Below are 57,671 nucleotides of genomic sequence, written 5' to 3' on the forward strand. Positions count from 1 at the left end.
GCTCCCAAAGGGCGAGCTGCCTTGGCTTGTATACTTTGTTGTCGATTCTTGATTTAGACCCACTAAACCTTTAAATCGCCGCCGCGTCTACAAACCAAGCCAGTCTCGCTGAACCTAGCATCTCGAGGTTACTTGGGTATAATACGGCTAGTTGAAGTAAGTTAATGGTTACTTAAACACTTGGTAGCCATTGATATTATTACTCCACACAGCTCCAGCCTGTGGTATCAATCGAGTTAATCCAATCGGCAATTAACTGAACACCTTCATCGTGAACAACGTGTCTGCCTAGTTCTGGCATCATATTTCCGTTGTCGACATTGATGCGGTAGTGCAGCACAGAGTTTTCTGGATCACCCGGTACAATCACATACGGAGATGGACCTTTGTGGAAGGTGATACCACGAGCGCAAATCCCCATTTCGCTGATCCCTTCACGCCAGTATTCAAACTTGAATGGATTACTCGCCGCTTTGCCTTCGGTGCGGTGGCAGTGCGCACAGTTCACATCAAGGTACGCTTTGGCGTAATCCAGTAGCTCAGTATCCGTTAGATTACTTGCTCCCGCTTCGGTATCAAAGACAGGGGTCTTAGGTAAGTTCTCTGGTGTATTTGGTAAAGCTTCTGTAAATAGCCCCAGCGTTTCCCAATGTACAAGTTGGTTGACTGGCGAGCCATCAGAGACATCTTGAACACTGTTTAGGTTACGAGCTTTAGGACCAATAGGAGAGAAACCTTTTGGCTGTGTGTTACCAGTAGGATCGGAGACATCAGATTCTACTTTGTGACACAAGGTACACTCATTTCGGCTTGGTACTTCATAAGTGAAATTAAGCGTTTCGCCGTTATGTTCTACGCTGCGCTCAAAGGGTACCGATACGGCAGTCAGGTAAGCGTCGGTTTTGTCTTCATTCCATACGTAAGGCAGGGCAATCCAACCGCTGTCACGACGAATCAATAGGCGAGTTTCAATGAGCTCTTCGTTTTCACCACGGGCATTCTCTGTGCTTGAAGGTAGCGCAAAGGTTTTAATCAACACGGTACCTACTGGGAAGTCGAACACCTCTTGCTCACGATAGCTTGCTGAAGCCTCGTTCGGCATCACTACAAAGCGGTATTTGCGTGCATAGTCAGTAAAGAGTTCAACGTTCATCTCATACAAAGTACCTTTCGCAGATGCCGCTAAGTTAAGATTTTGTGTTGGATCTTTGGCATCTTCAAACAGATTGTATTGCGACAAGCTCACACAGTTTTCACCGTATGTCGCGCTTTCACGAGTAATCGCATCCCAGTTAATACCCGTCACGTCATCTAGGGCGCAGCTTGCGTTGCCGACGATACCGTTTGGTGTATCTGGATTATCAGGATCCGTCGCTCCGTCTTCGGTTTGATTGTAGCCATACACCACGCCATTAATTGTGACGGTATTGATGTCTAATGGCGTCTTAGAATCACAACCAGCGGTAAGTAGCGTTGTTTGCTCTTTCTCGTATAAGAAATCTGCATTGGCTGGGTTTTCCGCATAACGACCAATGGCGGTTGGGTCCATGTTATCAACCAATACACCGACACTTGCGCCATTGTTCACTAAACAGTTGCTGTCTGCATCGGTAAACTCGGTAAGGTAATTCCAGTTGGTTGTTCCTGTCATACCGTTGAGCGCATCACGCAATGGTGCAAACATCTGTGAACGAATCAGTGACTCACCCGCGCCATCATAAAACAGAGCAGGGAAGGCTTGATGATTCAATGTGTACGCTAAAATCATATCCTCAATCAGAGAACCATTTGGATTGGCGCCCGTGTTGGTAATGGTGTTGTCATGGAAATACATATTGGTCGGAACAGGGTTCCAGCCCTGCATAACGGCATTGCCTTCAGATGTCCCATTGAGTGGGCTGTAAGCGTTGGGATCGCCATTCACCAACAAGTAACTCGTCATCGCAAGTGCCATCGAGTCGTGGTTAGTAATCGTGTTGTTGAAGAACTCACTATTACGTCCGGACAGAATGACGACGCCAGTACCAGGAGGGACGATGCCTACCACGCCACAGCCGCCAAGCCCATTTTGACAGGTAGTATCAACGTAGTTCTCTAAGTTGTTGTCACGAATGACGTTATCAAAGATGCGTACATCATCAATTAAGCGACCAATAGTGGTCGCGCCCGGTAGGTCAAACAGCAGCACGCCGCCCGTGTTTCCTAGCACTAAGTTGTTGTAAACATCCACATTCGAACTGTTTTCTATCTCGATACCGGCGATGTTCTTTTCCGCTACGTTGTCACGGATAACCGCACCGATGGTTTGACCCACATAGATACCTGCATCGGCACTGCCGTAACTCCATGTATCTTCAATCAAGACGTTTTGAGATTTTACTGGATAGATGCCGTAAGTACCGCGTAGGTTGCCATCTTCGTCACGTGCACGAGGCACTTCGAGCCAAACCGCCGCGACATCACGAATAATGATGCCTTCAACCCCGTCTGCTTTAAGACCGTTTTTAGAAGCTTCCGCAATTTGGAGATCGGATACGGTGATGTTCGAACCACCACTGATGGCAATACCATCTTTGCCATCCACGCCACTGAAGTCGAGGTAGGTTTGGTCGATACCAGCACCACGTAACACGAGGTTATTCTTCGAATCGACCGTCAATTGATTGTTCATTTTGAAACAACCAGCGGGCAGTGTTACCACGCTGTTGTCTTCGGCAAGTTCGACCAGGTTTTCAATCGCGGTGACTTGTTCCGCGCTCGCCCATTCCTGACCATTGCCACATAATTCTGGTGTACCGTATTCAGATAATTCATAACCGCTAGAGGTTTGCGGTTCGTCATAATCGTCACTGTTACAACCCATCAAAAGACTGGAACTGATGAGTGCAGCGACAACCGTTTTGTTTATTCCGTGCATGATTTGCTTCCCTGTAATTAGTGTTATTGACTCAGTCAGGAATAATTAGAAAGAGTGGTTGTATTGGATTCCGTATATGTAGGCATCACCTTCAGAGCGATAGGCGATATCCACACCCGGTAGAGCGTGCGGCTCAAGCGGCTCAGTGAACGTGACTTCTTCGGCATCAATAAAGGTGAATCCAAAGTCGATTCGGCTGTTTTGATTGAAGGCGTACGTGGCACCAAAGCTGTAATTGATTCGGTCGGAATCTGGCAAGCTGATGCTCTTGTCATTCACGTTAGGCGTTTCGTCGTAAGCAATACCCGCGCGCAGAGTGAAGGATGGGTTAAGTTGGTAAGTTGCCCCAAACGCATATTTGAAGGCATTTTCGAAGTTCTCATCCTTTTGCAGAACTTCTTGCCCATCTACGGTGGCGCGGATTTCTTCAAACACATCCCAACCCGTCATCATCACACTGTAGTGAATAGCTAGTGGATCGGTAATCTGATGGAAACCAGAGAACTCAGTAATGCTCGGCAGATTTAGGGTTAGGTCACCCGTCACGGTTTCACCCGGCATCGAAATCGCACTTGGGATGTCTGAGTAATAATCGCCTTCGAAATCCACATCTACTTTGGAGCGATAGCTTAATCCAAAACGATGCTTTCCGTTGATCTCCCAAAGTGCGCCGAGGTTAAAACCGTAACCCCAGCCATCACCATCGAGTGATTTCGCCACGTCGGTGCGAGCAAAATTTGCGCCCGTATCAGCATTAATCGCATCGGCAAGAATACCCAACGTACGTGTTAGCTTGGCTTTACCATAAACAATGCTAGCGCCAACACCAACACTGAACTCGTCGTTGATTCGGTAGGCGATGGTAGGGTTAAAATTAATCGTTTCTAAACTGGTTTCCCCACCAATCGGTCCGGCTAAATAGTCATCAGGGTATTCGGTTGCCAACCCAAAGTCAGTGAAGATGCCAAGCCCCCATGACCACGAGCCATTGATTGGGGCTGCGATATAAAAAGATGGCACAACCACATTGTCGACGACGTCATTGTTGGTTAGCTGATTATTGAAGGATTCTGAAGGTCCGTTACCGGTTACGCGAACCTCTGGCATGATGTAAGCAGCACCTACGGACAATTGATAAGAATCGAACATCGTAATGGCTGCAGGGTTATGTGCGACTACTGATGCACCGTCTGCTATGGCGGCTTCGCCAGCATTGGCACGCCCTAGACCAGCGGCTGAATGTTCGGATAATTGAAATCCAGCGGCGTATAACTTAGGGGAGCTGAGCGCTATACCTATTGCAAGCGCGAGTTTTGCATTCCTTGTCTTCATATCACTCTGAAACTCCATGTGTTTTTAGGATGCGTTTTAAATAAAAGTGCCTAATAAGCTATACAGGGGATGAGTAGGTTATTTGCTAAACACTCAACTCAAGCATAAAAACAATTAACATAGTTGTAACATTGAATTTCAGGATTTGTTATTACCATCTCATATAACTAATGGTTTGTAGTTTTGGGTGTAACTATCTGTAAATGTTATAGTTAAGCTCGATTTATACATCGTGGATGTTTTACGAAACAGCCCTATGGTGTTTGATGTCCACTCAAAAAATGTGGCTTAAGTGTTATAGAATAGCGAATGGTAATAAATGAGTTTTGGTACAAATGTTTTAAACAGGTGTTTAATTGGTATTTGAGGCTTAGTGCTCTAATCGGTGAGAATCATACAATTTATCACTGGATCGAATGCTAAACTTTATGAGTAATTAGAGCTTTTACTTAAGGAATGGGAAGTCATATGGAGCTGTATTTCTTAGGAACGTCTTCTGGGGTTCCAACTAAATCCCGTAATGTTTCTGCGATTGCTTTGCTGGAGAGCAAGGGAAAAGGGTGGTTTCTGATTGACTGCGGAGAGGCGACTCAGCACCAATTGCTACACACTCCGTTATCACTGAATTACTTGCGAGCTATCTGTATTACTCACATTCACGGTGACCATTGCTATGGTTTACCGGGCTTGCTCGCCAGTGCAGGCATGAATAACCGCAAAGATCCTCTGACGATCATTGCGCCAGAGGGGATTAAACAGTGGTTTGAAGCGACTCAGGCGTTCACCAAACTCTATCTACCATTTGAACTTCACTTCATCGAAGTTGAGCAGTTTGATTCGATTGAAATTGGTCAGTTTACGATTACCGCAACTGCACTTTCCCATCGTGTTCCTAGCTTTGCTTACTGTTTTGAAGAGTCAACCATTCGTATGTATCCAGATATCGATAAGCTTGAGCAATTGAACATACCGAGGGGACCTATCTGGGGAGAACTTGTGCGGGGTAATGATGTGGAGTACCAAGGTCAAACCTTAATGAGTAAGGCGTTTACTAAGCTTGCACATCCATCGAGAAAGGTGATTATTTGTGGTGATAACGACAAACCAGAAACGCTCGATAGTCTAATTGAAGGTGCGCACCTGTTGGTACACGAATCAACGTACTCAGAAGCGATGAAAGAGCGAGCGGGAGAAGTTGGTCACGCTTATTCTTCACAAGTCGCCAGTTATGCGCGGACAAAACAAGTTCCGAGCTTGATTCTCACTCATTTTAGTCCTCGCTATCAATTCAGCCCTGAAGCGGAAGTGTCGATCGAGCAGATTCGACAAGAAGCTCAAACCGCTTACTCTGGTCATCTCTTTCTTGCTCACGATCTCGCGCATTATCGAATTGACAGGGCGGGTTTGGTTGAGGAGATTAAAGACACCAAGGATAAGGACGAATAAAGGCTCTTGTCGCGAAAGCAATTCAAAATGAAATCGTCACAACAAGAGCCAACTTGTTCTAGGCACTGCATTCATTGCAGCTTAAGACTAATGAAATACCTGACTACTAAAACGTAGAAAACGACTTTCTCCCATCAGTTCACGGAACGCTTCTTTATCCAACTTAATCAAGGTTTCGTGATCGCCTGCTTCCAAATACACATGCTCTAAATTGGCGAGCATTTCATCGCAAATGGTTGCCATGTGATAAGCGCTACCCACTGGAGGTATCGCGCCGTTATCGCAATCGGTAAACAAATGATAGACTTCTCTTTCTTTGATTAAATGGAAAGAGGCGTTGAGCTCGTCATTCAATCGAGACAAGCTGATTTTATTATTCGCAGGCAAGACAGCCATCATATGACGACCTTGGTGATCTTCCAAAATCACGCCTTTTGCCAAGTTATTGAGAGGGATACCCGCTGCAACACCGCTTTGCAGCGAACTATTACTATGACTGTGATTCACGGTTTGAAAGTGAATATGATGTTCAGTCAAATAGTGGTCGAGCCGGGTTGACATGGTCATGTTAGCCTCCAGAGTGTTGAGACCCACATAAAGTATAGGTAAATCTCTATTCCCCTGACGCTTTACTTGAGCTGTTCTACGCTTACTGAAAGCCAACCACAGAGTATGGCATTGAAAAAGGGAAGCAAAATGAGCAAACCAGTAATAGCGGATAACAAACCCATCAAAGTTGAGCTTGTGCAAGGGCAAGAATATTACTTTTGTCGATGCGGGCGATCTAAGAACCAACCTTATTGTGATGGCTCCCACGCCGGAACCGATTTTAAACCCATGAGTTTTGTCGCTGAAAAGGATGAAGATGCGTATCTGTGTCAGTGTAAGCACACCGCAAATGCGCCTTTATGCGATGGGACGCATAAGCAGTTTACCTCTGAGCAAGTGGGACAAGAAGGTCCGGGTATCCAAGCCGGACATAACGAAATCCCAATTGCAGTGGCGACGCAAGAAGAACCCACAGTTGAGTTTATTCACCAATTGGCAAGAGAAGGGCTATCAAAGTTAGGGCATCATGGACCGATGACGGCGATGGGGGTGCCGAGAGACCAATTGCCACATTGGGATGAACTGCAAATGATGGTCGCACAAATGGCAACCAAACCTCTGATGGAGGATGTGCCGGTCAAAACCGAATTGGTAATTGGTCCAAAAGCGAAGAAGCCGCTGGTACTAAAAATTCCGTTGTTTGTCTCTGACATGAGTTTTGGCGCGTTATCAGAAGAAGCCAAAATCTCACTCGCGAAAGGTGCGGAGTTAGCCGGAACCGGAATTTGCTCTGGAGAAGGCGGCATGCTGCCAGAAGAACAAGCGGCGAACTCCCGTTATTTCTATGAACTGGCGAGTGCGCAATTTGGTTACGACGAATCTAAGTTGCCCAATGTTCAAGCTTTCCACTTTAAAGGTGGACAGGGAGCAAAAACAGGAACTGGTGGTCATCTTCCTGCCAATAAAAATGTGGGCAAAATATCGCAAGTGCGTGGCATTCCCGAAGGGCAATCTGCGATTTCACCACCGACGTTTAAAGATCTGCATACCGCAGAAGATTTCAAAAAGTTTGCAGATCGGGTGCGTGAAGTGACGGGTGGTATCCCGATAGGCTTTAAGCTCAGTGCAAATCATATCGAAGAAGACATTCAGTTCGCACTCGATGCCAGTGCGGACTACATCATTTTGGATGGTCGTGGAGGAGGTACGGGCGCAGCGCCTGCTATGTTCCGTGATCACATCAGCGTGCCAACCATTCCCGCTCTCGCTAGAGCAAGACGCTATCTGGATGCACAAGGTAAGAGTGACCGTGTCACGTTAATTGTCACTGGCGGACTGCGTGTTCCAATGGACTTTGTTAAAGCGATGGCGCTCGGTGCAGATGGCGTTGCGATTTCTAACAGTGCGATGCAGTCGATAGGTTGTGTAGCCGCGAGAATGTGCAATACCAACAATTGTCCAGCAGGCATTGCAACGCAAAAAGCCGACTTAAGACAGCGGTTGAATGTGGATAAAGCCTCGGTTCAATTGAAGAACTTCTTTGAAGCCTCGGTTGAGTTGATGCAAGTGATGGCAAGGGCGTGTGGGCACGATGATCTCAGCAAGTTTAATCAACACGACCTCGCCACTTGGAATCGCGACATGGCGTTGCTTTCTGGGGTGAAATACGCAGGCGTAGACAAGCCTTAACGTTTCTCTTGCTCTGATTAGAGCTTGTTTTACTGTAGCTGCAATTTGTGCGATTGATAATTGAGCTCATATGGACCATAATATTAAGACCATTTGGTCTATAGGAGCTCAGTATGGCAACGGCAACATTAAAAAGCTTTAAACCGAAGCTGCCTCATAAGGCAAACTTTTGGTTTATGCTGGGCATTGAAGATGCCGAAACCGGTCGTACCGATGCGGTTCATAAAGGCTTTGAGCCAAAGGTATACCGTAATATCGTCGAGCGTGTGAAGCTCTCTCAAAGCGAATTCCAACACGTTACATTGATCCCGGTGAGTACCATCAAACGTCGACTCAAAAACGAAGAGCGCTTCAACACGCAAGAGAGTGATGCCATCTATCGTTTAGCGATGCTACTTAAGCTAGCAACAGAACTGTTTGATGATGAAGAACGCGCACTAGGTTGGATGCGGGAAAATGTTTACGGTTTGGGTGGCAAGCGCCCATTAGACATGGTTTCAACCACGGTTGATTTTGAAATCGTCAAAGATTTGATTGGACGACTAGAGCACGGGGTATTCTCGTAATATGAAGCTCTATCGACTGACTCAAAAGAAGTTCTCTGAGTCTCCATTTAGCCCAATCGGTGCCAAGTTATACGGTGGGCGATGGAACTCCAAAGGAACCGAAGCACTGTACTTTTCTCAATCCGAATCTCTCTGCTCGCTAGAAGTTTTCGTTCATGTAAACAACGATCCGGCGATAACCAAGCTCTACGATTTGTATCGTATCGAGATGCCGGAATACTTAATTGCAGCACTGGATGAAGAAGACTTACCGGTCACTTGGCGCTCCATTCCTGCTAGTGAATCCACACAATACATTGGCGACCAGTTTCTCAACGATCCGCATCCTGAGTTCGCTGCACTGCAAGTGCCTTCGACAATTTCTCCTCGTGACAACAACTACGTTGTCAATCCAAACCATCCCAAGATGAAAGACATCCTGAAGAAAGCAGAGAAGCTTGATTTTGCTTTCGACCCACGAATCTTCAAATAAAAAAGCTCAGAGACTAGGGTCTGTTGATTTTTTGCGGTTAAATTTTGTTCGAGATAGAATCGTTTTAGGCGCGGCAAGAAGTATGTAGCTTAGTCATTCTAAGTAAATGCTTCTTAACAAAGCATAAAACGATTCTAGCCGAACCCTTCGGGCAGCCTTTGTGCTTCATTTCTACTGCGTTATCGGCTTTTCATGTAGGCTAGCTACACTTCAAAGCCTCTGTCTTGTAGAAATTTCCCACAAAGTGCTGCAAAAATCAGCTCAAAAGATCAACAGACCCTAGATTAACGCTGAGCTTTTCTTTCTCTCTTTTCCATTGGGTTAATGCTGAGCAGTCAGCTGTTGATTGTCATTCAACTCCTTCTGATAGCTACTCAATACAATTTCTGCGCCTTTGTAAGAGAGGTGGCTTGCATCGGTGTACATGGCATTGTTGCTGCCCACTTTCATTGCGCATTTGTCCTGTTGGCAGATGTAGTTAGTAAGATCGACAAACTCGACATGTTCAAATTGGTCAAAGTACGTTGCCAGCGTCGCTACATGATGCGGGTGTGACTGCTTTGGCGAAAAGTCACATTCATTGCCTTTGTTGTCACCAAATAATTGTGCTTTCCATAAGCATTCGCCAATAGCATGCGGTGCAGAAGGTGTCGGACCAAAAACAACAATCTCTCGGTCTTCTAACTCGTTCAAAAGATGGGTGAGCGACGCTTGGTAATCTTGCTTAGAGAGCTCTTTATTGAAGTTAGAAGAAATCACTACGCGTCGAATTGAAGGCGTATTCTGAATGGTTTCTACTGCATCGGTGAAGAAGCTTCGACAAGATAGATTAGTGACTCCTGCAATCATGTCGACATAACCGATCGCACAAGAATCTTGCGTAAGCTGGACAACTCCCGTAGGTGTGTCATTTGAGAGCTGCTGAACAAAGACCATGCTGTGACTGTTACCCAACACTGCGACAGTAGGTTCTGAAGATGATGAACAAGTTTCGTTGATGGTTGTATTACCATTACATGCAATGCCGTAGCCATTGTTTACGCGCATGGCTTCGAAAAACGCACTACGGTCTGGAAAGCCTCCATTTTTATGACCGACGACACCAAAAGCAAGCAGCGGCAGGGTGACTAACACAAGTGAAGTAGCAAGTGTGCTCATGCCGATTTTCTTGCGGCTACGGAAAGGCTTTTCAACAAAGCGCCAAGTAAGGTAAGAAAAGGCAAATAGAGCCACTAGATAAAACGCGAGGCTGAACTCTTGTCCGGCAGTAAGTGCGTAGCGATAAAAAACCAACAAAGGAATGTGCCACAAATAAAGGCTGTAGCTGATCAACCCAACAAAAACCACTGATTTGAGGCTTAGAGCTTTACCCAGCGTGTTGTCTTTGGATGAGAACAAGATGATAAGTGCGGTGCCAATCACTGGGATTAACAGCATGAGCCCGGCGCCGTCTTTTGATTTGTCAAATAACAAAGCAGAGGCGAGAACTAGGGTTAAACCAATCATAGCTATGGTGTTGTTGGGTTTGATGACGGTTTTGCGCATCACTAGGGCAATCAGAGAGCCCGCCGCCAGTTCCCACGCACGAGAGAAAATCATGTAAAAGGCGAAATCAGGGTCACCACTGGCGTACCAAATAGTCATCAGGCTTAGTGCAAACACCGCAATGAAGAAGGTGAGGTAAGATATGAGCTTGCCACGTGCCAGAAGCATAAGCAGAAGTGGAATTACAATGTAGTATTGTTCTTCTACACCTAAGCTCCAAGTATGAAAGAGCGGATTGGCTTGTTCTTCCAGCCCAAAATAATTGTGCCCTTTGAGGTAAAGCAAAACATTAGAAGCGGACAGAATGGAAGACACAGAAAACTCGCCCACCTCTTTGTGTGCATGTGGAAGGAACAGCCACCAAGAGAGTAGGTAACAAACTGCAATAACCAACAGCAGTAAGGGGAGAATCCGACGAATACGGCGCTCATAGAAATCAGCAAGGCTGAATTGGTTCTTATCTAAGTCGTTTATCACAATTGTGGTAATTAAATATCCACTGATCACGAAGAACACGTCTACGCCGATAAAGCCACCAGCAAACGCTTCGATGTCTGCGTGGAAGAAGATCACCAATATGACGGCAATCGCTCTTAATCCATCTATTTCTGCTCGGTAAGTCATCATCATCTCTCCCTAGTCAACAAACTCACTAACGCAAAATGCGCACCAAAAATTAGGCTCATAAAATCAGTGGGTTAAATAGCATTCTGAAGATGAGAAGAGTTTTACTGGGTGACTTCTTATATTGATTTTCATTTTGAAAATTTAAAACTCGGCGGTTTCTAGCAAAATGACGTGCTACGGATGTAAATCAAAGAACGATTGAACGGAAGTTTTTATACTGAAAGCTAAGTGAACAAACTCAGAAACGAGGCTATGAGCCAAAACGATATTCAAGCCAAGATTGCTAGCTTTACTTGTATCGAAGAAGCTTTGGATTACTTCGATATTGGTTTTGACAGCCGCTTTATTGATAAACACAGAGTGGAGTTAGTGAAGCGCTTCAATGGCTATTTGATTCTGACTAAGCCTGAAGATTGGTTTGCGGCTCGCCGTGCATTAAAGAACGCATACTGCAAAGTGCAGCGAAGTTTGTTGGATAAAACCACACGCTCGGCTTGTCGTGGTTGCACTTCTTGTCAGCGTCGTTAGAACCCATTTCAATACCCAAGCCATAATGTCAGACAACACCGGACGCCAAAAAGAAACCCCGCAGATGCACTCCAACGTATCTGCGGGGTTTTTGTCTATTCAACTTGCCTATTCAAATAAGTCGGCTGAACTAGGCAAGCGAAACAATTTAGTTTGCTTGGTAAGTTGGGTAATCCAACAGACCTTTTTCGTTACCACCAAACAGCGTCGCAGGATCGTGAGCCGCTAGCGGGTAATCGTTCTTGATACGGTTCGGTAGGTCAGGGTTCGCGATGAACGGACGACCAAAGCCAACCATATCTGCCAAGCCACTTTCTAGAGCTTCAGCCGCTTTCTCTGTGTTGTAGCGACCAGCATAAATGATAGTGCCTTTGTAAGCTTCACGAACGGCTGTTTTGAACTCAGCAGGCGTATCTGGTGCGTCATCCCAGTCTACTTCTGCAATGTGCATGTAAACAACGTTTAGCTTATCAAGCAGTGTCGCAGCAGCTGTGTAAGTTTCTACTGGTGTTTTATCTACAGTACCGTTTAGTGACGTAAACGGAGCAAGACGAACACCAACGCGATCAGCACCAATCGCTTGAGTCATCGCTTCAACCACTTCCCCCAAAAAACGTAGACGGTTTTCAACTGAACCACCGTATTCATCTGTACGGTTGTTTGCTTCAGAATCGATGAACTGGTTTACAAGGTAACCGTTTGCTGCGTGCAGCTCGATGCCATCAAAGCCCGCTTCAATCGCATTCAATGCCGCTTGACGGTACTCTTCGATAACCACTTTGATGTCTTCTTTCGTCATCTCACGCGGTTCTACCACGTCAACGAAACCAGGTTCATCCGTGCCGTTATCGATAAACACTTTCACGTTTTCTGCTTTTAGTGCAGAAGAAGAAATTGGTTGTTCGCCACCGATATTGTCAGGGTGAGTTACACGGCCTACGTGCCAAAGCTGAGCGAAGATCGCACCGCCTTTTGCGTGTACAGCGTCAGTGACTTTTTTCCAACCTGCGATTTGTTCTTGGCTGTAAATACCCGGAGTCCAAGCGTAACCTTGACCCATCGGTGAAATCTGTGTGCCTTCTGCAACAATCAAGCCCGCAGATGCGCGCTGTGCATAGTACTCAGCCATCATGTCGTTTGCGACGTTACCAGGTTGGCTTGCACGAGAGCGAGTCATTGGCGGCATAACGATACGGTTCTGAAGCGTTAGAGAACCAAGTTGTACAGGTTGAAACAATGTATCTTTCATGACTAACCTCGTTATTTGCTTGTTTGAATCAATTCGATTTGGTAACCGTCAGGGTCTTTGATGAATGCGATGTGAGTTTCACCGCCTTTCATTGGGCCGGGTTCACGAGCGACATTGCCACCAAGTGCTTTGATTTTGTCGCATGCAGCGTAAATATCTTCACAACCTAATGCCATGTGACCGAACGCATTACCTAGGTCATAACTGTCTGTGTCCCAGTTGTAAGTCAGCTCAATCGTCGCGCTGTCTGGTTGGTCTGCGTTGCCCACAAATACGAGCGTGTAGCGGTATTCCGTGTTCTCGAAGCGATCAAGCTCGCTCATACCAAGAACTTTGGTGTAAAACTCAATGGACTTATCTAGATCAGCAACGCGGATCATAGTGTGAAGAAATTTCATATTTAACCTTCTTATCTCGGCTTGTTAGGTGTTGTTCGAACAACAACCGTGCCCCAACAAACAACGTCATTGAGATTAAGATAATGGCTAACCTTGAAAACATGAAATTATCATTGGTTATTGATTGCATAACATATTGTTATTAATGAGAGGCTTTAAGTTCACTTTGTTTGTGATGATACTGAAAAAGATGAGGTGAATAACGGATGCTTTCTTTTTGAATTTAAATTACTTAGAGTGAGTGACTATCTAATTGAAAGCACAAATCTTGGTGTAAAGAGGAGAAAGCAATGGAGAGCAGAGCTTTAAAGCCTTGTTTGACATTGCTCAGCGCAAAGCTGAATACGACAAGAACAACACTTGGTATAGAGGCTCAGAAACGTATTTTGATGCGCTACACAAAGAGCTTGAAGAAGTCAGCGAAGAGATCGCTAAAGAGCGTCTGTGTTATCTAGAAGATGAACTTGGCGATGTGTTGTGGAACTACTTAAATATCCTGATGGCGTTAGAAAAAGAGCAGGGCATTGACCCTTATTCTGTTTTAAATCGAGCAGTAGAGAAATACCAAGCTCGGGTGACAGCGATTGAAAACAACGGAAGCTGGGCGGAAGTAAAAGCAGATCAAAAGGAAAAGCTACAGCAAGAATACCAAGGCAAGATGAATGAAAATTAAGCCTATACCCAAGTAACCTCAAGATGGGTGTCTATTTGATAAAAACTAGGGGTAAGGCTCGCTTACCCCTAGTTAGAAATCAAAGTGAACTAGAGCATTAAAGTAAACTAATGAGTAGGTTAGTTTCTAACGTCTCGCTTTCACTTCGCGTTTGTCACTGCAAGCAAAAGCTCAAGCTCTTCGGGTGTAAGTAAGTCCTTGTTTTTAAGAAGTTCGCTTTCGTCCAAAGAGAGTTGAGTTTGACTTATTAAGTATTTTTTTTGAGTTGGAGTCAGATCCTTAAGTGAATCTATCAACTCTTTAAAATTCGTGTTATTCATAGCCTAGCATTCCAATTAACGTATATTTTTTATAGTGTTGTTACTGATCCATGTTTGATAAGTAATCTGTTATTTGCTGGTTTATCGTCACCAGCTCTTTATTAACTATAGCTAGATCCCCGCTATCCGGTGCGATATTGTCTCTTGTGTGCTCCTCAATGTTGCTCAATGCGGTTACAGCTGACTCTTCTCCAAAGCTAGAAAGGATGCCTTTTAAGCTGTGTGATAATAAGAATAAGTCCCCCCAGTTCTGCTCTGCGTTGAGTTGGTTGATTCTTTCTAATCCATCTTCGTAGTCTTCCATGTAAGTTGAGAAAACAGCAAAGATAATGTCTACATCGTTGTCCATGTAGGTATTCAACACTTCGAAATTGATCATTATTCATCTCCACTGTGTGGCTTGTAAGTTAAAAGGTATTGGTAACTGGGTCGAATACGATCCCGAAAGATAATCTTTGAGCCAGTTAGACCAATTTGGTGGTAGTGGACGCTGAGAAAGGAATTCAATGCTCTCATCCAAAATGATGTCTGTCGCTTCAATGTTGTTATCCGATAGCCGCTTGAGGCGCATCTCGACTGAGAAAGGGTATCTTTTGCCTAACGTCTCTTCATCGGAGTTCTTTTGTTCGCTGAGTTTTAAAGCGGTTCCTGACTTCGCTGCAAGTAAGGTTAACAAGCAACGCTTGATAGCAAACTCGCCGAAAAAGTCCATCAAAGGAATAGCTTGTTTTAATAGCAGTAAAGGTGCTTTGTTCGGCGTTGCGTAGTAGTAGCTAAGTGAGTGCATTAGCTTTCTATGAGCGTACTCCGGACGTGATTCTAGTAAAAGAAGCTTACATTGCATCATCTGCTTAAAAGCGGCTAAATCGACTTGTTGGTTACGATTGAGTTGTTTCTCAGCGAGCAAACAAAATTCATTGAGCTTTAGGAGTACTTTCTTTTTGTCATTTGCATTAGTGAGCGTCTTAAAATATTCACTAATCAAGTCGACATAAGTATTCATCGCAGCGAGCCACTGAGTATCCGTGGATGAAACATTGGATGCGTAAAGGTAACCAACGTCGTACAGTCGCTCGAACTGAGCGAGTTTTGACAGAACCCTAGATACAGTAATCAGTCTTGCACTGCTACTAGGGGTGAGTTCAAAGGCTCGGTTTGCAAGTATAGAGGCGTTATTGTGTTGCCCTAAGGTTTCATAAAGCCCGACAAGATTATCGATAGCCCTTAAGCAAAGCGGATTGTGTGTGACGTAATTTGCAAGGACTTCAACAGCTTCACGGATCTTACCTTTTTGGTGAAGTAGGAATGCTTCAGCACAAATTCGACTCGCGTGTTCTTTGTCGTTGCAAAAAGGAAGGAAGTTCTCTAGTACCTCAAACTGTTTCGCTTCAATCAAAGTATCAATTAAGAGTGATTCAACACAAACACTGGTCGCGTATTTCTTATGCAGTTGCGCAACGTCATTGAGAGAAAGCACTGAAACTTTGCTAAGGTATTGTTTTACTTCAGCAAGGTGATGCTGCTCTTGTAAAGCAGTGAGCATTTTAGTTTGTAGTGCTTTTGTCTGAAGCGGCTTAGTAAGTAGATGTCTAACACGACCAGAAAGCGCAGTGAGCACGGTTTCTTGCGTAGCGTCACCAGATATCATAAGCACGGCTGTTGTGTCTGATATCAATTTCGCTCGACTCATCAGGTTAATTAGATCAAGCCCGGTCAACTTAGAAGACAGGTGATAATCCATAATGATGAACGAGTAAAAGCGAGTCTTAGTAGCACTCAACGCCTGCTGCGCATTGTTAACGCAGGTAATGTTGGATATTTTGGCTCCCAGCGAGACGAGTTGATGCTTGATCAACGTTGAAGAGGTTGAACAGTCATCAATGACTAAAATGCTGATGTTATCGACTTCGATCTTCCCTGTGGTCAAACTTCTACCTATTTATACGGATTAGCACACTCTAAAATAAAATTAGTCATCAGTTTGCATAAAGGCAAGCGCTTTTACGTTAAAATAAGGGGCGATATGCCCCTCATCAACTTTTGTAGTCATTAACTCTGTTCAGCTTCCGTTTCGACGCGTTTTAACAGCTCGTTTGCCTTCTTCATCGCTCGCCTCGCACTTTTAGACTTCCGCTTGTTTAAAAGAATGTCAGAAAACTGTAGGTACTTATCGGCGGTTTGGAATCGCAGATCATTAATATCTTGGAAACCCGGTGGGAAATTTTCAGAAAATACATCAATATCTTTGACGAGCTTATCTAGGTTAACCGTTGTGCGAGCTTGGTTGAGTCGGTAGTGCAGTCCTTCAAACTCTTCCTGATACAACAATCGTGCAGCATCAGCAGGGAAAGGCAACGGCGTTGAGCTCTCTTTTGCGGCCTCGTAAAGTTTCATTTCCAATACCGCATCTTTCATTGTATTGCTGATCGCCAAATTTTGCTGATGTTCTTCAGACTCAGCAAAAAAGGAGTTTCCAACTTTGATGAGTGTGACTAAAGCTGCTGCATCGCGCATTTTTAGCGCTTCATTGAGGTGTTGACCAAAGACTTCGCTTGCCAACGAGCTAGGAGTGAAAGGGTACTCTTTATGTATTTCATGGAGTTCCTTTTTGAGATCGTAAATAGATTTAGCCTCGTCTTGCTGGGTGTACAAGGATTTTTCTAAGTGGCTGTTTATCTGTCTCGCAATAGAAAGCAGAGTAGAGTGTTTGCTTGATTGAATATCCAATGCCAAAACTTCGATTTTATGGGAGTCTGGGTAATAGATTTTTGCTTGCTGTAAGATGGATTCAATCTGTTTGTAGTTTGGATAAGTCGTTACATCAGAGTTAAGTACGTCATCGATCTTTGCTTCAAATTCTCCAAGGATATGCGGTTTATACAAACGTAGGAAACCAGCAGCAATCACTGGGTGTATCCCTTGTTTGTTGTCAATTAACGCTTTGGTTTGCTCCGGAAGCGTATTTAACAGTTGCTCTGCAGATTCGATGGCTTGATCTTTTTCTATGAGAGTAAGGTTGAGTTGGTTAATGGTATTTTGCTGTTGTTGATAGAACGTACCTAACAAACCCATTAAGGCAAGACTGGCGGCTATACCTGAATAAAGTGACCAACGGTTCTTATTTAACAGGTGCTTGATATCAGTAGCGCTGAGCTGAGAAGGGACGACACCAGTAGCAAAAGCTTTAGAGAAGATGCGCCACTTTGAAAATGGAAAGTGAGATGGCTTGCTTACTTTAACGCTTTTTTTAAGCGCTTCGTTGACTGGGGTTCGTCCATATGGGTGTTTGCAGCTCAGCAACTCGAAAGTAATGCAGAAAAACGCAAACAGATCGTCACTTTGTTTCGGTTCTTTGCCCGATAAGATATCAAGTGAGGCATAATTCGGTGTATAACCCAGCGTGTCAGTGTCTTGTGATTTTCGTTTTGCTGCATATTGGTCATGTTTCAGTTGGTGCGTTTTAGAGACGCCAAAGTCCAGCAACTTCACTTTACCTTCCGAAGTGAGAATGATGTTTGCGGGCTTTAAGTCTGCATGGACCACACCAAGTGAATGTGCATACGATAATGCATCTAACGTTTGGTTCAGAATTGAAAGGGTGGCGTTGTACTTTAACCCGTCCGGTCTAGAGCGTTGAATAAGTCCTTCTAATGTCTCCCCATCAACATATTCCATCACGAGGAAATAGATTTCTCCGTCTACTCCAAAATCGTAGACTCGGATGATGTTGGGGTGACTAAGCTTCTGAGTTTGTTGTGCTTCACGAATCAGCATGCGGGCGGTTTCTGGCTGAGACGCATACTCTTTTTGTAGTACCTTTAATGCGACATAGGGGACATCTGCTCCAGAAGATTCAAGAATTTTGTCTTTCGCCAAAAAGACGTCACATAAACCACCATGGCCGATCAAAGATTCAATTTCATAACGGTTTTTTACCGTCTCCCCGAGCAATGAATCAGATCGAGTTTGCTTATCATCATTATCAATATTACGCACTAATTTATTTGCTGGTGGAATTGTGTTTAGGTTCTGAGACACTTTTGTATTTGTTTCATTATTATTTAGGGCAGAGCCTTCATTGTTTATATTGCCCTTATTGTCATTTGTATTTTCTCTTTTTTGAGTCTTTACAATTTTTGTTTTATCGCCACTGCATTCTTTATTTATAGAACTGTCTTTATTTTTGTCGTCCATCACGAGGCTCCATAGAAAATGATGGTGTGAATATATAACTCATCTGCTAATGAAAAATGATTAAATGAAGATTTCTCGGTTAAGCTAACATCGGTTTTTTGACGAATGAAAAGTTAAGCGTCAAAAATTTGAACCTCGTTGTATATTTTGTTTTGCGTAATAATCCTAGATTGCTTTGCTGAGAAATTAATTCATTATTCCGTTCGTGAAATACAATTATTATTTGATTAGGCATTATTAATCTTAGTGTTAATAAGTGGTTGCCTAACTATTAAGAACTAAATTTATATATTAAGCAGTTCCTTTGGCGAGGTTTACATGACGTTGGTTTTAACCATTACAAGTTTTCATAAGTTCACTCCAGAGATTGACACTGAGTTCGTTTTTGATGCGACAGGTGAACATGACAAGGCCAGTTTTGGGCGCTCTGAACAGTGTGATTGGACATTGCCTGACCCTGAAAGAGTCATATCAAGTAAGCATGGTGAACTGATCAAATTTGGTGAAAAGTACTTGATTAAAGACTTATCGACGAATGGTACCTTTGTAAATAATGCCGTGACGCCGGTTGGTCAAGGAAATGAATTGGCACTCAACCATGGCGATGTCGTGGCCCTCGGCGATTATCAAATTCAAGTAAGTTTAGAAGAAAGAATTATCGATGATAGCAATATAGTGCACAATACTATCAATGAGTTAGCTGTTGGTGATGTAGACCGAAATTTAACTCATGATGAGTTTGGCTTGAACGCAGCGGATCTGTTAAGAGACAGTGCGCCTTCTGAGTTTCAGCTTGATATTGGTCTGATGGATGACTTTTTAGAAGCACAAGAGCCGAGTGTTGAAGAAGTATCCCCTCATGCGTCTACCCCGATTAGCGCTCCGAAGCCTTTGGTAAAAAATGAAAGCAAAAACCAACAAGCCTTCGTCAGAGGTCTGGGTATCAACCCAAATATGGTTCCAGACGAAAATAGCGAACAGTGGTTCGAGCAACTAGGCCAGTCGTTTTCTTTGATGCTACTGGGCTTAATGGAAACATTACATAATCGAGCTGAGTTTAAACAAAATAATCGTTTAAACCATACCGCTTTTCGAAAGTCAGAAAATAATCCATTAAAGTTTTCCGCTAATTTAGAAGATGCTATTCATAATTTATACAACCGAAACACTGCTAGTTTTATGCGAGCAGACATAGCAATTAAAGAAGCATTTGTTGATATAGAAAACCATGAAAAAGCGTTGATGAAAGGTGTCGAAGGTACCGTTTCAAGTGTTATGTCGTTAGTTGAGCCATCAAGTATTTACTCCGATGCAATGTCAAGTGATAGTTTCTTCAATAAAATAATTCCAGCAAGAAAATATGCTCAAAGCTGGAAGAAATTTGAAGGTATTCATTATCAATTAACGGATGAAATTATAAATAAGGAATCACCTTTTTATTTGGAAGATTTTGCAAAGCATTATGAAAATGCACTGAGAAGTAAAAATTAAGGAATGATGATGAAAACAATAATGAAGACCTTACTTCTATTTATTACGGCAGTTTTAGTTGGTTGTTCAGCGGCAAACCTAGTAGTTGATCCCTATGCTGATTTAGCGCTCACCGCCAAACATAATATCAACCCAGATTCAAATGGCAGACCGTCGCCTGTTGTGATTTATGTGTTTGAATTGACATCTTCAACCGTCTTTGAAAGTCAGGATTTCTTTTCGCTGTACGAAAGCTATGACACGGTTTTAGGTCCTGATTTAGTGAACAAATATGAAATTTCTTTAACGCCTGGTCAGGAAGATATTTATCACGCAAGCATGTCACCAAAAACTCAGTATTTAGGTTTAGTCGCGGCATTCCGTGACATCGAAAACTCCAATTGGAGGCAGGTGATTAAGGTAGACCAGACAGGTTACAACACTTACCAAATTCACCTAGACGACCTTTCTATATTCGTTAAATAACCTCACTTGGCGACTAAACAATGGCAGATTACTCCCACACAGCATGGTGTGAGGGGATGTTTTTACGTCCTCAACATTTCCAGCAAAGCGAGCGTGCATTTGAGCATGAGTTTAAGGGATTGAACCGTTTTCAACAGCCTTATAATTGGGGCGTGTATCAAGTTCGTATAAACCCGAACAGTCTGAAAGAAGGCGTGGTAGAAATCGAGAAACTCGAAGCGATTCTTCCTGATATGACTCTTATTGAATTGCAGAACGTTAATGAAGTTCTTCCGCCATTACTGGTTGAAAAGGGAACTCAAAACACATTAGTTAAAGTGGTCGTTGCTTCATCGAGCCTTAAAGAAAAAACGATTGCGGATGTTAGTGAAGGTGTTGTCAGCAGATATGTGTTAAACGATCTAGACGTTATAGACGTGCAAACTGGTCAGGATGAAGAGCGCATTCAAGTGGCGTCGTTGAATGTTGCGCTTAAAGTAAGCAATGACAACTTGTCAGGTTTTGTTGAGTTACCGATTCTTAAAATTAAAGAAGTCACTGCGGAAGGCGCAATTCTTCTTGATGAAGAGTATACGCCGCCACATCTCAATGTGCTTAAAGATCAAGCAATGTTGGCTTGCCTAAAAAATGTAACGGGAATGACAAAAATCCGTGCTGATGTGGTTTCTCAACGTTTAGTGCAAGGCAAAGCGGCATCTGCTTCAGCTGTCGATTTCATCATGCTTCAAATGCTCAATCGCTACGAAACGATTCTTAGACATCTGGGGCAGTTAGAACAAGTTCACCCTTTAGAGTTTGTCACGCTATTACGAGGATATGTTGGTGAGTTGTCGACTTTTTCGAGTAAAAATAAGCGCGCTCCTTTGCTTATTGATTATGAACACTCAAATCTGACCTCTACGATTTCAGAGCTTAATCAGGTGTTAAGCCAATACCTGAGTGTTGTTCTAGATCAGACGGCTAATAAACTTCCTTTGGAGGTTCGACAACTTGGTATTCGAGTGACACCGTTACCTGATAAGCGACTTCTTGAATTAAGCCAGTTTGTTTTGGCAGTAAAAGCAGATACAAGTACTGATGAGATTAGACGTTTGGTACCAGCTCAACTCAAGTTGGGACCAGCAGAACAAATTAGAGATCTTATAAATAATCAAATCAACGGTATTAACGTTGCACCACTCAATGTTGTTCCTCGACAGATCCCTTATCAAACGGGGTATGTGTATTTTGAAGTGATTAAGAAAGGACCATTCTGGGTTCGTCTCCAAGAGAGTGGCGGTATTGCTCTTCAGCTATCTGGTCAATTCCCGAATTCAGACATAGAGCTATGGAGCATTAACCAATAACAGGTTACGTCATTATGGAACAGACAATAATAAAGCCAACACCAGGTGGAAGACCAACAAACGCTAATATCTCAGTACCAAAATCTGCCGATAGTACAGTTGTGATCTCAAAGAATCCTGAAGTGGTCAACAATGACTCAGTGGTCGCATTTGGCAGCAACCCGATTTTAGCTGAAGCTAATGGCATACTTTCTATTATTGGACAGATTCGAGCAACAGCGAGTCACTCTGACGTCTTGTTTTTAAAAGAAACGTTGGCACAAAAGTTAAGAGACTACGAAAACCGACTACGTCAACAAAACATAAATCTGGAAACAATAGATACCGCTCGTTACTGCTTATGCTGCGCAATCGATGAAGCAGTTTTGAATACAAATTGGGGTAGCCAATCGACATGGAGTCACGACTCGTTGCTGACCTCTTTCTATTCTAGCAGTCAAGGTGGGGAGGCGTTTTTTCAGCATTTAGAAACATGCATGTCATTCCCTGAGACTCAGCTTGATCTCTTGGAACTCATGTATGTGTGTATGTCTTTAGGTTTCGTAGGGCAATATCGATTAGAAAAAAATGGTCTGGAAACACACCGTCGTTTGAGAAAGCAAGTTGTTAGCGTTTTAAAGTCAAACGGTCGAGGGTTACAGCAACGCTTAAGCGACAATATTGAAAGCCGTTTGTTAAATGGTTCGCAAGTGGCGGAACGTGCGCCTTTATGGGTGGTTTGCTCTGTCACATTGGCAATATTGGTCTGTATCTTTATGTTCTTCAGCTATGACCTTAACAAGGCTTCAAATCAAACCTTTGCCAGTTTAATTAATCTCATCTCACCTAATCAAACAGAGATGGCTCCTACGTCCGATTCTCAAGTAATAAAAGTTGCTGAACGCGTTTCTATGTATCTAGCAACCGAGATAAATAAAGAACTGGTGACTGTTGAGGCTCTATCCGACAGAGTTCGGATTTCTCTCAAAGCTCAAGACTTGTTTGAGTCAGGTAGTGCGGAAGTCGTTGAATATATCCAACCTGTTATATCTAAGTTGTCTCGCACTTTAGAAACAACCGAAGGGAAGATTTTGGTCACTGGACATACTGACGATAACCCTATTTTTACCAGTAAATATCCGTCCAATTGGCATCTTTCCCTTGCTCGTGCAACGGCGATGTCTGAACAGTTGATTGCGAACAGTGCACTGGAAGGAAGAGTCCTTCCTGAAGGGCTTGGTGATGCAAGACCCCTTGCTGAAAACTCTACTGATGAAAATCGTGCGCTTAACCGCCGAATCGAAATTGACCTTATGGTTGCAAACTAAGGAAAGTGAGATAAATGAGTATCCGAGAAGTAGGCAGAATATTTACTCAACGTTGGTTTATCGGTTTAGTCGGTGTTGCTGCGTGCTCAATTTTTATTTGGGTCGTAGGTCCCCTCATCACTGTTGCGGGATATGAGCCCTTAAAAACTGACTTTCAGCGTTTGGTTAGCATCCTGGTATTAGTTTTCGTTTGGGGTGTGTTCAATCTTACAAAGCAACATAAGCAAAAAGTAAAAGAAGACGAAACAATTCAAAGCCTGTTAGAGGTGGATTCGCAATCTGATAAAGAAGCTGCCTCAGAAATTAATGTGCTGCAAGACAGAATAGAGCAGGCAATCAAAGTGGTTACCAAAACACATAAAGGTAAACGTAGCTTATACGAATTACCTTGGTATGTACTGATTGGTCCTCCTGGTACAGGTAAAACGACAGTTCTTAAGCAATCTGGGTTGGAGTTTCCGTTAGCGGATTCATTAGGTTCGGACTCTGTTGCAGGTGTTGGGGGAACACGCCATTGTGATTGGTGGTTTGCAAACAAAGCGGTTCTTGTTGATACCGCTGGTCGTTATACGACACAAGATAGCCAAGAAAAAGTTGATGCTAAGGCATGGCATGGATTTCTTGGGCTGTTAAAAAAATATCGAACACAGAGACCAATTAACGGCGCAATTGTGACAATCAGCTTAGCTAGCATTATGTCGCAAACACGCACGGAAAGGAGCCTGCATGCAAGGGCGATAAAGTCTCGTTTACAGGAACTAAAAAACCAACTGGGTATGCAGTTTCCAATTTACGTTCTTCTTACAAAAATGGATCTGGTGGCGGGGTTTAATGAGTTTTTCGCGGATCTGAGCAAAGAAGAGCGTGAAGAGCTATTCGGTTTTATGTTCCCAAAAGATTGCGAAGATGAGCGCGGTGTCGTTTCTCTTTTCAATAAAGAGTTTCATCATCTACTTGAGCGATTGGACGCCCGAATGCTGCGCATTCTGGAAACAGAGGACGATCTTGATAAGCGCGCGATGATCTTTGAATTTCCAAAGCAACTTCGAGTGCTTCAAGCAAACCTAGATGAATTCCTTACAGAAATATTTGCTCAGAACAGCTTTGAAGAGCCCACCCTTATTCGAGGCGTGTTTATGGTTAGCTCGGTTCAAGACGGTATCCCTGTTAGCCGGCTAATGAACGAATCGAGCAGCGGGCTAGGGCTAGGGAAGTTAGGTTTATCTGCTCAGCACCACGGATCTCACAGCTATTTCGTTAGAAGCTTGTTTGATCAAGTCATCTTCAAAGAGCAACTGCTTGGGACAGTCAATCGTCATTATCAAAAGCAATCCAGTTGGCTCCATCGAGGCGTTTACATCGGCTGTGCGGTCGCGTTATGCGGAGCGATTGGAACGTGGTTTATGAGTTATCAATGGAACTCGACACTTATCACCCAAACCAACAAAGAGACGGGTCATATAAAAGCAATGATCGGTGCAGATAGTTTAGATTTTGAATCAGACATTATCAGCGCGATAGAAACACTCGACCGAATCATGACTTTACCTTTGGGAAAGCAAAGCGACTACGGAAATTCGGATGCAATAAAGAAGTTTGGTTTGTATCAGGGCGACAAAGTCTCTCAAGCGGCAAATAACGCCTACACGTCTGCTCTAACCAAACACTTCGCTCCTCTGGTGCTTGATAGCCTGATTTCAGAGATGGAAGGAAACCAAGAGCATCGTCAGTATCTATACGAAACGCTTAAAACTTACCTAATGTTGTTTAACCCAGAAAAGTATCAACAAGAAGAAGTATTAGCGTGGTTTGGCTTTTATTTTGAAAGACATTATCCAGGCGCTCTTAATGAATCACTAAGAGACCGTCTAATGACGCACACTAATAACCTTCTGGAAAGCAACGAAAGAGGCTTCTCATTTAATGACTCAGCTGTAGAGAGTGCTCGAGAAGTGTTAACTCAAATGTCTTTGCCTGAGCGTGCTTACCAACGCATGAAGTTACAATTTTCAAAAAGTCATGTGCCGTCATTCAGATTAACAGACGTTCTGGGACCAAAAGGGTTAGAACAATTTGAGCGAATGAGCGGTAAACCACTGTCTCAAGGGATCTCCGGTTTTTACACGTATAACGGGTTTCACAGCATTTTCCAAATTCAAATTAACCGCACTGTGAAAGGGTTAATGGAAGAGAACTGGGTATATGGAGACGATTTAAAAGCGCATGAAATTGACCAAGCAAGTGCAATCCAGGGTGTACAAGCACGTTACTACCAAGATTATGTGAATGAGTGGAAAAACTTAATTGAAGACATTCAGCTTAAGCAAGCGCCAACCCTTGATCTAGCCTCTACTCAAGCAAGAGTGTTGTCGGGGGTTGAGAGACCAATTGAATCATTATTGCGTGCGATTCAAAAAGAGGTTGGTTTGACCAAAGTTGTCTTGTCAGAGAACCAAAAAGCGGCGTCAGAGGTGGCAGGGAAGGTTGCTAAAGTGAAGTTTTCCAATACCGCTGACAAGTTAGATATGTATTTACCTGAAGAGAATAGCTTTAATGTTTCCTTGCCAGGTAAAGAAGTCGAATCCCACTTTACTGAAATCTTACGTTTGGATGAACAAGATTTTGAAGATATTCAGACAGCAATGGTCAATTTGCGCTCTTACCTGTCTGATTTATCAAGTTCGGGTAACAATCAAAAAATTGCATACAAGAGCATTCTCGATGGAACAGTTACCCAAGATGTTGCTGCGTCGTTTGAACGTGCAAGGGAGTTGTTACCAAAGCCATTTAATCAATGGTTAGGAGAACTGTCTCAAGAGTCAGTTAAGTTTGCAGAGAATGGGTCTAAAGATCACTTGAATCAATTATGGTTAACAAAGGTGGTTAAACCATATCGAAGCTCAATTGCTGGTCGCTATCCATTTGTTCCTAATGCCTCGAAGGAAGTTCGCCTCAAAGATTTTAAGCGGTTTTTCGGTTACGGCGGAACCATGGATGCCTTCTTTAAGGAGTATTTAGAACCATTTGTAGACACTTCAACTCGACGTTGGAAGCTTGAAAAAGAAATTGGTGTTCGTCCAGAAACACTCGCAGTATTCCAGAAAGCCAAACGGATAAGACAAACTTTCTTTGAGCCGGACAATTCTTTGCGCGTCGAATTTGGAATGAAACCTGTTTATTTAGATCAGCATATTACTCGTTTTGTACTGGAGCTGGGTGGGCAAGATTTAGTCTATAAGCACGGTCCTGCTCGCGCGAAGTCATTAAGCTGGCCCGCAGGGCAAGACCAAACTCGAATCGTCTTTACTCCACCAGAATCAAAACGCGAGATTGCACATACCTACGAAGGTGAGTGGGGTATTTTCAAATTACTTGATCAATCGCTAAAAGCGCGTCCGGAGTCGCGAAATGACAACATCGTTATGATCGATTTGAAAGGAAACAAAGTTCAACTGGAACTCATCCCTTCAAGTGCGATCAACCCGTTTTGGTCTAACGAGATGGAGAGTTTTCGATGTCCTCAAACTCTATAACACCCTGTTGGGGCTACATTGGAAAAATGCCTGCGAAAGGGGATTTTGTTAAAAATGGGCTTTCTCAAGAGTTTACTGAACGATGGCATGATTGGCAGCAAGCAATAATAGCTGTTAGTCGAGAACAATTGGGCGAAGGATGGCATCAATACTTTCTCACGGCTCCAATTTGGCACTTTGCACTGGATATCTCCTACATGGAAGACGCAACTTACATTGGGAGTGTCATACCGAGTGTTGACTCTGCGGGACGCTACTTCTTTTTCACCGTTGTGAGACCAGTCGAAGGGAATGCTGTGGATTATTGGGAACAGAGTCAGTGGACTCAAAATAGTCAAGATCTTGCCGTCGCTGTACTCAATGACGACTTTGTATTTGATGCATGGGCTCGAAGACTCACTGACTCGGATAAGACAGTTTTAGATGATGTTCCTACGGCAGAAGTACCGTTAGTACATTACAAAAGCAAACTTTCAACCATTTATGAGAACACCCCACAGTTATCTGCGAATGGTCTTTTAAATCAGATATTAGGTAAGGAATACAAAAAACCTTGTTTTTGGTGGACTGAAGGGTCGGCAACTATATCGCCCTGTATGCTGATTACATCGGGACTGCCTTCAATAGGTCAATATGCGGCAATGTTAGATGGAAACTGGCAAGAGTGGAACTGGTAGGTATCAGCGAATGAATTGGAATTACTTTACTTTTTCGAGGACTCATCCAGGAAAGGTCCGTCCATATAACGAAGATGCATTACTTGATATGTCCGAACTTGGTTTGTGGGTCGTAGCAGATGGTATGGGTGGTCATTGTGCAGGAGACATCGCCAGTCAGATGTTGGTCGATAAGATTGCCCGCTATGCAAAAGACAATAAGACAACCCACATTGATGAGTTGAGAGGTGTTATTCAGCAAGCAAACAAAGAGATCTTTGATTACGCAAAAGAGCATTTAGAAGGTAAAACGATGGGGACAACACTTGTACTGTTATTTATGCAGGACGGGTATTTTCATTGTTTGTGGGTTGGGGATAGCCGTATATACCAACTGAGAGAAGGGAGCTTCACGCAAAAAACAAGAGATCACAGCCAAGTTATGGATCTGGTCGAACAAGGGTTATTAGCGATTGAGGATGCAGAATCACACCCATTAGCTAACGTCATAACTCGTGCGATAGGTGTCGATGAAATAGTAACGATAGACCAAATCTCCGGTCAGCTCTCGAACGGTGATCAATTTCTGTTGTGTAGCGACGGGCTCTCTAAAGAACTGACCAATGACGAGATACACAACACGCTCTATGCTGATTCAGTCAATCAAGCAGGGTTAGCCTTGATGCACTCTGCGTTAGTTCGAGGTGCTAGTGACAACGTCACATGCACGTTGGTCAAAGTATGCTGTGATCAAAATGAAATAGCTGAAAATCAGCAAGATGACGCGACCATTCCTGTTTTCTTGAGGAGTAAAGTGCGTGGATGACCTAATCAAAGCGTTCGAGTGGTTAGAACCAGTACTACAACCTGTCTCTGCTGATCAACCAACGGGCGTGGACCCTCGTGAGGACGTATCTCCTCAATCTGCTTATTACAGATTAAAAGACCACAGGATGGCTGCGCGCAATACAGAGCGTAACGCCATTATTGAAGAAGAAAGCATACTCAGCCACACCAACCTTTGGCGTGTTTTCATTAATGAAGTTCCAGAAGTTCTGACTTCTCAGTCAAAGGATTTGGAGCTTGTCGCTTGGCTGATTGAGGCGCTGACACGTATTTATGGCTTTCGCGGAATGGGGATCGGATACGAGATAGCATCACACTTTATTGATCATTTCTGGGAACAGCTGCATCCCATGCCTGATGAAGACGGAATCGAGACTCGTATTTCTGCAATCATTGGATTAAACGGTATCGAAAGTGAAGGTACCTTAATTTTTCCACTGGCTTCGATTCCGCTTACGGATATGGGGGTAGAGCAAGCTTACGCATTTTGGGAATACCAACAAGCCATCGAATTAGAGCGACTTGATGAAGATAAACGACGTTACAAAGTCGAGCAGGGTGCTGTGGAACTGTCGAAAATCAGCGATACCGTTAAATCCACCTCTGATGAGTTTTACAGGACTTTGATCACTGATCTTGAGTTCGGCATAAGGGCATTTAACCAATTTAGTCAAAAGCTTGATGATGCTGTTGGAGACGTTACCCCAAGTTCTTACATCTCAAAAAAGCTTGATTCAATACACTCGGCATTAAAGCATTTGCTTGGTGACCGCTTTCAGGCACCGAAAGAGGTGATTGAAGAGGCTGATATGGAATCTAACGAGCCGACTACGGTCACAAGCCAGTCAGCGAACAACGGCGAATTGCTGATAACAAATATGCAATCACGCGAGCAAGCGATTGAACAGTTACAAAAGGTGGCAGACTTCTTTAGAGAAAGTGAGCCTCATTCACCAGTTTCTTACTCCATCGAACAGATCATTCGTTGGTGTGGAATGCCTCTGCCGGAATTACTGGCGGAATTGATCTCCGACGGAGATGCAAAGAGAAGCTATTTCCGTTTAGTTGGCATAGCAGAACAAAATGAAAATTAAGGAAGGGAGAACGGTATGACGAGTATTCACTCGAAACTGTCACGAGTAAGGAAGCCTCGTGTTCACATTACCTATGATGTTGAAACCGAAGGAACAACGCTTAAAAAAGAGCTTCCTTTTGTGGTTGGTGTAATGGGCGACTTCGCTGGACAAAATACCGAAGCGTTGAAGCCTTTGAAAGACCGACGTTTCATTCAGATTGATCGAGACAACTTTGATGATGTTTTGAAAAAAATGAGTCCATCGGTGAAGTTTAAAGTCGCAAACAAATTGGCGAAAGATGACTCGCAATTTGAAGTGGATTTAAGCTTTAAATCTATGCAGGACTTCGAGCCCGCAGCAATTGTTAATCAAGTTGATCCTTTACGCCAACTGATGGAAACCCGAAATAAACTTCGTGACTTGATGACGAAGGTCGACCGCTCAGAAGAGTTAGAAAACATTCTAGAGGATGTATTAAACAACACGGAAAACCTGACAAAGTTGGCTGGAGAGTTAAAGCTGGGCGAGTCAAGCTCTGTAGATAATCCAGAGGGAGCATAGTAATGACGACTCAAATTGACAAACAACTTGATCCAACGGTAGAGCAACAAACGTCATCATTCCTAGAGCAGGCGATTGGTGCAACAAAGCAAACAGAAGCTTCTCGTGCCGAAGAGTTGATCAAGACATTAACAGAAGAAGCAATGAAAGGTACCGTTTCCTGGAATAAGAACCTAACGGTGACGTTCCGTGAAGCAATCACGCTTCTTGACCAACAGATTTCGGAACAATTGTCTGAAGTCATGCATCACCCAGAACTACAAAAGCTTGAGGGCTCTTGGAGAGGCTTAAATTACTTAGTGATGAACTCGGAAACAAGTTCAGCATTGAAAATTCGCATGATCAGCATGACGAAAAAAGAGCTTCATAAGGATTTAAGCAAAGCGGTTGAGTTTGATCAGAGCCAAATCTTTAAGAAGGTGTATGAGTCTGAATTCGGTAGTGCTGGTGGTGAGCCTTATGGTGCGCTTATCGGTGACTATGAGTTTACAAACCATCCGGAAGATATCGAATCATTGCGCCTGATGTCTAACGTTGCTGCTTCTGGTTTCTCGCCGTTTCTTTCGGCGGCTTCACCGGCTTTGTTTGGCTTTGATGAATGGACGGAATTATCTAAACCTCGCGATTTGGATAAGGTATTCGAGTCATTGGAATACGCACAATGGCGTTCCTTCCGCGAAAGTGCTGACTCGCGTTTTGTAAGCCTAACCATGCCGAAAGTGCTAGCACGTTTGCCTTATGGTCAAGCGACTTCTCCAGTTGAAGAGTTTGGGTTTGAGGAGTTTGATGTTGACGCTGTTTCCGGCATTGCGACTAATGCAGAACACAACGACTACTGTTGGATGAACTCTTCGTATGTACTAGGTGCGAAGCTCACAGATGCTTTTTCAAAGTATGGCTTCTGTACAGCGATTCGAGGTGCAGAAGGTGGTGGTCGTGTAGACAATCTACCAACGCACTTCTTCATGAGTGATGATGGCGATCCTGATATGAAATGCCCAACAGAAATCGGTATTACTGACCGCAGAGAAGCGGAGTTAGGTAAACTTGGTTTCTTACCATTATGTCATTACAAAAACACAAACTATGCCGTGTTTTTTGGTGCGCAAACCTGTCAGAAACCAGCAAATCATGACTCTCCGGATGCGACAGCGAATGCTGCAATTTCCGCACGCTTACCTTACATGATGGCGACATCGCGTTTTGCCCATTATTTGAAAGTGATGGCTCGCGATAAGATCGGTAGCTTCATGGAGGCAGAAGATGTTGAATCATGGTTGAACCGTTGGATCTTAAGTTATGTGAACGCATCTGAAGGAGGCGGTCAGGAAATCCGCGCGAAATACCCATTAGCTGATGCTCGCGTGCAGGTTAAGGAGATTCCAGGCGCGCCAGGCTCTTACAATGCAGTAGCATGGTTGAAGCCTTGGTTACAGATGGAAGAGCTTACGACTTCATTACGCTTAGTTGCAAAAATCCCTCAATCGGGTGGTTAAGTGAATTGTGGTTGGCTTTATGGGTCAACCACACTTTCCCTCCTGTGGTGTGTAAAAATGACTAACGATACAGCGTTGAATTTCTTAGACCCAAGCGAGCTAAAGCATGAGTTTAGTCCGCTTGGGTGTGCGGAACTTAATAGTTACTGGATTACTCGGTTTGTCGAAACAGAAGATTCAATACACTCGGCAAAAATTTGGTTAGAAGGTACCAAAAGCAGAAGTGTTGCTGAATTTCGTCGCAGTTTGATTATGACCATCAATCAAATAGATCAATTGTTACAGAAACAACTAAATGAAATCATTCATCACCCGAGATATCAGCAGTTGGAGCGATCTTGGGTAGGGGTTAAGTATCTGTGTGAACAAACAGACGGTCAATCTGGTGAATTGGTAAAAATAAAGCTTTTATCGTCGACATGGGAAGAAGTCAGTAAAGATGCTTTAAAAGCAATCGAATTCGACCAGTCAGCTTTGTTTAAACTGCTTTACCAAAATGAATACGGCATGGCTGGAGGTGAGCCATTTGGACTGATAGTTGGTGATTATGAGCTTCGACATGACCCTAACCAAAACTACTTTGATCGGGATTTGTCGGTATTGGGTAAGATTGCCCAGACAGCAGCAGCTGCGTTTAGTCCTTTTGTCATGTCTGCGCAACCAAGTGTATTTGGGGTTGATCGTTTTTCGGAGTTGTCATCTACCACAGACATTACTTCTCAATTTGATCAAGTTGAGTATGGGAAGTGGCAACGCTTGAGAGAATCAGAAGATACAAAGTTTATAGGTATTGCAGCGCCTAATGTTCTTTTTAGGCAGCCTTATATCAAAGATGGTTCTCGGATAGAGGCGTTTGAGTTTGAGGAGACGATTGTTGAATCAGAACAAGAGTTGTTGTGGGGTAGCGCCGCTTTTTGTTTCGCCGCCATCGCAATTAGAACCTATCAAGAACATGGTTGGTTTACTCACATGAGAGGTGTGAAGCAAGGGGATTACACCCAAGGAGCCATTCTAGCTCCAACAAGAAGTTCTGTTCAGCTTATGAGTAAAAACACACGAGATAGGAGCCCTTTAAATCTGAAGGTATCAGAGCGTAAAGAGAAAGAGATATCCGATTGCGGTTTCATTACGATGTCACCTGTCGCAGAAACCGATTTAGTCGGCATGATATCCAGTGTGTCTATCCATAAGCCGAAGTTATTTGAAGACCAGAACATAACGATGAACGCCAAGCTGACTTCGATGCTGCAATATACATTATGTGTATCTCGAATCGCACATTACATAAAGGTAATGGGAAGAGACAAGGTTGGTGGGTATCAAGATTCTGATTCAATCCAGCGGGATTTTCAGCAATGGCTTCACCAATATACAACTGCTTCTGATGAAGCTTCTGATGAACTCAGAGCAAAGTATCCACTCAACGAAGCAAAAATAACAGTTAAAGAAAAACGCGATTCGCCAGGGCATTACTTTTCAGTAGTGCATTTAAGACCTCATTTTCAACTCGATCAAATGGTTTCGGCGGTCAAATTAATTACGGAGTTATCACCGGAGCAGGTGGTGTAAGGGAACACGATGACAACATGGAAAAAAGCCTTATCTGAAGGTCAATTGCAGCAAGCTATTACTCTATTAATTGAAGAGATAAAGTCTGCCCCGAAAGATGCAAGCTTGCGAAGTTCGTTCATTGAGCTGCTTTGTATTAACGGTGATTTGGAGCGAGCGGACGATCAACTGATTCAATCGATCAAGATATTTCCGGAATATTTGGCAGGTGCGAGTCAATTGCGTCATCTTGTAAAAGCGGCGCAAGCCCGTAAAGACTTTAGTGAGGGGGCAGCAACTGCGCAGTTTGTTGAAGGTGATTCAAAGGTTAACGAGTTGATCATCGAGTTGAATCTTGCCATCAAAAATAAAGACTATGAAAGTGGTTATGAGTTGGCGCAGCAGCTTGAAAAAGGAAGAACCACTAAACGCTTTTCTCAAAATGGAAGTATGACCGATGAGGTAAGGGATATCGACGACCGTTTGTCTGGTTATGTCGAGCTGTTTTCTACTGCGGGAAACTACTTTCTTGTCCCAATTAAAAATATTAAATATTTAGAAGTGAAGGATCCAAGCTCATTACTTGAAAATGTTTGGCGACCTGTGGAATTTGATATTGAGGGTTTAGGTGAAGGAGAGGGGCACATGCCACTCACATACATAGACTCATCTACAGACGCCCAAAAGCTTGCCAAAGAAACGGATTGGATACAACTTGGCGCTAGCGAGTTGTTCGTAGGTTCAGGACAAAAGTGTTGGTTGGTTGGGGACAAAGCAGTACCTATTTTTGATCTAAACCAATTGTCAGAAATCGCAGAGCTTGCATAGAGGTTTAGATGGCACTAGCAGCATCCTTACTTGATAAGCTAATCGATAATGATCCTCAATCCCGAGAAGATAAAGACTTTCCACTCACTCAACAGTTGCTGATAGACAATTTATTGAGAGATTTAGAGTCGATGTTGAACAGTCGGATTGGGTGGAGAGAAGTCCCGTTTGAGTTAAAAGAAGCGAATAAATCAATCTTAAATTATGGTCTGCCTGATTTCTCTTCAATGCCATTCAGTAGCCAGCAAGGACAAGGGCAGCTCTGCGGCATTGTAAGAGCTGCCATTCGTGAATTTGAACCGCGTTTATTGTCGCCGGTTGTCAATATACTGCAGGAAAAGAGTGCGGTAGATCGCACTTTAAGGTTACAGATAAATGCAACGTGCCTTATAGGAAATAGTGAGCGCGACGTGACGTTTAATACCGAAGTTGAACCCGTAAATTTAGGCATGAAATTGAGTAGAGCAAAATGAGCGAAGAGTTCTTGAAGTACTATAACCGCGAGTTGGCATATTTGCGCCACAAAGGGCAGGAGTTTGGCGAGCAATACCCAAAGATTGCTGCGCGTTTGGGTATTAACGAAGAACAAGTAGATGACCCTCATGTAGAGAGGCTGTTAGAAGGTTGCGCGTTCATGACGGCGCGAATTCGCCAGAGTTTGGATAACAGTTATCCGCAGTTTACTGAGTCTTTAATGGGGCAACTACACCCAGACTTTCATGCTCCAATACCCTCGATGTCGATCATCAGAATGAAGTGTAATGGGTCAACGTCATCACCCTTTGATATACCTGCTGGAGAAAAAGTAAAGATCAGTGCACCCGGTTTTGATGAGTGCGAATTTAAAACATGTTATGACACACAGATTTACCCTTGTGACGTTTCACAAGGAAGCTTTGATAATGCCCCTTTGGCATCGATAGGTTCTCGTTGGGAAACAAATGCGCACTCGATGCTTAAGTTGAGGCTCAATTCAAATGAGAGTGGGGCGACATTTGCTGACATGGGGGTTGAGACGCTGCGCTTTTACCTGAATGGTCAAACTCAACTCACGCAAAGGCTATATCAACTTCTGTTCAAAAGTCTGATAGGCATATCGCTTTCAGCAAACGGCAAAGAAATTGCGTCATTAACACCACGCCACTTACACGCAGTGGGATTTCATGATTCTCACAAAGTCGTTCCCTATAGTAAGCGAAGCTTTTCATCCGCGAGGATGTTAGTGGAGTATTTACATTTTCCTGAAAAGTTTATGTTTTTTGAGCTGCAGGATCTCGCACTTGAAAGATTAGAGGTAGAAGGCGAGCTCGATATTAGTTTTTACTTTGATATCGACGATGACTGGTTACCAAAACAAGTAGATGAAGAAAGTGTGCTTTTAGGGTGTGTTCCAATCATTAACTTGTACGAAAGCACGATGGAGCCAACACGATTAGAAGCTTCAGAGTATGAGTATCAGATGTCTCCTGGGCATCAAAGTGCTGATTGCAGTGAAGTAGTTGCGATCACGGATGTTACTTTGAATAACTGGAACAAGTCTTATAAGAATTTACCCAGTTACTTCGCTGGCGAGCATAACCATTATATGAACAAAAGTGATTTGTTTTGGGTAATGAGGCGAGAAGATAAGAACTGGGCGGGGGGATTTGATGAACCAGGTAGGGATATCTATATTTCTTTTGTTAATAAAAAACATCAACAGTTTGAATTCGATAGCCATGACAGTTGGTTACTTTCAGTTAAGGCAGAGTGTTGTAATAGAAACATGCCCCAAAAATTGCCTTTTGGTGGCGGTTTGCCAAACGTATTGCTACCAAAAGTAAGTGACAATTTTCAGCAAGTAAAATGTTTGGTTTCAATGACTGAAACAATCAGACCTGATATGGATGAAGGCAGCCGCTGGCAACTAACCAAATTATTAACGCTTTCCCACTTCACTGATGAGACTGGTCTAGCAACGTTAAAACAACGACTTAAACTCTATGCATTTGCGGGTACAGCTGAGACCAAAGCACTTATCGACGCCTTAGTAAAATTAGAATATCAACAAACCACAGGAAGGGTTAATGAACAGGGAAGAGTTGGTTTTGCTCATGGAGTAAAGCTGGTGCTTACCGTTTCTGATCAAATGCTATCTAAAGAGCAAACCTTTCTCTTAGGATGCGTACTTTCAGTGTATTTTGCGCAATTTGCTGAGGTAAATATTTTTACACAGTTAGAGGTAAAGACGAAATCTACGGACAAAGTATTTCATCGATGGCCTGCAATGCTGGGTGAAAAGGTATTGTTATGAATGAGGTGGATTTTTTTCAACAATTGAAAAAGCGACCATTGTTTGAAGCGATTCACCTCATTGAATTGGGATTACTTAAAGGTGGGGCTCAATTAGGGAGCGATTCATTACCTAAAAATGAAAAGGTAGATCTAAAAGTAAACTCAACGCTAGGTTATGAAAACGCACAACTTTCCAATGTTCATCGCTCTGGCAACGATAGGCTGATACTAGAAACAAACTTAATTGGTCTGACAGGGGAACAGGGCGTGTTACCCCATCATTACAGTGAACTTGCGATTAGTCGTCAAAAAGAAGGCGACGGAGCGATGGTGGATTTCTACGATATTTTCAATCACCGTTTACTTTCGTTGTATTACCGTAGTTGGCAGTTGAGTCAGATATCAGTTCAGGCACATGAACATTCTAAAGGGGCTCGTTCCCCTCTCATAAACAGTCTAGAAGCTGTTTCAGGTCACTCTGACCACCTAATTAATCACTACGCCGGCTTATTTGCATCGAGAAACAGAAGTAAAGGCGCACTAAAAACCATTATTGAAGACCTAACAGGGTGTGACGTTAGGTTACACGAGCTTCAAGGGCAATGGTTACGTTTATCAAAGGAAGAACAGACGAGATTAGGTGGAAAGTCGACGCCGGAAGGACAATTTGCTCAAGTCGGTAGAGGCGCATCTATAGGCGCAAAGGCGTGGAACATAAATGCAGCAGTGATGATCGAACTAATACCAACGAGTACAGAGCAAGTCAGTCAGTTACTGCCCAATAACCCATACATAAACACAGTTAAGTCTTTGGTCCATGAGTATGTAGGCAAACATAAGTCCATTAAGTGGAAGCTCACTACACGTCATAAGTATTTGCCCAAGGTGTGCATTACTAAACGACATGGTCAACTAGGGATTGGTACGGTTTTATCTAAACATAAGCGAACTGAAGATCGCGAAATAACTATCACCATTTAAAGGAATCACAATGGCTTTACTATCACTTTCAGCGTTGGTCGAAAGGTTGTCTCCTGTCGCTAAAGAAACGCTTGAACAAGCGGCTGCAATGGCGAGTTCTCGTACTCATCATAGTATAGAGATGACCCACTGGTTGTTATCCATACTCCAGCATCCCGCAGAGATTTATGTTGAAGTATTTAAGAAGTTTAATGTAAACCCGAAACTGGTTGAAACACAGTTATTGTCGCAATTGGAAAAATACAAAACGGGTTGTGAATCGGTGCCGGGACTTGCAACCCACACTGTTACTGTGATGCAAAATGCAGTGATGATAGCAACAATAGAGTTTGACGCACATGAACTCAACTGTATCCATCTATTAAGTGCTTATCTATCGGATGATTCCTTAGCGAATGCGATAAATCAACCTTGTCCTGAATTAAATAAAATTGAAGTGACGACATTGCCTGCATTCAATGAATCGCAGCAGGTAGCAACTTCTGCAGCAAAACAAACTAGCACTGCCTTGGATCAATTTACTGTTGATCTTACAGCACAAGCTAAAGCAGGAAAGCTTGACCCAGTTGTTGGGCGTGATAACGAAATTCGACTCATGGTAGATATATTGCTGCGAAGACGCCAAAACAACCCAATTCTCACAGGGGAGGCGGGAGTTGGTAAAACGGCTGTAGTAGAAGGGTTAGCCCTAAAAATTGTCGAAGGTGACGTCCCTCCAGCATTGCAAGGTGTTGCTATTAAGTCGTTAGATATGGCTTTACTACAAGCCGGAGCAGGAATGAAAGGTGAGTTTGAAAACCGCCTAAAAAATGTCATAAAAGAAGTTAATCAATCTGATACACCGATTATTCTTTTTATCGATGAAGCTCATGGTCTGATTGGCGGAGGTGGTCAGGCGGGGCAAGGTGACGCTGCTAATATTTTAAAGCCAGCACTCGCAAGAGGTGAGTTAAGAACTATTGCTGCAACAACTTGGGCTGAGTACAAAAAGTACTTTGAAAAAGATGCAGCGCTGACTAGGCGTTTCCAAGTGGTCAAAGTAGATGAACCCACTCCGGAAGTTGCAGTGGATATGCTTCGCGGTTTATTGAATGTGATGTCGAACCATCATGGCGTATATATTACCAGCCAAGCATTAGAAGCCGCTGTTCAACTGTCTTCTCGATACATCAATGGTCGACAACTTCCTGACAAAGCGGTGTCTGTATTAGATACAGCGTGTTCACGCGTAGCCTTAAGTCAATCTTCAATACCCGGTGTATTGGATAACAAGAAAAAGGCAATGCAGCTAAAACAAGCAGAATTAGAACAACTGATTAAAGAGTCTCAATTTGGTCGCGACCATAGTGATGTGATAGAGAATATTCGAATCGAGATTGACCAGCTCTCTCACTCAGTACTTACTCTTGAGGCGCAATGGCAACAAGAACAACTTTGGGTTGAAGATGCAAAAGCCTTACGTAATAAAATCCTCCTATCTCCGTCAGATTCTGACAAACAAAAATTGATCGAGATTGAAGAACAACTCGGTACGAATGCTCAGCCTTTGGTGTTCTCTCATGTAGGGGATGCATTGATCGCCGAAGTAATCTCTGATTGGACTGGTATTCCGCTAGGTAAGCTGCAAGATGACGAGATTAAGGCAGTATTGAACTTAAAAGAGAGTTTAATTAAACGAGTTGTAGGGCAAAATCATGCTCTTGAAACCATGTCGGAAGTGATTAAAACGGCAAGTGCCCAACTTACAGATGAATCGAAGCCAAACGGGGTGTTTCTGCTTATTGGACCAAGCGGAGTCGGTAAAACTGAATCCGCATTAGCAATAGCGGAAAAGGTGTATGGTAGTGAAGAAAACGTTACCACGATCAACATGTCAGAGTTTAAAGAGGAACATAAAGTCTCATTACTATTAGGCTCTCCTCCTGGCTATGTCGGTTATGGTGAAGGTGGTGTGTTGACGGAGGCGGTGAGAAGGAAGCCATACAGCGTCATTCTTTTAGATGAAATGGAAAAAGCGCACCCAGGTGTCCAAGATATCTTTTATCAAGTGTTTGATAAGGGAATGATCAAAGATGGTGAAGGTAGAGACATTGACTTCAAAAATACCATTATCATTATGACGGCAAATACTGGTACAGATACAACAATGTCATTGTTTGAAGACCCTGACTTAGCTCCAGATGTTGGCGCCCTAAAAAATGCGTTGAGAGATGATTTAATTGCGGACTTTAAACCTGCTTTCTTGGGACGTGTAAATGTCCTACCTTACTTACCATTAGACGAAACAGTATTGAAAAATATTACTCACCTAAAAGTAAAAAAAATCTCAGATAGAATTAGAAAAAACTATTCCTCAGAGCTGATAGTGAGTGATCAATTAATAAATAATATTGTTGCTAGTAGTAATGAATCAGGAAGTGGAGCAAGGGTCATACAAACAACCATTGAAAATACACTGTTGCCTAAAATATCGCATGAAATCCTTACGGCGATTCTTAAAGGTAAGAATTTTAAAGAGATTAAGGTCGAGGGTGAAGTTAATTCTTTAACTGTCTCACTTTTATAACAATTATTTCAAAATGAAATTAATATGAGAGTTGCTTCGTAATAAGCATTTTACATTTAAAATAACGCTTATATTAAATCTAAATACAAGATATAAAATATCGTATTTAAAAATTGGTTTTTGATACATTAATCATTAGTTTTAATTGATGATTAAAATATAAAATTACTATGTAATATGTCATTAATAATGCTATAGGAGATTAGCATGCAGTCTAACACGTATCTTAAATATGCAGATATTAAAGGTGAGGCAACAGCCGAACAGTACAAGGATCTAATTACTCTACTATCTGTAGATTGGAGTGTTGGTCGTGAAATTTCATCGTACACTGGTACAGCGATGGACCGCGAAGCAAGTGCAACACGTCTATACGATTTGACGATCACTAAGCTTCAAGACCGTTCATCACCGGACCTATTTAAAGAAGCTACCATTGGTAAAGGTAAACCAGCGGTATTCCACATCACCAAGCAAGGTGAAAAGGTAGAAGAGATCATGAAAATCGAACTTACCGATGCAATGATTTCAAACTACTCTGTGTCAATCCAGGACGATCGTCCAATTGAAACAATCACTATTTCTTACACTGAAATGATGATGACAGTTACACCTACTGACGATAAGAACAACACATCTGCGCCATTAGTATATGGCTACAGCGGTGTTAAAGGTCAGCAAATGTAATTGTATTGCGGGAAGAGCTTTCTTCCCGCTAATTTATAAAGAAGTATCTAATGAAAAAAGCATCTCAGAAAAATAACTTTATACGAATTTCTTCACCATTTGGGAGTGATACGTTAATTCTTAATTCCTTTGAATATAAAGAGACTGCATCCCAACTTTTTTCATTGTATGCTCATGCTTATTTTAACGACCAACATGAGGAATTGAATAACATCATTGGAAAAGAGGTCTTGATCACGATGGATAATCATCCATCTGTTAGCGCTAAACCTCGTTATTTTCATGGGGTTGTATCTAGAGCCAGATTAACTGGTTCAAGGGTTACTACAGTTGAGCATGGTGAGAATTACAAAAACATAGATTTGTATATCGAGCCTAAAATTCGATTTTCTGATTACCGCACTAACTGCCGTATTTTTCAAAATAAAAGCATAGAAGAAATAATTTCATTGATTCTATCAGAACATGATGTTGAGTTCAGTTTTAAAACTCTAAGAAGTTACCCCAAGTATGCGTATAAAGTTCAATATGACGAAACTGATCTGGCATTTATAGAGCGGTTACTGTCTGAAGAGGGAGTTGCTTATTGCTTTTCGCATACAGAATCTTCCCATGTTATTGAATTTTTTGATGACGCTGATTACTACGAGTCAGGGGAAGAGTTCTTTGTTAATCATTCAACAGGTACGAGTGAAGTAAGCCACATTAGTTCATGGAATGAGACCCAAACACTGACGACTAAAAAAACATGTAAAGCAGGCTTTGATATGCTTAAGCCTTTGTCTCATCCGATGCACCAAGCGAATGGAAAGAGTGAATATTTTTCGGTACCAGTTAGTGAGCACTATGAGTATCTCGCGGAAACTGAGACTAAAGATGATTTTTCCTTACGCAACAAGCATGCAATTGAGTCGCTACAACAAGATGCTTATCAATGTAGTGGTGAAGCAAGTTGCAGAACCTTTACTGTTGGTAAATTATTTAAATTTAAAAAACATGAAGATGTAAGCCGTGTAGGTAAAGAGTTTGTCCTTTCTTCGGTTTCCATGTCTGCGTCAGTGCTCAATCAAACTGGGCAAGGTGGGACGTCAGCTCAAGGTTTTAAAATGTCTTTCCACTGCGTCGGTTCAAAAACCATGCTTCGTCCAAAAACTCATATTCGAAGACCTCAAGTTAGAGGTCTTCAAACCGCGATTGTTACTGGAAATGAGGATGGTGAGATTTACCTTGATAAGCATGGACGAATTAAAGTTCAGTTTCATTGGGATAGACAAGGTAAATATGATGCTAACAGTTCATGCTGGATTCGCGTTGCGCACGCTAGCGCGGGTAATGGCTGGGGTAGTATTTTCCACCCAAGAGTTGGTCAAGAGGTCATTGTCGATTTTGTTAATGGCGACCCGGATCAGCCTATAGTTACCGGCTCTCTTTACAATGGAACTCAAGAGACACCATACAAATTACCGGACCAAGCTTCTCAAAGTGGTTACAAATCTCGCTCTGTACAAAAAGAGGGAAATAACTACAACGAGCTTCGGTTTGAAGACAAGCCTGGAGATGAGCATGTCTACTTACACGCAGAAAAGCTGTTTCAAATGGTAGTCGAAGACTGTGCAGATATTTCTATAGAGAACAATAAAAAAGAAAAAGTCACCAACGAATTGCGCCAAGAAGTGGGTAAAAGTGCCGACCTTAAAGTAGGTGAGAATCAATCTTTAGATGTTGGTAAGGCACTATCAATTAATGCAGGAAAAAGTATTGAAATTAAGGTTGGTGGGGCGTCGATTCAAATGTCGAGTTCTGGCGAGATCAATATTAAGGGTAATAAGATCTCGATTAATGGCTCTGCCATCGCACTAAAAGCCGGGCAAATTTCTCTTAATTAAGGCGCGCAGAAATGGGAAAACCAGCAGCAGTAATAGGTAGCTTTCACATATGTCCCAAAAAGACAGGGAAAATTCCTCACGTCGGAGGACCTGTCATAATGGGGTCTCCAAACGTAAAAATCACAGGTCTTCCTGCAGCACGAAAAGGCGATAAGCTAATTTGCGTTGGTCCACCAGATAGTATCTCTTCGGGTTCTTCTAGCGTGAAAATCAACGGGAAACCGGCAGCACGGCTAGGGGATTCGACATCTCACGGTGGTAAAATTTTAGTCGGCAACCCTACGGTAGTCATTGGTGGATAGATGGGGCTTATGTTTCAGCCAAGCTTGTGTTTGTTGGGAGACCAAGAATTTTCAATATCGCAGCTCACTAATCATACGTTAAAGCCATCAGAATTCTCTGTATCGAACTTTGAAGAGGTCGGCTCTCTCTCTATTATTGATACGCTTGATTCTTATTCTAACTATCTGAGCAAGCGGGATATTTCAGGTCATGTTTTCTTGTTGCTGCCAAATATCACCGATAAGAACATTCTGCGAAGAGTTATCGCTTCGTTTTTGTCGATATTTAGCAAAGTCGAGGCGGATAAAATTGCCCTTTATCCATATGGTAATGCCTCTTTTTTGATGGCTCTTAACAGTATTGAACGCTTGGTCAAAAAAAATAACTCAGTGTGGGTCGTCGCTATAAACGCAATCGATTCTGGATATGGTCTTGATTCGTTAGTTATGGCGCGTTGTTCCATGGGGCATAGAGGACTACGTCCTTACAAGGTTGCTGTTGATTTGGACTTTGAAGGGACTGATACGGCGACATCAAATATCACCAAACAATTGGGGCTTGTTTGTACTCATCTTCTAGACGAACTCGCTCTGTCTATAGAAGGAGAAGAGCCAGTATGGCTGGAGTCTATTCAGTTCTTATCTCCTTGGATAACAGCGGATACTTCCTATCAGCTAATAGATTCGATCACGGGTCCCTTAGGTCCTTGTAATGGTTTATTAAAAGCGCTCTGTGTTTACCAGCAGCAAGCAAATAGAAACATATCAAATTATTGCGGATTGCAAATTGACGTTGAACGGTATGGATATGCCGTAGGCGTTTTGTATCGCTGGGTTAATGAGTAACTTGAAGAGATGAACTTACAACGGATTGTCAAACTTAAAGCGTTAAGTGGTGCCGTATTTTGCTTTTCTCATCAACGTTTAAATGTTGGTATTGAAAAAGAATTTGGCACCGAAAACTGTGCAGCGGTTTTTATTGAGCAATTTCATTTTGCATCATTGGATGACCTAAGAGAAATCGCCTCTTGGACGAGTAAAGAAGTGTCATTTGCTCATGAGTATGAAGATAAAGGCATAGAAGAGCTCGACCAGCTACTCACTAAAGGGTTATATGATCGTGTTTTGTTTGTATCAGAACTGCCTAAGTTACTCCCTAAAACATTCTATCCACCAACGAATATTCCACAACCTGTCGCTCTAAAGGCGTCAAAAGGTGCGAGGGTATTGTCGCGTTCTGAACGTGTTAATGCGAGCAGTTCTGTAAGTCTCTCTCCTCAAGATGAAAGCAGTAAACGTCATGTTAAAGCTGGCGATCCCGTGTCGGTGGTGACAGGTGAAGAACACTTATCTTTAGTGGATGTTAGATTACCTTTTCATTTGACGTGGTTACGTACGTATCGCTCTTCTCTCTGTGATACGAGTACATCTTTAGGCTTTGGCTGGAGGCATATATTTCAATACGAGCTAATGGATGTATTAGATGAAAAGTCTAACGTGGTAGGTTGGCTTTTTATGGATGAAGTAGGAGACACGATTCAATTTCCTAGTGTGGAGATCGGCGGAATTAGTTATCAAGCTTATTCTGGTGCAAGCTGCCTGTTCCACAAAAATGGTTATCGACTCGTGTCATTGAGAAACGAAGTTCAAATTAAGTTTTATTTGAAAGACGAGTTGTGGGTCGCACGTGAAGTTCGTCTGGGTCACATGAAAACCGTGAACCTTGAATACTCTCGCAATCACAGAGTGGTTGGAGTCAGTGTCAACCAGAAACCAAAACTTGAACTTCAGTACGACGAACATGGATTGCTTGTAGAAATCAGAACCCCCAAAACAAACCACGTGTTAGCAAAATATGATTACGATGCAGGTAGTCGCTTAATCTGTGCCAAGAACGAAAACGGTCTCATAGAAAAGTATCAATACAACGACTCGAACCTACTGGTTAAGCGAACGCGAGCGACTGGCTTTTCTCATTATTTTGAATGGTTGGGTGAAGGAAAAGATGCAAAATGTGTTCGAAATTGGGGGGATGAAGGCGTCTATGACTATCGGTTTGATATCGGGTTATACGAGTCAACTTACTGGGACTCGTTAGGAAACCGATGGCAATATAAGCATGATGAAAATGGAAAATTGCTTGAATGCATAAGCCCTGAATCCAGACTTATGGCATATGAGCACGATTCTATGGGGAGGTTAGCGTGCACGACTAATCCGGATAAAAGCTACACTTTCCACTTCTACGATGAGTTTGGCTTGATGAAGCAAAAAGTGCATTCTTCAGGGGCGATCGAAGATTTTGAATACAATGAATTTGGTCAATGTATAAAGCATTGTTTTCCTGACGGTGAAGTTGAGATAAGAGAGTTTAATGCTTTAGGTCAGTTGGTCATGCACCAATACAAAAACGGGCTAAAAGAACATTCGTTGTTTGATAAACACGGTCGACAAGTAGAGCAGAATAGCGATGTTGGAACTCGTACTCAATGGTGGTGGAGTGAGGCAAACCAGCTGCTAGCAAAGAAAGTAAACCAGTGTTTGGTTCGTTATAGCTATGACGAATATGAACGTATCAATGGTATCTCTTATCCCCATGATTTGATTGCTGGTTTTGAGCGACACGAAAACAACTTACTTACCCGTTTATATTTTCAAAGTAAAAAAGATCAAACATTTCGAGAGCATCGTTACGAATATGATGATTTTGGTCGAGTTAAACAGATCTGCACGCCACGAGGTTCTATAGATATTGTTTGGGGGCATCTAGCCCAGCCAACAGCGATAGTGAAACAAGATCAGAGTGCTTTTTCTTTTTCTTATGATTCGGAAAGAAACCTGACGAGCATTGAGCGCTCGGATGGCTGCAAATATGAGTTTGAGTACACACCTGACGGTCATATAAGCCAGACAATTAACTTCGATCGAATTAAGACAAATTACACCTATGACCGAGCTGAAAGGTTAAGTCAAATATCACATTGCTCTATTCTGATCTCGTTTCAATATGATGAGCTTGGACAGGTTGCAAAAGTTAAAGCCAGTGGCAAAAATCGAAGTGTAGAGAACCATTACCAACATACTCTAGGTGGTAAATTAACTCGCGCGCACAACCGTTTCTCTAATATTTCATATACGTATTCTGGCACGAAATTGGTGAGTGAGGAGCAGGGACGCTTTTCTTTCGTCAATCAATACCAAGATAACGGTTTACTTCGTTCTCAACGCTATGACGATGGAACAGAGGTGCTATATGAGCATGACCAATTTGGCACGGTATGTGGATTAACGATTCATTCAAACGGCTCTGAGAGAGAAGATTCAATTAAGTTTGAATACGATGAATTACAACGTTTATCGATAATCACTTATAGCGCGGGAAAAGAGCTAAGAGAGTTCGATGGAATAGGTCGCTTGAAGCGCCAAATATGGACTGGTTTCGAGCGTAAGTATCATTACAACGCGCAGCATTTATTGTCTCTTATCGTTGATAGTGAAAAGGGGGCGTTGCATTACCGTTATGATGAACTTGGGCAATTAGAAAGAGTAAAAACACAGACTTTAGAAAAGTCATATTCCTTTGACAGTTTTGGTAATTTTAATGATGAAAGTGCACAGCTAGACTATGATCGGCTGGTTGAATATAACGGCGTAAGGTACGACTACGATGAGCTAGGCAATAGAATCCGCACTCAAGGCAATGGGTGGGAACAGCATTGTGCTTATGATGCAAAAGGACAGTTAATCAGTGTCGAGACTGAAGGGCGGTTGTGTCAATTTGAATATGATGCACTAGGACGCAGAACGAAGCAAATCAGCGAAAATGGAACCACCGAGTTTATTTGGCAAGGAAGTCATCTAGTCGGCGAGTATTCGCGTTCGGGTTATCGGTGGTATCTATATCAACCAAACAGCGTAGTTCCGCTTGCTCTTATTGAAAACGGCAAGTGTTATTTTTTCCAATGTAATCAAATCGGAACCCCAGAACGTTTGGTGGACTCTAAAGGGCAGGTAGTTTGGCAAGCAACATACGATACCTTTGGATTTGCTCACGTTGAAATCGAGACGGTTAAAAACAACCTTCGCTTACAGGGGCAGTACTTCGATATTGAGACTGGTCTGCATTACAATTTAGCACGCTATTATGATCCTCAAATAGGTCGATTTATCCAACCCGATCCCCTAGGGCTGCTTGGTGGAACTAACCACTATCAATTCGCACCAAACCCTGTCTCGTGGGTTGATCCTTTGGGTTTATGTGCAAAAGAGGAGTCGCATACAGTTCTAGCGGGGCGCAACGATAATTCGCCTGAGAAGTCGGTGTACTACGCAATGGGCTCGGGGAATTATCAAGCTACAATTACTCAAGCTTCACCTAGTTACAAGCTACATGCGTATTCGTCCCCGCATCATTCAGCTTTAAGTATTAACGATGTTCATATGGCACTCGATGCCGCGGGTATGCTGCCCGGAGTCGGAATTATTCCTGACGCAGTTAATACTTTTTTGTATGGAGTAACTGGTGACTTTGTTAACGCGGGAATGTCACTTTCTGCAATGGTTCCTGTTGTCGGGCAAGGGGCTATGGCGACTAAGTATGTCAGTGAGCTCGACAAAATTGAAGGTCATGGCAATAATATCGCGGATAATGTAAGTACGCATATAGACGATTATGTGTCACGGCTTTATAGTAAAGTCACGCCTTCAAACCGACCTGCCAATCTGTTTGAAATAGAACAGACTGGGCCTCGGAACTATCGAGTCTTTGGAGGGGGGACATCAATAGACATTGATGGCTATGAAGGAACTGTAATTCTTGAAGCAAAGTTTGTTGATAAAAAGAGCAGAAGTCCTTTTATTGAAGACTCTAAGATTCCGCTATTTTTGCGTGAAAAAATTCGCAAGGAGCAAGCACATGAATTTGAACGATTTAAAGCTGTTTTAAAGGATTCTGAGGTTCCGTTTAACAAGTTGGAGGTGAGAATTAATGAGCCTCTAGCAAAGCCTTATTTTCAGTCACTAATCGAAAAATATAAAATACCAGGGCATGTTAAGGTTGTTAGGACATCAATCAAAGAGTCAGGAGGGGGATGATATGAGTAAACTATTACTATTTATTGGTGAAAATGAACAATTTGATAAAGATACCGTTGTTCAACAAATTAGAAAGATAGTAGGTGTTAGAAATGACAAAGAAGGAAATTTTATTGGCTCTGTTTTTGAGGCAGAGTACGCTGTAAATAATGAGAGTTACATTGTTCGATTGAGTGATGACCTCGAAACAATAACTGTCGATGGAATTGATGATAATAGTCTAGATTTTGTTCTTCAATTGAAAACTCTGCTCATGATACCTCTCCAAGTGGTTGACATGGATTACTCATTTCATCTGGAGTTAGCTAACGTAAACTCATTAGTTCAGCTTAAAGAAGAAATTAGGAAGGGAGTGTAATTGAATCGAGCAGTGTCTGGGCGAAAATTTTGATAATCAGGATACCACTTCTTTCGGGGAAATAATTTGTATTCTTAAAGTTGCGTCCAAAACAAACCACATGAAAAACTTACGAACTCACGATATCCGGCGGGGATCTCAGTGGCGCACAAAATCGCGCTTATCTCAGACGGATGAGCAAGCGCAACGTGCATTCGAAACTTTAGGACCAGATACCCAAATGAATGTTTCGCTGGATCGCTGCCCATTACGTGGAATTAAATAAGTTGAATGACGAATATTTTGAAATGTTTATAGAAGAGTTTGGCGAGCCGACCGAACATATTCAGGCGACTGACCAACAAGTTGAAGCATATCGAGGCATACTTCCAGATCAGCTACTTAAATACTGGCAAATGGTCGGTTTCTCTGGCTTTAACGATGGTCTATTCTGGATCACCAATCCCGCAGAATTTGAAGATGTGCTTGAATCTTTTCTCGACGATACAGAGTTCGCACACTATGACAACTACCATGTGATCGCTCGAAGCGCCTATGGTCAACTCTATTTGTGGGGAGAGCGAACAGGTGCGTCACTCGATATAGCGACACACTTAAATTGGATAATGACAAATCAAGGACACGCAAAAGACATTTCTAAAGGCGATGCTAATATTGCAATTCAAAGCTTTTTCGGTTTTCAAGATAAAGAATATATAGACGTAGAAGTTAGTTCAAAACCTCTCTTTCCGTCTGCGATTAAAAAACATGGTCCAGTGGGTAAAGAAGAAGTGATGGTGTTTACCCCTTACCTATTTATGGGGGGCAAGAAGTCCGCAGATGCTATGACCAAAGACGATCTACATGTATTTTTACAGGTTATGGCGGATTTAGGGGGAGCCGAAATTATCGATATGGCGTCAATGGTCGGCAATGTCCTTAAAAGTCACAGAGATTAACCCGTCCTGCATAGCAAAACTCAAGCTCACGCTTTGTGGGCTCTTTTGTTTACCCAGTATCGATCTAGATAGATATCTTTTAAACAATCAGTTTGGCTGAATAGTGATCACACACAAGGCAAGAGTTCTTAGTTTAAACCCAGATATTGAAGAAGAAGTTACGCTTGAAGTTAATGGTGTCGAATTAACCTGTTTTGCCGGGGTGTGCCCCTATGAATTGTATATTGGGCAAGAATATCCCGTTGCATTTGAAATGTTGGACTTTGAATTAACAGAGCAGGAAAGTGCAGACGAAACTAGTATGACAAGGGTCGATAGTACCTATGCTTATAAGCTATTAGGTAGACTAAACGGTGGGACCATAGACGCTGGACTTAAGATTTGTGATGATTTTTTAGAGTCTGATTATGCATATTTGGATGGTCAGTTTATTTGTCTCTGTGTCGAGCGGTTGGACGTAGAATTTTTAGATAGGTAAACCGAGTTCTTAGGGCATGTTCTTTGCTCCCAAATAATGATCGGGTTTGTGTAAATAAATTAGGCAAAGGATATAAACGCAAATGAATAATGAAAACTCGACACTAGTTCGCTTTGTTATGAATGCTGATAAATTGAAAAAAGTACCTCATCAATCCTATAGTCTAGATGGACTAAAAAATGGTGAGTGTTTGTGTGTGGTCAATCGAGATGATTCTTGGCAAGTTGTATACAACAGTCAAGGAAGAATTACGTCTGTAACTGAATGTCAAAATGAAGAAGATGCGTATGAGGAACTATATCGCCAAATCTCAGATGCTTATGGTTGGTAGATTTGAAGAACGCACAATTAGCTCGTTTATACTTTAACTTCAGCATACGCCACAAACCACATGAAAAGCTTACGAACTCACGATATCCTAGGGGGATAATAAGATAACGCCATGTAGATGGCAGAAAGTGAATTCGAATGAAGTTTATCCATACCTCAGATTGGCATCTTGGCCGACAGTTTCATCACGTCTCTTTGCTTGACGATCAGCAAGCCGTTCTTGACCAGTTAATCCAATACATTGAAAACAACCCTGTTGATGCGGTGGTAGTTGCTGGTGATATTTATGACCGTTCTGTCCCACCAACCATTGCGATTGAGCTACTTAACAAAGTAGTGAAGCGAATCTGTGGTGAGCTAAACACGCCGATGATTTTGATTTCTGGTAACCATGATGGTGCAGAGCGCTTGGGATTTGGCTCTGAGCAGATGAAAAATGCGGGCCTTCACATTATCAGTAACTTCGAAGACATGCTTACCCCTGTTGTTATTGAAACCGAAAGCGCAGGGCAAGTGGCTTTTTATGGCATGCCTTATAACGACCCTGAGCAAGTCCGTTTTGCCTACCAAGAACCCGTTTCGACCCACGATCAAGCGCACAAGTTACTTGCAGAAAAAATCGCTGAGCAGTTCCAATCAGAGCAACGCAACGTGTTAGTCAGCCACTGCTTTGTCGATGGTGCCATTGAGTCTGAATCTGAGCGTCCACTTTCGATTGGCGGTTCCGACCGCGTCAGTCACGAGCATTTCCTCAACTTTGACTATGTGGCGTTGGGGCATTTGCATCAGCCACAGAAAAAAGGCGAAGAATACATTCGTTATTCTGGCTCATTGATGAAATACAGTTTTGGTGAACAAAATCAGAAGAAAGGTTTCACGCTGGTGGAAATTGACCAAAACGGGTTTGTCTCGGCAGAGCACTTTAACCTTACTGCACCTCATGAGATGCGAATCGTTGAAGGTGAACTTGAACAAGTGATAGAGCAGGGCAAAACCGATCCGAAAAACGAAGACTACTTGTTGGTACGTTTGATGGATAAGCACGCGATCTTAAACCCAATGGAAAAGCTACGTACTGTTTACCCGAATGTTTTGCACCTAGAAAAACCGGGCATGTTAATTGGTGTCGAGCAAGAAATGGCGCAAGCGAAATTGGCGAGAAGTGAGATAGATATGTTCCGAGACTTCTTTTCGGAAGCGCAAGACGGCCAATTATCGCAAGAACAAGATCAAGCGATCAGTGACATTATCAAACAACTTTCTCAGCAAGCTCAGTAAGGACCAAACATGAAACCCATTAAACTGACAATGCAGGCTTTTGGTCCGTTTGCTCAAACAGAAACGATAGAATTCGACAAGCTGGGAACTAACCCTCTGTTTCTTATCAATGGTCCTACTGGTTCGGGTAAAACCTCGATTCTCGATGCGATTTGTTTTGCTCTTTATGGTGAAACAACGGGTAACGAGCGCCAAGGTATTCAAATGCGTTGCGATATGGCAGCGCCAACGTTATTGACCGAAGTGACGTTAGAGTTCTCTTTGCACGGTAAGTCTTATCGAGTGATTCGCTCACCAGAACAAGAAGCACCAAAGGCGCGTGGTGAGGGCATGACGGTGCGTAAGCATACCGCAGCTTTGTATGAGATTACGGACGAAGAAAAGCTCATCACCAGCAAAACAACTAAAGTAAAGACAGAAGTGACCAAAATCATTGGCTTGAACGAAACTCAGTTCCGCCAAGTGATGGTGTTGCCACAAGGTAAGTTTCGAGAGTTGTTACTTGCGACATCCAAAGAGCGGGAAGAGATCTTTGGTCAGCTATTCCAAACGGATATCTACAAGAAGATTGAATACGCACTGAGAGACAAAGCGAGTGCTATTAGCAAAGCCAAAGACGAGTTTGATAACCAAATTCGAGGCGCACTGCAGGTGGCTGGTGTTTCTTCAGAAGCGGAGTTGACAGAGCAGCGCGAAGCCTTATCTGTTCAATTTGAATCTGTACAAAAGCAAGAGCAAGAATCTCTGGCGCAATTAAATGCGGTAAAAACGGAACTGCAAAAAGCAGAAGCGCTGAGCAATGAGTTTAAAAAGCGCGAGCAAGCCGAAATTGCATTGAAGCAACATTTGGAACAGAGCGATGCTGTCTCATCACGTCAATTGCAGTTAGACAATGCGAAGAAGGCAAGCAAGGTTGAGTTGCCTTATGTCACGTTACAAAGCGCCTCCAAGCAAACGCAAGAACTTGAGCAAAAAGTAGCTAAGCTATCTCAAGATCTTACGGTGGCAAATGACGCGGTAAAATCCAAAGAAGGCGCATTGCAAACCGCGAAAGAACAAGCCGCACAATTGCCAAAACTGACAGAGCAGCAATACCAACTTGAAGGTATGAAAGGAAAGTTGGTTGAAAAGTCAGAGCTAGAGAAAGCCATTAACGCAGGTTTGACGCAAAAGTCGGAGTTTGAGGCAACGCTCAAGAAATATATCGCTCTGAAAGAGAAGTTAACGCTAGAGGCGCAACAAGGTCAGAAGTCACTGGATCAAGCTCGAGTCGATGTTGCAAGTATTGGCAGTGTAGAGGCTGAGATAAAACAGCAACAACGTTTGATGCAAGACCTACAGAAGCTCACTGGCTTAAACCAAGAGCTAGCGAAATTGGATGCATTGACGCCTAGCAAACAAGCTTTGGTTGACCAAGCAAAAGCGCGATACGTAGAACTTCAACGCTCAGCAGATACACTTGAATTGAGCTGGCACAATGCTCAAGCTGCGGTTTTAGCTCAGCGCTTACAAGCCGGTGAAATGTGTCCGGTGTGCGGTAGTGTAGAACACCCTCAGCCCGCTCAATTTGTTGGTGAAGAGGTAACAAAAGAGCAAGTTCAGCGTGCTCGAAATACGGAGCGAGAAGGGCAAGTTGCGCTTAACCAATTAAGCAATCAATTGGAGCAGCACAATATCGCAGTCGGACAATACAAGCAGCAGATTGAGCAACTATCCGTTGAGCTTGGCCAAAACGCATCAATGGATTTAGGCGCGTTGCAAGCGTCTATGCAGCAGCTCAATGAACGTTTACAGCAATTGTCATCGATTAACTTGGTTCAGCTGGAACAAAGCGTCAATGAGTTAAACCAGCGTTGTGTTACTGGGGAAGGTAAGATCAATGATCTGCAAAACCAGATGGCAGCGAATGAATCGACGATAAAAGTGAACCGAGAGCAACTGGCTAAACTGTCTGCTTCGTTAGATGCCAAGTACTCATCTCTTGAAGTTCTTGAGCAAGACATTGTTGCGATTCAAAAACAGATTGCGGAGTTAAATTCCGCTTTAGAAAATGCACAAAATCATTTGCAACAAGCCGTGCTTGCGAAGACCAATATTGAAAGCCAACTGACAACCAATCAACAGTGGTTGAATGAAGCACTCGATCGTTTTAGCACAGCAAAAGCTGATTGGGAGCAAGCGTTGCAGGCTAGTGCATTCGAGGACGAAGCGCAATTCCTAGCATGTAAAGTGGATGAAGCCGAGATGCAGGTTTGGCAGCAAGAAATTGATGCGTTCAAACAAACTCAAATCAAGCTAGAACAAACATTGGCAGATTTAAGTTCAACATTGAAAGACTTGGCGTTGCCAGATTTAGAAAATCTTAACGTTAAGTTAAACAGCGTTCAGCAAAGTTACGTTGAAGCGCGTAATCAGCTTGATAGCACGCGCTCTTTGTTTGAACGTCTAGAGAAAGTCCGTAATGACATCGCGACGTTACATGACAAGAACACTAAGTTAGAAGACGAATATAAAGTGTTTGGCACCTTGTATGACGTTGCAAGCGGTAAAACGGGTAGCCGCATCAGTCTGCACCGATTTGTCCTTGGTGTGTTATTAGACGATGTATTGATTCAAGCGTCACAGCGTTTAAGTCTGATGAGTAAAGGTCGTTATATCTTGGCTCGTAAAACTGAAGGCTTTAAAGGTGCGGCAGGACGAGGCTTGGATTTGGTAGTAGAGGACAGCTACACAGGTAAAACGCGTGATGTTGCGACGTTATCAGGTGGTGAATCTTTCATGGCCGCGTTGGCATTAGCGCTCGGTCTATCTGATGTTGTGCAGTCTTACAGTGGCGGTATTCGCTTGGATACGCTGTTTATTGATGAAGGTTTTGGCAGCTTAGATCCGGAATCTTTGGATCTTGCGATTCAAACCTTGGTCGACTTACAACAAACGGGTCGCATGATTGGCGTGATTTCTCACGTATCCGAGCTGAAAGAGCAAATGGCGCAACGCATTGATGTCGAACCGTCGCGACTTGGTTCTACAGTTTCTGTGAAGTCTCAGATGGCATTTGATTCTTAATCAGTACTGGAAAATATGAATAAACAAAAAGCCCCACTAAATTACGGTGTAAAATAGCGGGGCTTTTTGGTTCTCAGTTTCGAAGCATTTATTGTTCGCAGAAGCGACCTTCTTTCGGTGATTGCGTAATCGCATATTCACCATCAAGGTTGCGATAAACAACCGTGTTCCAAACTGATCCGTCATTCAATTCAAACTCTATCGCGTAGTTCACACCACTCACAATTTGTGCATGAACGGACAAGATCTGTTTAAACGAAGCGAGAGTTTCCATTTTGTTTAGGACAAAGGCCATTGCCTTTTGAGCGTCTGGGGTAGCATCGAATTCGTTCCACCCACCTGGCATATTTCCTTGTGTATTACATACATCTGCCGAGGTTGTTGACTGTGTCGCTTCATCTTGAGTTTTTTGCTGACATCCGACAAGCAAAACCAAGATTGCGCAAGCTGACACTGTTTTTAATTTCATAAAAATAACCTCTATTTATGTAAGCCCGCATTATATAAGTTGGCGTTCCAGCCCAATGTCTACGTTGTGCAAACTTTTTATATGAACAGGGTTAAATCCTGATTAAATCGTTGCGAGCGAGCTCCAAAAAATAGATTTTGGTTAACTTTTTGCCTAATTTTGCTAGTAAGTCACGCTTAAGAGCGAACGCTAATTTCCTATTCATTTCGCGTCGTGAATTAAGATCACAATTATAAAATAGACTTGTAAAACATAACTTTGCACGTGTATCTGTTTTCGCAATACAGCCATATAATCCAATAAAAATTCATTAGGCACTAATATAAAGTGCTGAATGATTGTTGTGATGAAGCAAAATGGATGAGAGGTAACACGATGAAGCAAAAAGCGCTATATCTAGCAGTAGCATTGGGTTTGAGTGGTCTTTCAAACGTAGCATCCGCTAATGAAATGGTGAATCCAGATGGCGGTGTTGTAGTCGGTTATTGGCATAACTGGTGCGATGGGGCTGGTTACAAGGGCGGTAATGCGCCGTGTGTGACGCTGGATGAAGTTGACCCAATGTACAATGTGGTTAACGTCTCCTTCATGAAGGTGTTCAATACCAGCGAAGGCCGCATTCCAACCTTTAAGCTCGATCCAAATATTGGTCTTTCAGAACAACAATTTATTGATCAAATTAGCGCACTAAACCAACAAGGACGCGCCGTTCTTATTGCGCTTGGTGGTGCAGATGCGCACGTCGAGCTGAAAACTGGCGATGAGCAAGCATTCGCACAAGAGATCATCCGCCTTACTGATAAGTTCGGCTTTGATGGTCTGGATATCGATTTAGAGCAATCTGCAGTAACCGCGTCAGACAACCAAACAGTAATCCCAGCTGCACTTCGCCTTGTAAAAGAACACTATCAACAGCAGGGCAAAAACTTCCTAATTACGATGGCGCCTGAGTTTCCATACTTAACAGAAGGTGGCAAATACGTTCCTTATATTACTGGATTAGAAGGGTACTACGATTGGATCAACCCTCAATTTTACAACCAAGGTGGTGATGGTATCTGGGTTGAAGGTGTGGGTTGGATTGCACAAAACAATGATGCGCTAAAACAAGAATTCATTTACTACATTTCAGACTCTCTATCGAACGGTACACGTGGTTTCCATAAAATTCCGCATGACAAATTGGTGTTTGGTATTCCATCTAACATTGATGCAGCAGCAACGGGCTTTGTACAAGATCCTCAAGATCTTTACGACGCGTTTGACCAACTTAAAGCGCAAGGGCAGGCACTTCGTGGCGTAATGACATGGTCAGTTAACTGGGATATGGGCACCAACAAGAATGGTCAGGCGTACGGTGAAAAATTTGTGAAGGATTACGGTCCGTTTATCCACGGTCAGACTCCACCACCGCCAAGTGAAGGCGAACCGGTGTTTAGCGGCATCAACGATGTTCGAGTGCATCACGGTAGTGCATTTGATCCGTATGCAGGTGTTACCGCATCTGATAAAGAAGATGGAGACCTAACTAACAGCATTACTGTCGAAGGTTCAGTTGATGTGAACACCGTTGGCACTTATGTTTTGGTTTACAGTGTAAAAGACAGCGACAACAATGAAACCAAGCAAAGCAGAACGGTTGTTGTTTACAGTCTTGTGCCTGAGTTTGAAGGTGTCGCGGATACAACTATCCAGCTTGGTGATGCATTTGACCCAATGGCAGGTGTAAAAGCCACGGATGCAGAAGACGGTGATTTGACTGATCAAGTTCGTGTAGAGGGCCGTGTAGATGTGAACGTTCTAGGCGTCTACAACTTGGTTTACCGCGTAACGGACAGTGCTAATCAAACTACGACAGCTCAACGCTCTGTGATTGTTTCTGATGGCGGCAGTTACCCTCCGTATGAATCTGGAAAAGCGTATGAAGCAGGTGACATTGTCACAGGTTCAGATGGCAACTTGTATCAATGTAAACCATGGCCATACACGGGGTGGTGTTCAAATCCTTCTTATGCGCCAGGTGAAACCGTTTATTGGTCAGACGCATGGGATAAGTTGTAATTAGCTCATTTGCAAGCCTCCTTCACTGGAGGCTTTTTTATGCGCGTAACTTCACATCTTATTGAACCTACACTAGAACTTTAAAGCGTAATCATTAATATCCCGCCTCCGCATTTTCCAGACTTACCTATAGTTGGAATGCGTCGCTCTTTGTTAATTTGGTACGGTCACCTAGGAGGATTTAATGAAAAGGATCAATGTAGTAGGCAGCAGTGCAAGCGGTAAATCGGCGTTTTCAAAGCAGCTCGCAATGAAATTAGGTGTCACGTACATAGAAATGGACAGGTTGTTCTGGCTTCCCGATTGGAAAGAACTCGATGATGAGACGTTCTTCGATAAAGTCGTGGACGTAACTCAACAAGACGCTTGGGTACTCGACGGGAATTACAGCCGAACACAACCATACAAATGGCAAAGAGTCGATACCATCATCTGGCTCGATTATTCACGTTCTATCACCACTTATCGTTCCATAACTCGTGCTATTAAAAGGGCATGGACTCAAGAAGAGTTTTGGGAAGGAACTGGCAATAGAGAAAGCTTTAGAAAAGCGTTTTTGAGTACAGACTCGATTATTTGGTGGTCGGTTAAGAATTACCGAAAGAATCGGAAGCGTTATTTAAAATTGAAAGATGACTTAAAAGGTTCGCCTATCGAGTTCATCCACATCACTTCACCAAAAATGGCACAAGATTTTCTTGGTTCTCAAGATTTTATAAATAGATAAGTAACTTATTTAAGTGACTTTTTGGCAACGGCTCGCAGCTGTGTAAATCCTGACATTCCGCCTCCGTTAGATGATGAATACTAGGGTCTGTTGACCTTTCGCTGCAAAAATCAGCTCGAAAGATTAACAGACCCTAATAACGTTCCCGTCGTATTCATTGTGGAGGTATTATGATCGGCTACGAAGAAATGGCGATATCCGGCTACCTAGGTTGGTTACTCGCTGTTTTGTTGGTTTACCCCTTTGCCTATGTTGGTATCCATATCGGTGTATTCGATATAAAAATCCGTACCAAAGTCAGTCGTTATTTCAATCGCTTTATATTAGCTTTAATTGCATTTTTACTGATTATGCATCTACAAACCGAAGTGGTTTACGGCAAGTACTTTCTTGGTCTTTGGGAAGCACAACAGTAACTCTGATCGCATTAATTCCCATCGCCTTGTGCTAAGTTGTCGAAATTGAACTAAAAATCGACAACTTAGCATGAAGCCATACGACCTATATTTTCTTCATACTTCACCCGTACACATTCCACC

At 42.9% G+C, this 57,671-nt stretch carries 48 protein-coding genes (1 of these 48 running past the window's edge); 37 read left to right on the forward strand and 11 right to left on the reverse strand.

Annotated features, from left to right (window positions below; all coding sequences use genetic code 11):
- Nucleotides 1–199: 199 nt before the first annotated feature.
- Entirely contained in the window at nucleotides 200–2,917 is a 2,718-nt protein-coding gene (locus MHO32_RS16330; RefSeq protein ID WP_239212960.1) for an SO2930 family diheme c-type cytochrome, read from the reverse strand.
- A 45-nt stretch (nucleotides 2,918–2,962) separates the two neighbouring features.
- Nucleotides 2,963–4,249 carry an outer membrane protein transport protein gene (locus tag MHO32_RS16335; protein WP_239212961.1) on the reverse strand — a complete coding sequence of 429 codons (1,287 nt, stop codon included), beginning with the start codon at nucleotides 4,247–4,249 and terminating at the stop codon, nucleotides 2,963–2,965.
- A gap of 468 nt (nucleotides 4,250–4,717) precedes the next feature.
- Between MHO32_RS16335 and MHO32_RS16340 the strand changes: the two genes are divergently transcribed.
- Nucleotides 4,718–5,695: a ribonuclease Z gene (locus MHO32_RS16340; RefSeq protein WP_239212962.1), complete on the forward strand. Its 978-nt coding sequence runs from the start codon at nucleotides 4,718–4,720 to the stop codon at nucleotides 5,693–5,695.
- A gap of 87 nt (nucleotides 5,696–5,782) precedes the next feature.
- On the opposite strand, the gene MHO32_RS16345 is transcribed toward MHO32_RS16340, so the two are convergent.
- Nucleotides 5,783–6,262, reverse strand: coding sequence for an aminoacyl-tRNA deacylase (locus MHO32_RS16345; protein ID WP_239212963.1), 480 nt, complete (start codon nucleotides 6,260–6,262; stop codon nucleotides 5,783–5,785).
- A gap of 129 nt (nucleotides 6,263–6,391) precedes the next feature.
- Here MHO32_RS16345 and MHO32_RS16350 point away from each other — a divergent pair, with 129 nt between their 5' ends.
- From MHO32_RS16350 to MHO32_RS16360, 3 genes are all read left to right on the forward strand, one after another.
- Nucleotides 6,392–7,933: a glutamate synthase-related protein gene (locus MHO32_RS16350; protein WP_239212964.1), complete on the forward strand. Its 1,542-nt coding sequence runs from the start codon at nucleotides 6,392–6,394 to the stop codon at nucleotides 7,931–7,933.
- Between the two features lie 113 nt (nucleotides 7,934–8,046).
- Nucleotides 8,047–8,499 carry a type II RES/Xre toxin-antitoxin system antitoxin gene (gene parS / locus MHO32_RS16355; RefSeq protein WP_005426938.1) on the forward strand — a complete coding sequence of 151 codons (453 nt, stop codon included), beginning with the start codon at nucleotides 8,047–8,049 and terminating at the stop codon, nucleotides 8,497–8,499.
- 1 nt (nucleotide 8,500) lies between these two features.
- Nucleotides 8,501–8,971, forward strand: a complete 471-nt coding sequence (locus MHO32_RS16360) for an RES family NAD+ phosphorylase (RefSeq protein WP_005447071.1) — start codon at nucleotides 8,501–8,503, stop codon at nucleotides 8,969–8,971.
- 321 nt (nucleotides 8,972–9,292) lie between these two features.
- Here the strand turns inward: MHO32_RS16360 and MHO32_RS16365 are convergent, their stop codons facing one another.
- Complete coding sequence (locus MHO32_RS16365) at nucleotides 9,293–11,140, reverse strand: acyltransferase family protein (protein WP_239213022.1); 1,848 nt, start codon at nucleotides 11,138–11,140, stop codon at nucleotides 9,293–9,295.
- A gap of 255 nt (nucleotides 11,141–11,395) precedes the next feature.
- On the opposite strand from MHO32_RS16365, the gene MHO32_RS16370 reads away from it, so the two are divergent.
- The gene (locus MHO32_RS16370; protein ID WP_005441361.1) at nucleotides 11,396–11,671 is read left to right on the forward strand and encodes a nitrogenase-stabilizing/protective protein NifW; all 276 of its coding nucleotides are present in this window, start codon (nucleotides 11,396–11,398) and stop codon (nucleotides 11,669–11,671) included.
- A gap of 148 nt (nucleotides 11,672–11,819) precedes the next feature.
- Here the strand turns inward: MHO32_RS16370 and MHO32_RS16375 are convergent, their stop codons facing one another.
- Nucleotides 11,820–12,920, reverse strand: coding sequence for an alkene reductase (locus MHO32_RS16375; RefSeq protein WP_047515907.1), 1,101 nt, complete (start codon nucleotides 12,918–12,920; stop codon nucleotides 11,820–11,822).
- 11 nt (nucleotides 12,921–12,931) lie between these two features.
- Nucleotides 12,932–13,318, reverse strand: coding sequence for a lactoylglutathione lyase (gene gloA, locus MHO32_RS16380; protein WP_009699026.1), 387 nt, complete (start codon nucleotides 13,316–13,318; stop codon nucleotides 12,932–12,934).
- A gap of 313 nt (nucleotides 13,319–13,631) precedes the next feature.
- Between gloA and MHO32_RS16385 the strand changes: the two genes are divergently transcribed.
- Nucleotides 13,632–13,991, forward strand: a complete 360-nt coding sequence (locus MHO32_RS16385; protein ID WP_239212965.1) for a MazG nucleotide pyrophosphohydrolase domain-containing protein — start codon at nucleotides 13,632–13,634, stop codon at nucleotides 13,989–13,991.
- A 140-nt stretch (nucleotides 13,992–14,131) separates the two neighbouring features.
- Here the strand turns inward: MHO32_RS16385 and MHO32_RS16390 are convergent, their stop codons facing one another.
- From MHO32_RS16390 to MHO32_RS16405, 4 genes are all read right to left on the reverse strand, one after another.
- Entirely contained in the window at nucleotides 14,132–14,311 is a 180-nt protein-coding gene (locus MHO32_RS16390) for a hypothetical protein (RefSeq protein ID WP_005447058.1), read from the reverse strand.
- A 40-nt stretch (nucleotides 14,312–14,351) separates the two neighbouring features.
- The gene (locus MHO32_RS16395; protein ID WP_005447056.1) at nucleotides 14,352–14,690 is read right to left on the reverse strand and encodes an Hpt domain-containing protein; all 339 of its coding nucleotides are present in this window, start codon (nucleotides 14,688–14,690) and stop codon (nucleotides 14,352–14,354) included.
- A 3-nt stretch (nucleotides 14,691–14,693) separates the two neighbouring features.
- Entirely contained in the window at nucleotides 14,694–16,238 is a 1,545-nt protein-coding gene (locus MHO32_RS16400) for a response regulator (protein WP_239212966.1), read from the reverse strand.
- Nucleotides 16,239–16,360: 122 nt separating this feature from the next.
- The gene (locus MHO32_RS16405; protein WP_239212967.1) at nucleotides 16,361–18,505 is read right to left on the reverse strand and encodes a serine/threonine-protein kinase; all 2,145 of its coding nucleotides are present in this window, start codon (nucleotides 18,503–18,505) and stop codon (nucleotides 16,361–16,363) included.
- A gap of 318 nt (nucleotides 18,506–18,823) precedes the next feature.
- Between MHO32_RS16405 and tagH the strand changes: the two genes are divergently transcribed.
- The 27 genes from tagH to MHO32_RS16540 all read left to right on the forward strand — a co-directional run bounded on the left by tagH (nucleotide 18,824) and on the right by MHO32_RS16540 (nucleotide 53,875).
- On the forward strand, nucleotides 18,824–19,996 hold the full coding sequence (gene tagH, locus MHO32_RS16410) for a type VI secretion system-associated FHA domain protein TagH (protein ID WP_239212968.1): 1,173 nt from the start codon (nucleotides 18,824–18,826) through the stop codon (nucleotides 19,994–19,996).
- Nucleotides 19,997–20,005: 9 nt separating this feature from the next.
- Nucleotides 20,006–20,461, forward strand: a complete 456-nt coding sequence (gene tssJ, locus MHO32_RS16415) for a type VI secretion system lipoprotein TssJ (RefSeq protein WP_009699029.1) — start codon at nucleotides 20,006–20,008, stop codon at nucleotides 20,459–20,461.
- A gap of 20 nt (nucleotides 20,462–20,481) precedes the next feature.
- The gene (tssK, locus tag MHO32_RS16420; protein ID WP_272492014.1) at nucleotides 20,482–21,807 is read left to right on the forward strand and encodes a type VI secretion system baseplate subunit TssK; all 1,326 of its coding nucleotides are present in this window, start codon (nucleotides 20,482–20,484) and stop codon (nucleotides 21,805–21,807) included.
- Between the two features lie 14 nt (nucleotides 21,808–21,821).
- Entirely contained in the window at nucleotides 21,822–23,114 is a 1,293-nt protein-coding gene (gene tssL / locus MHO32_RS16425; protein WP_017190835.1) for a type VI secretion system protein TssL, long form, read from the forward strand.
- 14 nt (nucleotides 23,115–23,128) lie between these two features.
- Nucleotides 23,129–26,647 carry a type VI secretion system membrane subunit TssM gene (gene tssM, locus MHO32_RS16430; protein ID WP_017818773.1) on the forward strand — a complete coding sequence of 1,173 codons (3,519 nt, stop codon included), beginning with the start codon at nucleotides 23,129–23,131 and terminating at the stop codon, nucleotides 26,645–26,647.
- Entirely contained in the window at nucleotides 26,629–27,324 is a 696-nt protein-coding gene (gene tagF / locus MHO32_RS16435; RefSeq protein WP_050936447.1) for a type VI secretion system-associated protein TagF, read from the forward strand. The genes tssM and tagF overlap by 19 nt, the downstream gene beginning before the upstream one ends.
- A gap of 10 nt (nucleotides 27,325–27,334) precedes the next feature.
- Nucleotides 27,335–28,129, forward strand: coding sequence for a PP2C family protein-serine/threonine phosphatase (locus MHO32_RS16440; protein WP_239212969.1), 795 nt, complete (start codon nucleotides 27,335–27,337; stop codon nucleotides 28,127–28,129).
- On the forward strand, nucleotides 28,122–29,243 hold the full coding sequence (gene tssA, locus MHO32_RS16445) for a type VI secretion system protein TssA (protein ID WP_239212970.1): 1,122 nt from the start codon (nucleotides 28,122–28,124) through the stop codon (nucleotides 29,241–29,243). Before MHO32_RS16440 ends, tssA begins: the two co-directional genes overlap by 8 nt.
- Nucleotides 29,244–29,258: 15 nt before the next feature.
- The gene (gene tssB, locus MHO32_RS16450) at nucleotides 29,259–29,786 is read left to right on the forward strand and encodes a type VI secretion system contractile sheath small subunit (protein ID WP_005447041.1); all 528 of its coding nucleotides are present in this window, start codon (nucleotides 29,259–29,261) and stop codon (nucleotides 29,784–29,786) included.
- Nucleotides 29,787–29,788: 2 nt separating this feature from the next.
- The gene (gene tssC / locus MHO32_RS16455; RefSeq protein WP_005447040.1) at nucleotides 29,789–31,282 is read left to right on the forward strand and encodes a type VI secretion system contractile sheath large subunit; all 1,494 of its coding nucleotides are present in this window, start codon (nucleotides 29,789–29,791) and stop codon (nucleotides 31,280–31,282) included.
- A gap of 57 nt (nucleotides 31,283–31,339) precedes the next feature.
- Complete coding sequence (gene tssC, locus MHO32_RS16460; protein ID WP_005447039.1) at nucleotides 31,340–32,851, forward strand: type VI secretion system contractile sheath large subunit; 1,512 nt, start codon at nucleotides 31,340–31,342, stop codon at nucleotides 32,849–32,851.
- Nucleotides 32,852–32,860: 9 nt separating this feature from the next.
- On the forward strand, nucleotides 32,861–33,658 hold the full coding sequence (locus MHO32_RS16465) for a type VI secretion system accessory protein TagJ (protein ID WP_239212971.1): 798 nt from the start codon (nucleotides 32,861–32,863) through the stop codon (nucleotides 33,656–33,658).
- An 8-nt stretch (nucleotides 33,659–33,666) separates the two neighbouring features.
- Nucleotides 33,667–34,131, forward strand: a complete 465-nt coding sequence (tssE, locus tag MHO32_RS16470) for a type VI secretion system baseplate subunit TssE (protein ID WP_239212972.1) — start codon at nucleotides 33,667–33,669, stop codon at nucleotides 34,129–34,131.
- Nucleotides 34,128–35,951 carry a type VI secretion system baseplate subunit TssF gene (tssF, locus tag MHO32_RS16475; protein ID WP_239212981.1) on the forward strand — a complete coding sequence of 608 codons (1,824 nt, stop codon included), beginning with the start codon at nucleotides 34,128–34,130 and terminating at the stop codon, nucleotides 35,949–35,951. Before tssE ends, tssF begins: the two co-directional genes overlap by 4 nt.
- Complete coding sequence (gene tssG, locus MHO32_RS16480) at nucleotides 35,948–36,913, forward strand: type VI secretion system baseplate subunit TssG (RefSeq protein WP_029789717.1); 966 nt, start codon at nucleotides 35,948–35,950, stop codon at nucleotides 36,911–36,913. The genes tssF and tssG overlap by 4 nt, the downstream gene beginning before the upstream one ends.
- A gap of 10 nt (nucleotides 36,914–36,923) precedes the next feature.
- Nucleotides 36,924–39,479, forward strand: coding sequence for a type VI secretion system ATPase TssH (gene tssH, locus MHO32_RS16485; RefSeq protein ID WP_172580947.1), 2,556 nt, complete (start codon nucleotides 36,924–36,926; stop codon nucleotides 39,477–39,479).
- 207 nt (nucleotides 39,480–39,686) lie between these two features.
- Nucleotides 39,687–40,166, forward strand: coding sequence for an Hcp family type VI secretion system effector (locus MHO32_RS16490; protein WP_005447029.1), 480 nt, complete (start codon nucleotides 39,687–39,689; stop codon nucleotides 40,164–40,166).
- A gap of 50 nt (nucleotides 40,167–40,216) precedes the next feature.
- Entirely contained in the window at nucleotides 40,217–42,052 is a 1,836-nt protein-coding gene (gene tssI / locus MHO32_RS16495) for a type VI secretion system tip protein TssI/VgrG (protein ID WP_059678431.1), read from the forward strand.
- An 11-nt stretch (nucleotides 42,053–42,063) separates the two neighbouring features.
- Nucleotides 42,064–42,354: a PAAR domain-containing protein gene (locus MHO32_RS16500; protein WP_045487579.1), complete on the forward strand. Its 291-nt coding sequence runs from the start codon at nucleotides 42,064–42,066 to the stop codon at nucleotides 42,352–42,354.
- A gap of 9 nt (nucleotides 42,355–42,363) precedes the next feature.
- Nucleotides 42,364–43,179, forward strand: a complete 816-nt coding sequence (locus MHO32_RS16505; protein ID WP_239212983.1) for an NAD/NADP transhydrogenase beta subunit — start codon at nucleotides 42,364–42,366, stop codon at nucleotides 43,177–43,179.
- Between the two features lie 9 nt (nucleotides 43,180–43,188).
- On the forward strand, nucleotides 43,189–47,427 hold the full coding sequence (locus tag MHO32_RS16510) for an RHS repeat-associated core domain-containing protein (RefSeq protein WP_239212985.1): 4,239 nt from the start codon (nucleotides 43,189–43,191) through the stop codon (nucleotides 47,425–47,427).
- A 1-nt stretch (nucleotide 47,428) separates the two neighbouring features.
- Entirely contained in the window at nucleotides 47,429–47,785 is a 357-nt protein-coding gene (locus MHO32_RS16515) for a hypothetical protein (RefSeq protein WP_005447021.1), read from the forward strand.
- Nucleotides 47,786–48,009: 224 nt separating this feature from the next.
- Nucleotides 48,010–48,723, forward strand: a complete 714-nt coding sequence (locus MHO32_RS16520) for a GAD-like domain-containing protein (protein WP_239212987.1) — start codon at nucleotides 48,010–48,012, stop codon at nucleotides 48,721–48,723.
- Between the two features lie 103 nt (nucleotides 48,724–48,826).
- Complete coding sequence (locus MHO32_RS16525; RefSeq protein WP_045401252.1) at nucleotides 48,827–49,201, forward strand: hypothetical protein; 375 nt, start codon at nucleotides 48,827–48,829, stop codon at nucleotides 49,199–49,201.
- 82 nt (nucleotides 49,202–49,283) lie between these two features.
- Nucleotides 49,284–49,532 (forward strand): hypothetical protein, encoded by a 249-nt coding sequence (locus MHO32_RS16530; RefSeq protein ID WP_005447016.1) that lies wholly within the window; start codon nucleotides 49,284–49,286, stop codon nucleotides 49,530–49,532.
- Between the two features lie 137 nt (nucleotides 49,533–49,669).
- A complete protein-coding gene (locus MHO32_RS16535) occupies nucleotides 49,670–50,809 on the forward strand; it encodes an exonuclease SbcCD subunit D (protein WP_050937858.1) in 1,140 nt (379 codons plus the stop codon).
- 9 nt (nucleotides 50,810–50,818) lie between these two features.
- Nucleotides 50,819–53,875, forward strand: coding sequence for an AAA family ATPase (locus MHO32_RS16540; protein ID WP_239212989.1), 3,057 nt, complete (start codon nucleotides 50,819–50,821; stop codon nucleotides 53,873–53,875).
- An 88-nt stretch (nucleotides 53,876–53,963) separates the two neighbouring features.
- Here MHO32_RS16540 and MHO32_RS16545 read toward each other — a convergent pair whose 3' ends face one another.
- Nucleotides 53,964–54,344: a cystatin domain-containing protein gene (locus MHO32_RS16545; protein WP_009699049.1), complete on the reverse strand. Its 381-nt coding sequence runs from the start codon at nucleotides 54,342–54,344 to the stop codon at nucleotides 53,964–53,966.
- Nucleotides 54,345–54,719: 375 nt separating this feature from the next.
- Here MHO32_RS16545 and MHO32_RS16550 point away from each other — a divergent pair, with 375 nt between their 5' ends.
- The 4 genes from MHO32_RS16550 to MHO32_RS16565 all read left to right on the forward strand — a co-directional run.
- Complete coding sequence (locus tag MHO32_RS16550; RefSeq protein WP_239212991.1) at nucleotides 54,720–56,405, forward strand: immunoglobulin-like domain-containing protein; 1,686 nt, start codon at nucleotides 54,720–54,722, stop codon at nucleotides 56,403–56,405.
- 184 nt (nucleotides 56,406–56,589) lie between these two features.
- On the forward strand, nucleotides 56,590–57,132 hold the full coding sequence (locus MHO32_RS16555; RefSeq protein WP_239212993.1) for an adenylate kinase: 543 nt from the start codon (nucleotides 56,590–56,592) through the stop codon (nucleotides 57,130–57,132).
- Nucleotides 57,133–57,302: 170 nt separating this feature from the next.
- On the forward strand, nucleotides 57,303–57,548 hold the full coding sequence (locus MHO32_RS16560; RefSeq protein WP_005446994.1) for a hypothetical protein: 246 nt from the start codon (nucleotides 57,303–57,305) through the stop codon (nucleotides 57,546–57,548).
- Nucleotides 57,549–57,618: 70 nt separating this feature from the next.
- On the forward strand, nucleotides 57,619–57,671 hold the start of the coding sequence (locus MHO32_RS16565) for an aspartate/glutamate racemase family protein (RefSeq protein WP_239212995.1). Its footprint extends 601 nt past the window's final position; 53 of the gene's 654 nt are visible here — the first part of the coding sequence; its start codon is at nucleotides 57,619–57,621; its stop codon lies off the right edge, out of view.

Source organism: Vibrio sp. MMH1-50 (genome assembly GCF_022347645.1).
Classification (GTDB): domain Bacteria; phylum Pseudomonadota; class Gammaproteobacteria; order Enterobacterales; family Vibrionaceae; genus Vibrio; species Vibrio harveyi.

Excerpts from the sequence above, each read along its gene's own strand:
- MHO32_RS16505 (WP_239212983.1), top strand. The coding sequence starts at position 42,364 with ATGTTTCAGCCAAGCTTGTGTTTGTTGGGAGACCAAGAATTTTCAATA.
- MHO32_RS16350 (WP_239212964.1), top strand. The coding sequence starts at position 6,392 with ATGAGCAAACCAGTAATAGCGGATAACAAACCCATCAAAGTTGAGCTT.
- MHO32_RS16335 (WP_239212961.1), bottom strand. The coding sequence starts at position 4,249 with ATGAAGACAAGGAATGCAAAACTCGCGCTTGCAATAGGTATAGCGCTC.
- MHO32_RS16440 (WP_239212969.1), top strand. The coding sequence starts at position 27,335 with ATGAATTGGAATTACTTTACTTTTTCGAGGACTCATCCAGGAAAGGTC.
- MHO32_RS16500 (WP_045487579.1), top strand. The coding sequence starts at position 42,064 with ATGGGAAAACCAGCAGCAGTAATAGGTAGCTTTCACATATGTCCCAAA.
- MHO32_RS16490 (WP_005447029.1), top strand. The coding sequence starts at position 39,687 with ATGCAGTCTAACACGTATCTTAAATATGCAGATATTAAAGGTGAGGCA.
- tssJ (WP_009699029.1), top strand. The coding sequence starts at position 20,006 with ATGAAAACAATAATGAAGACCTTACTTCTATTTATTACGGCAGTTTTA.
- parS (WP_005426938.1), top strand. The coding sequence starts at position 8,047 with ATGGCAACGGCAACATTAAAAAGCTTTAAACCGAAGCTGCCTCATAAG.
- MHO32_RS16370 (WP_005441361.1), top strand. The coding sequence starts at position 11,396 with ATGAGCCAAAACGATATTCAAGCCAAGATTGCTAGCTTTACTTGTATC.
- MHO32_RS16345 (WP_239212963.1), bottom strand. The coding sequence starts at position 6,262 with ATGACCATGTCAACCCGGCTCGACCACTATTTGACTGAACATCATATT.
- tssC (WP_005447040.1), top strand. The coding sequence starts at position 29,789 with ATGACGACTCAAATTGACAAACAACTTGATCCAACGGTAGAGCAACAA.
- tssG (WP_029789717.1), top strand. The coding sequence starts at position 35,948 with ATGAATGAGGTGGATTTTTTTCAACAATTGAAAAAGCGACCATTGTTT.
- tssM (WP_017818773.1), top strand. The coding sequence starts at position 23,129 with ATGAGTATCCGAGAAGTAGGCAGAATATTTACTCAACGTTGGTTTATC.
- tssB (WP_005447041.1), top strand. The coding sequence starts at position 29,259 with ATGACGAGTATTCACTCGAAACTGTCACGAGTAAGGAAGCCTCGTGTT.
- tssK (WP_272492014.1), top strand. The coding sequence starts at position 20,482 with ATGGCAGATTACTCCCACACAGCATGGTGTGAGGGGATGTTTTTACGT.
- MHO32_RS16375 (WP_047515907.1), bottom strand. The coding sequence starts at position 12,920 with ATGAAAGATACATTGTTTCAACCTGTACAACTTGGTTCTCTAACGCTT.
- MHO32_RS16395 (WP_005447056.1), bottom strand. The coding sequence starts at position 14,690 with ATGATCAATTTCGAAGTGTTGAATACCTACATGGACAACGATGTAGAC.
- tssI (WP_059678431.1), top strand. The coding sequence starts at position 40,217 with ATGAAAAAAGCATCTCAGAAAAATAACTTTATACGAATTTCTTCACCA.
- tssC (WP_005447039.1), top strand. The coding sequence starts at position 31,340 with ATGACTAACGATACAGCGTTGAATTTCTTAGACCCAAGCGAGCTAAAG.
- tssF (WP_239212981.1), top strand. The coding sequence starts at position 34,128 with ATGAGCGAAGAGTTCTTGAAGTACTATAACCGCGAGTTGGCATATTTG.
- MHO32_RS16545 (WP_009699049.1), bottom strand. The coding sequence starts at position 54,344 with ATGAAATTAAAAACAGTGTCAGCTTGCGCAATCTTGGTTTTGCTTGTC.
- MHO32_RS16365 (WP_239213022.1), bottom strand. The coding sequence starts at position 11,140 with ATGACTTACCGAGCAGAAATAGATGGATTAAGAGCGATTGCCGTCATA.
- tagH (WP_239212968.1), top strand. The coding sequence starts at position 18,824 with ATGACGTTGGTTTTAACCATTACAAGTTTTCATAAGTTCACTCCAGAG.
- MHO32_RS16520 (WP_239212987.1), top strand. The coding sequence starts at position 48,010 with ATGTTTCGCTGGATCGCTGCCCATTACGTGGAATTAAATAAGTTGAAT.
- gloA (WP_009699026.1), bottom strand. The coding sequence starts at position 13,318 with ATGAAATTTCTTCACACTATGATCCGCGTTGCTGATCTAGATAAGTCC.
- MHO32_RS16540 (WP_239212989.1), top strand. The coding sequence starts at position 50,819 with ATGAAACCCATTAAACTGACAATGCAGGCTTTTGGTCCGTTTGCTCAA.
- MHO32_RS16560 (WP_005446994.1), top strand. The coding sequence starts at position 57,303 with ATGATCGGCTACGAAGAAATGGCGATATCCGGCTACCTAGGTTGGTTA.
- MHO32_RS16515 (WP_005447021.1), top strand. The coding sequence starts at position 47,429 with ATGAGTAAACTATTACTATTTATTGGTGAAAATGAACAATTTGATAAA.
- tssL (WP_017190835.1), top strand. The coding sequence starts at position 21,822 with ATGGAACAGACAATAATAAAGCCAACACCAGGTGGAAGACCAACAAAC.
- MHO32_RS16405 (WP_239212967.1), bottom strand. The coding sequence starts at position 18,505 with ATGGACGACAAAAATAAAGACAGTTCTATAAATAAAGAATGCAGTGGC.
- MHO32_RS16530 (WP_005447016.1), top strand. The coding sequence starts at position 49,284 with ATGAATAATGAAAACTCGACACTAGTTCGCTTTGTTATGAATGCTGAT.
- MHO32_RS16535 (WP_050937858.1), top strand. The coding sequence starts at position 49,670 with ATGAAGTTTATCCATACCTCAGATTGGCATCTTGGCCGACAGTTTCAT.
- MHO32_RS16555 (WP_239212993.1), top strand. The coding sequence starts at position 56,590 with ATGAAAAGGATCAATGTAGTAGGCAGCAGTGCAAGCGGTAAATCGGCG.
- tssE (WP_239212972.1), top strand. The coding sequence starts at position 33,667 with ATGGCACTAGCAGCATCCTTACTTGATAAGCTAATCGATAATGATCCT.
- MHO32_RS16390 (WP_005447058.1), bottom strand. The coding sequence starts at position 14,311 with ATGAATAACACGAATTTTAAAGAGTTGATAGATTCACTTAAGGATCTG.
- tagF (WP_050936447.1), top strand. The coding sequence starts at position 26,629 with ATGTCCTCAAACTCTATAACACCCTGTTGGGGCTACATTGGAAAAATG.
- MHO32_RS16550 (WP_239212991.1), top strand. The coding sequence starts at position 54,720 with ATGAAGCAAAAAGCGCTATATCTAGCAGTAGCATTGGGTTTGAGTGGT.
- tssH (WP_172580947.1), top strand. The coding sequence starts at position 36,924 with ATGGCTTTACTATCACTTTCAGCGTTGGTCGAAAGGTTGTCTCCTGTC.
- MHO32_RS16330 (WP_239212960.1), bottom strand. The coding sequence starts at position 2,917 with ATGCACGGAATAAACAAAACGGTTGTCGCTGCACTCATCAGTTCCAGT.
- MHO32_RS16340 (WP_239212962.1), top strand. The coding sequence starts at position 4,718 with ATGGAGCTGTATTTCTTAGGAACGTCTTCTGGGGTTCCAACTAAATCC.
- MHO32_RS16465 (WP_239212971.1), top strand. The coding sequence starts at position 32,861 with ATGACAACATGGAAAAAAGCCTTATCTGAAGGTCAATTGCAGCAAGCT.
- MHO32_RS16360 (WP_005447071.1), top strand. The coding sequence starts at position 8,501 with ATGAAGCTCTATCGACTGACTCAAAAGAAGTTCTCTGAGTCTCCATTT.
- MHO32_RS16510 (WP_239212985.1), top strand. The coding sequence starts at position 43,189 with ATGAACTTACAACGGATTGTCAAACTTAAAGCGTTAAGTGGTGCCGTA.